Here is a 52,737-nt window from a genome sequence, read left to right as displayed (position 1 = left end):
GAGCAGAACCCCCAGCAACCCACCGGCTGCGATCACCAGCCTGCCGCACTGGCCCTGACCGCATAACCCCCGAAGGATTTACGGAGCGGACCACTTAGCTGTGGGGATGACGTCCCCTGTCTCCCTCGGTACGTGGCCGACCCCGCTGGAGGCCGCACCTCGCCTCGCCGCCCGTCTGGGGCTGGCCGACCTGTGGTTCAAGCGCGACGACCTCGGTGGGCTCGGCGGAGGCGGCAACAAGATCCGTAAACTGCGGTACACCTGCGCCGAGGCCCTCGCCGCCGGCGCCAGCATGGTGATCACCTCGGGCGCACCGCAGAGCAACCACGCGCGGCTGACCGCTGCGGCGGCCGGGCGGCTCGGTCTCGCCTGCGTGCTGGTGCTCGCCGGTCCGCCCGTGCGGGACCGGCGCGGCAACCTGCTCCTCGACGAGCTGGCCGGCGCGGAGATCGTCTGGAGCGGGGACCGGCCGCTCGCCGAGGTGGTGGCGGTCGAGGCGGAGAGACGCTCGGCGTACGTCATTCCGTTCGGTGGCACCTCGCCGACGTCGCTGGCGGGCTACGTGGACTGTGGCCGGGAGCTGCGCGCCCAGGTGCCGGACATCGACGGGGTCGAGGTCGTGGTGGCGGTCGGCTCCGGCGGAATGATGGCCGGACTGGTCCGTGAGCTGGGTGCCGAGCGGGTGGTCGGCGTGGACACCGGCGCGTTGCCCGACGCTCGTGCCGCCGTCGCCGGGCTGCTCGTCGGCCAGGTCGAGCCGGCCGCGTTGCGCATCGACGGATCGCAGGTGGGTGCGGGCTACGGCACGCTCACCGACGCCGTGCGGGCGGCCCTGCGGACGACCGCCCGCGAGGAGGGCGTGTTCCTGGATCCGACGTACACCGGCCGGGCGATGGCGGCGCTGCTGGCCGGCAGCTTCCCGCACGGCGACAGGGTGGTCTTTCTGCACAGCGGTGGCCTGCCGGGGTTGTTCGGGCATCCCGAGCTGTCAGCCTGACGTCACCGCTGCTGTCGGGGGGAGCGCAGGGTGGCGCCGGGGGCGCAGCAGGCGTCGCCGCGCCAGGCGTCGCGTCCCTCCTTGACCGCGACCGTGGCGATGACGAGGGCGGCGGTCGGGTCGGCCCACCACCAGCCGAACAGCGAGTTGACCGCCAGCCCGCCCAGCGGGCACCGCGGAGAGATAGGTGCACAGGAGGGTCTGCCGGGAGTCGGCGACGGCCGGGGCCGATCCGAGTTCGCGTCCGGCGCGGCGCGTTCCCGGCGCTCGTGGTCCGGGCCGGAGAACTGCCAGGCGACAGCGGCGGCCGAGGCCACCTTGATGATGGGTCCGAAGCCCCTCCCACCCGGACCGGGCGACGCCCCGCGGCAGGTCGACCCGCGCGGAGGGCGCGAGACCGCGACGATCAGTTGCTGGTCGCCCGGTACCGATCCCAGGCCCGGACCAGTTGCAGTCGACTGTTGATACCGAGCTTGTGGTAGATCGACCGCAGTTGGGTGTCCACCGTGTGGAAGGAGACGAAGAGGCTCCCGGCCGCCTCCCTCTTGGTGGCGCCCGTGGCGAGGAGCTCGGCGACCCGCTCCTCGGCGGGGGTGAGTGCGCCGACCCGCCGCCGCTGGTCGTGTGGGGCGGCAGCGAGCGCGGCGCAACGGGCGTCGGCGATCAGCTGGTCACCGGGAGCGCCGATCCGGGCGTAGAGCGCGGCCGCCTCGTGGGCGGCCTCCCGGGCCTCCGCCGGGCGCAGCCCGGGGTTGTTCGCGAGGTCGAGTAACGCGTCGGCCAGCGCCGGCCACGCGGCGGTGGTGCGCAGGCCGCCGACCGCCGACCGCAGCGCGTCCGGATCGCCGTCGAGCAGGCCCCTGGTCTGATCGGCCAGAGCGCGCCACAGCGCGACGGGGGTACGCGCGGCCACCCGCCCGACCAGTTCGGTGACCCGGCGGGCGGCGTGCGGGTCGTCGGCGGCCACGGCCGCGCGTACCAGCCGGGGGCCGAACTGCGGCACGGGTAGCAGGGGTCGCACCGACCGGTGCAGATCGGCCACGACCTGACCGAGCGTCCGCGCCGGCTCGCCGAGGACGGGATCACGGACGGCGACACACCGGGCGGCCGTCCACATCGTACTGTCGGGCCAGTTTTGTGGCGCGGCGGAGGCGCGCAGGACGGCGCGCGCGGCGTCGGCCTCGCCACGCCGGTAGCGGACCTCGGCGACCACGGCGACCAGCAGCGCACGTACCTCGTGATCGATGTCCGGAGATCCGAGGGTGATGGCGGCCAGCGCGGCCGCCTCCGGCAGCTCTCCCACGGCGACCATGCGCAGGCAGTCCAGGGCGGTCAGCCTGCTGCTCGCCGCGGTGCCGGGCGGGGCCGTGTCGATGAACGCCTGGCGGATCGCCGTTCGCGCGTCCTCGTGCCGGCCGAGGCAGAGCGTGACGAGGATCCGCTCGGCCCGGATCGACGCGGCGTCGCGACGGACCGCCGGTGCGTCGAGGGCCAGGGCCGCCAGCACGGCATCGGCTCCCGGTAGGTCACCGTACGACAGTGAGCGGGCGGCCCGGCCGACGGCGAGGTGGCGCGCCGACGAGGCGTCACCCGCCGCCGCGTGCGCGGTACCGGCGTCGCGCAGCAGGGCGTCGGCATCCGGGTGTCCGGTACGCGCCGCGACGACGGCGACCATCGCGAGCAGGGTGCTCCGGCTGCGGGCGTCCTCCAGCGGTCGCGCCAGCGCGTCCCGCAGAGCGGTGAGGACGACCGACGGTCGCTCTCCGGCGGCGACCTCCGCGAGGCGACCGAGCAGGCGGCGACGGTCAGGATCCCCGCCACGGTTCGCGGCGATCCGCGCTGTCAGCACGGCCAGGGCCTGCGCCCCACGCCCGGCGAGGCGGAGCTGGTCCGCGGCCGCGTCCGGTACGGCGTCGAAGGGTGAATCGGACAATGGCCTTCTCCCCGGTGGTAACCCGGCCCGTTGAAATGCCGTCCTGCGACCGAGCCTAATCAGGGCGGCAGCGGCGGGCGGCCGGATCGACGAACCAGCGGGCGTGGCCGGCAACCGACAGCCACGGTGCGACGAATCGTCCACGTCGTCCGTGATATCGCGCGCCGCTATGGCGCGATCACGTGATGTGGGGTCGCCGGTGCACCCCAGATCATCGGGTGACAGGACCTGCGACAGGAGGCCGTCGTGACGCCGATCGACACCGTGCCGCGGATCCGCCCGGCGCGGACCGACCTTCCCGGCCGACACCGGCTGCGGGTCGTACTGCTCGCGTTCGTGCTGCTGGCGATTACCGGTGCGGGCGGACACGCGCCGCCGTGGACCCGGCTGGTGCTGGCCGCGACCGCGGTGGCCGTTCCGGCGGCGGTCGCCATCCAGTACGGCTGGTCCACGGTTGGCGCCCTGCTGGGGATGCCTCCCCGGCCACGCTCGCGCGGCGGCGCCGTCCCCGCACCGAATCCGATCCGCTCGGAGTAAGGAGTCAGCGACCATGGCGAACAACGATCCCCAACCGCGACGCGGCGACGAGGGGGCGGCTCCCTTCGCGGGCCGTAACGTCGAGGTGGAACGGCAGAATCCGGATCTCCTGGTGCCGCCGACGACCGACAGTCGCTTGGTGCCCAACCTGAAGTTCTCGTTCTCCCAGGCGCACACCCGGGTGGAGCGCGGCGGCTGGACCCGTGAGGTCACCGTCCGGGACCTGCCGATCGCCACCACGATGGCGGGGGTCCAGTTCGGACTGGAGCCCGGCGCGTACCGGGAGATCCACTGGCATCAGCAGTCCGAGTGGGCGTACATGCTCAGCGGCAGTTGCCGGATCAGCGCGGTCGACCACGAGGGACGCAACTTCATCGAGGACGTCAAGGCGGGCGACCTGTGGTTCTTTCCGCAGGGGGTGCCGCACAACATCCAGGCGCTGGACGACGGCGCGCAGTTCCTGCTGGTCTTCGACGACGGCGCCTTCTCGGAGAACAACACGTTCCTGCTCAGCGACTTTTTCGCGCACACGCCCCGGCACGTGCTGGCGAAGAACTTCGGTTGGACGGCGGATCAGATGGAGAACCTGCCCGAGCGGGAGAAGTACATCTTCCAGGGCGACGTCCCGCCGCCCCTGCAACAGGACCGGGTGATCAGCCCGACCGGCGACATCCCGCGAAGCTTCAAACACCGGATGCTCGCGCAGACCCCGCAGCGGTTCCGTGGTGGAACGGTCCGGATCACCGACTCGACGAACTTCGCCGCGTCCACCACGACCGCCGCCGCCCTCGTGGAGGTCGAGCCCGGGGGGATGCGGGAGCTGCACTGGCATCCGACCACCGACGAGTGGCAGTACTACATCTCGGGCACCGGACGGATGGGCGTGTTCGCGTCCCAGGCCGCCGCTCGGACGTTCGACTTCCAGGCCGGCGACGTCGGCTACGTCCCCTTCGCGTACGGCCACTACATCGAGAACACCGGTGACGAGCCGCTGGTGTTCCTGGAGATGTTCAAGTATCCCCGGTTCGAGGACATCTCGGTGATGCAGTGGTTGGCGAACACGCCCCACGAGATCGTCGCCGACACGATCAACGTGCAGAAGTCGATCGTCGACGGATTGCCGACGATGAAACAGGTGGTGATCTGAGTCCGGCCGCCCGCCGCCGGACGGGCGGCCGGACGGTGCGTCAGCCGCCGGTGGGTGCCGGGGAGCTGGGAGCCGTGGCGGGCCGGCGGCGTCGCGACACCGCGCCCACGACGACGTCGAGGACGAGGAAGGCAAGCAGGGTCAGCCCGAACACCGGCAGCGCCCAGCCGATCGCCACGGTCACCGGTACGCCGACCAGCGGCGTCCAGAGCGGCAGACGTCGTACGCCGCCACGGGCGGGCGGCCTGCCGGCGAGGGCGCGCCGGTCGACGCGGGTGGGTCGGCGCTGCCACCACATCCGGTAGCCCCAGACGACGACGCAGAGCAGCCCGAGGGCGAGCGCCGCGAGCAGGATCTGGTTGACCGGGCCAAAGAGGACGCCCATGTGGGCCTGGACGCCGAGGCCGCTGAGTTTCGCCAGCAGGGGCCAGTCGGCGAAGTCGCTGCGGGCGGTGACCGCACCGCCGGCCGGGTCGACGGCGACGCGGTCCTTGGCGACCGGCCAGGTGTTGTCGATCTGCGCGACGGTCCAGGCCGAGCCGGTTTCCTGTGCCGGAGTTATCTCGACCGGGCCGGCGAGGCCGGCCGCGCGGGCGGACGTGAGGACCCGGTCGAAGGCCGCCGACTCGACCACACCGCCCGCCCCGGCCGCGCTGTGCTCGTGGCCGCCGCCGGGATCGGCCGGGACGCCGGTGAGGCTGGTAGAGATCACCGGAGTACGCGCATCGAGCGCGTCGAGGCCGGCGCCGAAGTTCGCCCCGGCGTAGCGGGACCAGGTCAGCCCGGTGGCCGAGAGGAAGAGCAGGCCGACGGTGAGCAAGATGCCCGTGGTGGCGTGCCATCCCCGGGTACGGCGGACGCCCCTGCCGGCGGACAGATCCGGCACGAGCAGGTGCCGGGCGGTGCCCCGGGAGGCGCTGCGCCGACGCCACCAGAGGATGACACCGCCGAGCGCGAGCACCCAGAGCCAGCTCGCGGCCAGCTCGGAGTAGTGCCGGCCCGCCACCCCCAGGTGCAGGTTGCGGTGCAGGTCGTCCAGCCAGGTGGTGGCCGGTGTGGAGCCGAACCAGGTGGTCAGCTGTCCGTTGACCTGCGCGGTGTACGGGTCGACGTAGACGGTGTGCTGCTTCTCGCCCAGCTCGGGCAGGGAGAACACCACCTCGGTGGTCCGGTCGCCGGTCCCGGGCCGCACCGAGGCGATGCTGCCGTCGGTGTGCGCGTTCCGGGCGGTGCCGACCTGGTCGGCCAGCGGGAGTGGACGTTCACCCACCTGGGCGACGGTCAACTGGTCGTCGTAGAGCACGCCGTCGAGTTGCGGGGTGACCGTGTAGGCCAGGCCGGTCAACGCGGCGACCACCAGGAACGGGGCGACGAGGATTCCGGCGTAGAAGTGCAGCCGCAGCAGCAGCGCGCCGAACGGTGACGTACGCGGGGCCGGTCGTGGCGGTGCTTCGGCGGTCGTGGCGTGGTCCGGCGGTGGCGTGCCGGACACCTCGGTGAGAGACATGGTGATCCGATCGGGATAGTCGGGGCGAGAGCTTCGGTGGTTTCCCGCCGTCCTCAGCGGCGGGTCGCGCGCCGCAGTAGGAGCCCGGCCACCACCACGGCGAGGACGGCCAGCGCCGCGCCGGCGAGACGTACGCCGGCACTCGATCCGCCACCGGGCTGCACCGCGGCGGCGGGCGGAGCCGGCGTCGAAGCGTCCCGGACCGGCGCGGCGGTCGACGTGGGATCGGCCACCGTGAACGGATACGACCCCTGCGCCGGGTGCCCGTCGGCGGAGACGACCCGGTAGCCGACGGTGTACGTCCCGTTCGGCAGCGGGCCGGTCACCCGGACCGTGCTCGTCGCGCCGACGACCACCGGATCGCCGGTGGGAATCTTTTGCCGGGTGGCGTCGGTGAGCACGATGGTGGTGAAGGCGGGGTCGAGCCGTCTCATGAATTCGAGCGTGACCTCGACCGGCGCGCTCGGCAGGGTCGCGTCCCGGGCCGGCGTCGACGACCGCAGGCTGTTGTGCGCCCAGGCCGGCGCGGCCGGGACGAGCAACGCCACGAGGACGGTGAGTACGGCCGCGCCGAGCCGGTTGGCGTGCCTCATCCGAGCACCTGCTCGCCGATCCATCCGTCCGGTGGACATCCGGGCGGGATGGCGAAGACGGCGGACCCGATCGGGGTGGTCCACTCGTTGAGCAGGTCCCGGTCGGCGAGTCGGCGCTGGATGGGCAGGAACTGTCGGGCGATGTCGGCCTGGTACGAGGTGAAGATCAAGCCGCTGTCGGCCTGGCCCTCCGCCGTCGGGACCGCGTCGTAGTTGTAGGGCCGACGCAGGATCTTCAGCCGGTCATCGGTGACGTGCGCGCGGGTGAGGTGGGAGAAGTCGGGGATGACGGTCAGCCCGTCGGGGCCGGTCGCGGCGAAGTCGGGTGCGTCGTGTTCGGCGGTGCCGGTGAGGGGTGCACCGGTGTCCAGGCGTCGGCCGACGGCGAGTTCCCGGTCGGCGCGGCCGAGCAGGTCCCAGGTCTCCATGTTCATGCTGATGCGTCGTACGACGAGGGTGGTGCTGTCGCGCAGCCACGCGGGCCCGTCGGCGATCCAGACGGCGCGGTCCGCCGGTGTCCCGGGCCGGGGGTTGGCGGTGCCGTCCAGTTGACCGAACAGGTTGCGTTGGGTGTGGCCGCCCGGCTCGACGCCGGGGCCGCGTCGGAAGCCCTGCTGTACCCAGCGGACGGTGGCGAAGGGTCGGCTGTCCTTGAGCAGGACGCGTTGGGTGTGGGCGACGGTGAGCGCGTCGTCCGCGCAGATCTGGAGCAGCAGGTCACCACCGGACCAGGCCGGCTGGAGCCGGTCGATGCGGAACGAGGGCAGGTCGGCCACGGATGGCGGCCGACGGTCGTCGACGCCGGCTGCCCGGAACAGGCCGGGGCCGAAACCGAAGGTCACGGTCAGCCGCGCGGGCAGCAGGCCGAGTTCGGCCTCGGTGTCGGCCAGTGCGGGTTGACCCTGGGTGAGACGTGCGGCGTCGTCGGTGAGCAGACGCAGCAGCCGACCCAGCGCAGCCCGGTCGGTCTCGGGCCGCAGGGTGAGCGCGACGAACGACGCGTGGGCCGGTGGTTCGGTGGTCACCCCGGACTGGCGTGGCCCGTGGAACGGCTCGACCGAGGTGCCGACCGCGCTCGCCAGGGCGACCTCGGCCGGCCGCCCGTCGCGGTGACCGGAGCGTTCGGCGGCGGCTACCGCGGTCAGCGCGCCTCCGGCGGCAACGGCCCCGCCGGTGAGCAGGCCGCGCCTGCTCACCGGTCGGGAGGTCGGGTTGCGGGTCATGCGGCCGGGCTCATGCTCGTCTCCGGCATCGGGCTGGCCCCGTGACCGGGCGCGTAGCTCTCCTGCGCGCCGGTGAACGGCTTGGCCACCGCGGTGAACGTCTGGTTCCGGCCGTCGGCGAACGTGAGTGTGACGGCCAGTTCGTCGCCGGCCCGTACCGGCTGCCTCACGTTCATCAGCATCAGGTGGTCGCCTCCGGGTTCGAGGACGTGGGTGCTCCTCGCCTTGATCACGATGCCGCCCGGCTTGGCCCGCATGACCATCTTCCCGTCCTTCATGGTCATTTCGTGCAGCTCCATGGGCGACACCTCGGTGGCGGCGCCGGTGATCGTGACATCGGTGTCGGTCTCGTTGACCAGGGTGCCGAACGCCGCCGTCATGCCCGTGTCGGCGGCTTTCACCCAGGGGTCGCGCACGCCGACGACACCTACGGCGGCGCTCGTCGACGCCGCGACCGCCGGACCGGCAGCGGGGGACGACGAGGCGTCTCCACACGCCACGACGCCGGCCGACAGGAGTGCCCCGGCGGCGAGGACGGCGACCGCGCGACGACGCCGTGCGGTGGTGGTGGTGCTGGGCATGAATGTTCCCCTCACTGGCGGGCCTGGCGTCTGTCAGGTCGGCCACGTCGAGCGAAAAGTTCCCACCCGCCCCGAGCCCGGGCCCTGGACCCGCGCACGTTCACGCTCGACACGATCATGGACGCCCACCGGCTGGTCGCCGGCGGCACCGGCGCCGGAAAGGTCATCATCGACATCGACGGCTGATCCCTGAGCGGACCGAGGTGGCGATGACGGCGGAGGGACCAGCGGGGGTGCGGCCGCGGCTCGACCTGGCGCAGATCGTCACCCTGATCGGTGCGGACCGGAGGGTGGGGCGACCGACCCTGATCGGGGTGGAGGGGTTCGGCGGGGCCGGCAAGACGGTCGTCGCACGGCGGCTCGGTCAGGCCGGGCAGGCGGGTGCCGGTCGCCGACGTGCGCCACCTGATCGTGGAGGGTGTGTCCGCGTACCACGACGAGCTGTGGCCGTACTACGACCACCGGATCTGGGTCGACGCGTCGATGGACGTCGCCCGGGAGCGGGCCCGGCGTCGAGACCTGCGGCGGGGCATCTACGACCGGGACCTGTGGGATGCGTGGGAACGCTCGGAAATCAGCTACCGGGCCAAGCATCGGCCGCATCTGACGTGCGACATCGTGTACGACAATGGTCTCGACCGCGCCGACTTTCGCTGAGTGAGCCGCCACAGAACGGCCGGCACCTCGTCCGGTGCCGGCCGCCCCCGAGTGTCGATGTCGGACGGTCAGCTACCGCCGTGGTAGCGGCCCGGCACGTAGACGAGCGCGTCACCGACGGCCCGCTCCGCCCCACTCGGCTGGTTCACCAGTGCGCCCTGTGCGGCCATGGCGGTGGAGCCGCCGCCGTCGAGGTTGACGGCGTCGTCCATGCCGAGCGCCTGCGCGACGGCGGCCGTCTCGTCGAGGGTGGTGCCGACGCTGGTCACCTGGCGACCGTCGATGGTGGCGAGCACGATCTTTCCGTCCCGGGTCGTTCCGGCGATGGTGCGGGGGTTGCGGGCGAAGAAGCTGTCGGAGCCGCCGTCGGGCACGACGATCTGACCGTCGGCCGTCAGCGGGTACCGCCCGTTCACGCCGAACAGCCCGGGCCGCAGCGCCAGCTTGCGTCCCCGCTGGTCGGTCAGCGTCGACGACCGGTCCAGGCATCCCCGTCCGGCCACGGCGAGCAGGGTGGCGGCGTCGCGGCCGGTGGCCTGCAGCGACGTCTGGCCGGTGGCGAGCGCGGTGCCACGGCTGGTCGCGGTGCGCACCACGCAGCCGAGCTGGTTGAGGACGACCTCGACGCCGGCGCCGGACGGGGTGGCCGCGTCGAACTCGGGGGTGAACTGGACGACGTCACCGGGCTCGGCGCAGAGGGTCTGGTCGACCAGGGTGGCGCAGGCGGCGGGGATCACCGGGGGGTGGTTGACGAACTCCAGCGGCAGGACGGCGTTGGTCCGCCGGTTCCGTACGCTGCCCGACCACGTCAGCTTCCCGGTCAGCGCCCGGTTGGTGGTGGCGTCGACCACGAAGTTGACCTCACCCGGCTCGGCGGTGGGCTCACTGAGCAGCTTCCCGCCGTACAGGCCCAGGCCGACGGGGTCGCCGGGGTAGAGCTGGCTGGCGGTGAACGTGAAGAAGGAGGCGTTGACGCCGGCCAGGGCGCCGGAGTCGCGTACCAGGTCGGTGGTCTTCTCGACCTGCCCGAGGGTCGGGCCGTACGTCGCCCTCAGGTGCCCGCGTGCCCGGCGCGGGTCGATGGTGAGCACGTTCACCACCCACGGACCCCGGGTGGTGGTGTTGATCTGGTCGGCCGGTGCCGGGTCTGTCCCGCGCACGATGCGGGTGAGGGTCACGCCGTCGGCGAGGGTGCGGCTGGTGGTGACCTGCGTCAGGTCGCTGTCACCGATCGGCAGGGTGACGCCGGCGGCATCGGCGCGGGCACCCGGAGCGACGGCGAGCGCCACCGCGGCGAGCGTGGCCGCGGCGAACGCTCCCGCGCGGCGGAGGCCGGACAGGCCAGGAGGGGAAACAGTCATGGCCTGATCGTCGCGGCGGCACCGAAGCACGTACCGGACAGAAACTGACAACCAGTCGAACTGTGGTGAAAGGACTTATCCGCAGCGGACCCGGCTCACTGCCCGGTACGGCCGTCGACGCACTCGCGCAGCAGGTCGGCATGGCCGGCGTGCCGGGCGTACTCCTCGATCAGATGCACGAGGACATCGCGGACGCTGACCGAGCCGTCACCGAACGGCACCTCACGCCCCAGGTCGTCCTCGTCGAGCGCGTCGAGCCACCTGTCGGCCGCGGCGATCTCCCTCCGCCACGCGGCGAACGCCTCCTCGACGACGGCCGGGTCGCCGACCGCGCCGGTGAAGTCCGCGTCCGGGTCGACACCCGCCGATCGGGCGCGGGTTGCCGGCCACCCCGTGGTGCGGGTGGGGGATGCTGGGTCCGTGCAGATCACGATCCTCGGCCCGCTCGCCGTCAACGGTCGACCGGTCCGGGGCGAGCGGCTCGCGGCGGTGGTGCGCGCGCTGGTCGACGCGCGCGGGCGGGCGGTCTCCACCGCGCTGCTCGTCGAGGCCGTGTGGGACGGCACGCCGCCGGACGACGCGACCGGCGCGGTGCAGGCGCTGGTGTCCCGGGTACGCCGGCTCGGGCTGCCCGTCGGCGCGGTGCCGGGGGGCTACCGGCTGCCGGTCGACGAGGTCACCGTCGACGCGGTCGAGGCGCGGGTCCTCGTCGACCGGGCGACCGCCGCCCTCCGCTGCGGGGACGTCCATGCCGCGCGAGGGTCGGCCGACCAGGCGCGGGCGTTGTTCCCCGAGGTCCCGGAGCTCGACGCGGCCGAGGACGTCCGCCTCTTCGCGGACGTGGCCGCGCTGCGTGCGCGGGCGGCGCTCGACGGCGCGGGGCCGTTCGACGAGGCGGACCTGCGCCGGCTTGTCGCGCGCACCCCGCCGGACGAGCCGTCGGCCGCGCTGCTCGTCCGGGTGCTCGCCGCCCAGGGCCGCGACGCCGAGGCGTTGGAGGTGATCGAACGGCTGCGCGGCGAACTGGCCGACCGGTACGGCACCGACCCGTCGCCGGTGATCACAGACGTCCACCTGGCGCTGCTGCGCGGCGAACTCACCGCCCCGGCCGTCGCGACGCCACCCCGGCAACCGGCACGGATCACGCTGCCCACCGCGTGGCGCCGGTCCCTGACCACCCTCGTCGGCCGGGAGCGTGACGTCGAAGCCGTCGCCGGCGCGCTCACCGAGACGGCGCTGGTGACGATCGTGGCGACCGGCGGGGCCGGCAAGACCCGCCTCGCCGCCGAGGTGGCGAGGCGCGCGGCGGCGGCCGGGCAGGCGGTACGGGTGATCGAACTCGCCGGTGTGCGGTCCCCCGAGGAGGTGCTGCCCACGGTGCTCGCGGCGCTTGGCGGCGCGGACACCTCGGCGACCGGCGGCAACCTGGGCCTGGAACGGCGGGTCCTCAACCCGGAGGAGCGCCTGCGCGCCGTCGCCCCAGACCTCGACGGGCTGGTGGTGCTGGACAACTGCGAGCACGTTCTCGACGCGGTGGCCACCGTCGTCGCGGACCTGGTCGCGGTGACGTCCCCGGAGGTCGCGGTGCTCGCGACGAGCCGTGCCCCGCTGGGTCTGGCCGGCGAACTGGTGCACCGGCTGACCGCGCTGCCGGACGCCGACGCGCTCGCGCTGATCCAGTCCCGGGCACGAGCCGGCGGCGCGGTACCGACCTGGGACACCGGACGGGCGCTCGCCCTGTGCCACCGGCTCGACAACCTGCCGCTGGCGCTCGAACTGGCCGCCGCGCGACTGCGGAGCATGCCGATCGACGACGTGCTCGCCGGCCTGACCGACCGGTTCGCGCTGCTCGACGACGCGCTGCGCGGCCTGCCGGAGCGGCACGCGAGCCTGTGGGCGATGGTCGACTGGAGCCGCGAACTGCTCGCGCCCGACGACCGTGAGCTGCTTCAACGGGTGGCGGTCATCCCCGCCGCGTTCACCGCGGACCTCGCCGCCTCGGTCGCGCGGACCCCGCACGTACGACGTGGTCTGGCCACGCTCGTCGAGCAGTCCCTGCTGACCCTGGTCGAGGGGGACGGCCCGCCCCGCTACCGGATGCTGGAGACCGTCCGCGAGTACGGGGAGGCCCGCCTCGACGCGGCCGGCGACCGGGAGCTGGCCATGGCCGGCCTGGTCGGGTGGGCCCGGCCGGAGGCGACGGCGCTCGCCGACCGGTTCGTCGGCCCCGCCCAGGTCGAGGCGTTCGCCCGGTGCGCCGCCGAGCAGGACAACCTGGTCGCGGCCCTGCGCTGGTCGCTCGTGACCGACGACGAGCCGGCCTCGATCGACGTCGCCGCCGCGTTGTTCCACCTCTGGACGGTGCGCGGCCTGCACCTGGAGGTCCTCGGCTGGGTGCGGGGCCTGCTGCACGTCGATGACCCGCAGCGACGGCGACGGTCCGCGATCCTGCACGGCCGGTCCGCGGGGCGGCCGCTGCCCGACGCCGACCGGCTCGCCCGTACCTGTCTGCTGGTCGGGGTCAACGCCGGCATCAGCGGTGAGCTTCGGCTCGCCGTGCTTGCCCGCCGCGCGATGCGGACGGTCCTCGCCGAACGGCCCACCGAGGTGTCGGCCCGGCAGACCGCGCTCGCGTCGGCGTTGCCGAAGTTCGACACGTCCGACCCGGAGCAGAGCATGAAGAGCGCGGCCGAACTGATCGATCACCCGGACCCGTACGTGCAGGGGCTCGGACTGTTCGCCCGGGCCGCCATCCGGGAGAACGGTGGCATGCCCGAGGCGTCGGTGGTCGACGCCGAGCAGGCGTACCGCCGTTTCGAGGTGGCCGGTGACCACTGGGGGATGGCGATGGCGGCGGGAGCCGTCGGACAGTTCCTCATCCCGCGCGACGATGCGCGGTCGACCGACTGGCTGGCGCGCAGCATCCGACACATGGAACTGGTCGGCGCCGTGCAGGACGCCCGCTCGATCCGGGTCCGGCTGGACGTGCAACTCGCCCTGGCCGGCGACCGGGAGGCCGAGCGGCGACTGGTCGACACGGCGACGCCGGGCGAGGCCGAGGAGGTGGATGCCGCCCAGGCGCGGCTCGGCCTGTCGCACCTCGCCTGGCAGCGCGAGCGTTACGACGAGGCCCTCGCCCACGCCGAGGAGGTGACCCGGATCCTGAACCGGTGGACGGACGGGCCGCCGCAGCCGCGGGTCATCCTCCGGGTCGCGGTGGCCGTCCTGCATCTGCGCCTGGCGCAGGTGCGGCCGGGCACCGAAGCGGACGCCAGCGCCCTGCCCGCGGCGATGCTGACGCTGAGCCGGGACGAGGCGTTCGCCTCGAAGGACCTGCCGGTGATCGGGGCGTGGGCTCTCGGCGGCGCCGAACTCGCGGCGCACCGCGGGGACGTCGCTGCCGCACGCGAGCTGTTCGCGCTCGGAACGCGCATCGGCAGTCACGTGGGTGCGTTCTTCCCACCCGGCAACGGCGAACGGCTCACCGCCGTCCTCGGGAGCGAGGAGCAGCGTGAGCCGTTGCTGGCCGCGTGGCGCGAGCGGCCGGGTGCCGTGGTGGTCGCCCGCATCCGCGAACTGATGGGAGACCTGCTCGCGTAGGTCAGATCTTCTTGCGGTACGCGCGCAGCGCCAGCGGCATGAACACCGCCACGAAGCCCGCACACCAGGCGAGGGTCCACCACACGTGCCCGTCGAGCGGGGTGCCGAGGAACAGCCCGCGTACCGCCGCCACCAGGTGGGTCATCGGGTTGACGTTGACGAAGGCCTGCATCCAGCCCGGCAGGGTGTCGGCGCTGACGAACACGTTGGACGCGAAGCTCAACGGCATGATCAGCGCGAACATCAGGCCCTGCACGGCGCCCGGGGTGCGTACCTTCATCGACACGTAGACCGGCAGCCAGCTCAGGCAGAGCGCGAACAGCACGGCGAGCACGCAGCCGGCGATCGCCCGCAGCGGGTCGGTGTCGATCCGGAAACCCATCAGGTAGCCGATGGCGAGGGTCGACACCGTGACGATCACGTACCGGACGACGTCGCCCAGGACCGCGCCGACCAGCGGCGCGGAGCGGGGGATCGGCAGCGAGCGGAACCGGTCGAAGATGCCCTTGGCGATGTCGGTGTTGAGGTTGACGCCGATCGCGATGGCGCCGGTGGCGATGGTCTGCGCGAGGATTCCGGGCAGCAGGAACTGCAGGTAGTCGTGGGTCGATCCGGCGACCGCGCCGCCGAAGATGTACACGAAGATGACGAGGAACAGCACCGGTTGCAGCGTGACGTCGATCAGCGCCTCGGGCGTACGCCAGGTCTTGATGAGGCTGCGCTTGGCGAGCGCGAGGGAGTGCCGCACGAGCCGGAACGGTCGCGGGTTCGGGGCGGCCGTGGACAGGACGGGGCTCGCCGTGGGTGGTGTGCCGACCAGGGTGCTCATGCCGCGACCTCCGTGCGGTGGGTGGTGTCGTCCTCGGATGCCGTACGCCCGGTGAGGGTGAAGAACACCTCGTCGAGACTCGGCAGGTGCAGGGAGAGTTCGGTGACCGCGATGCCGGCGGCGGCGAACCGCGCGACGCTCGCGGTCAGGGCCCGGTCGTCGGTGACCGGCACCGCGAGCACGCCCTTGCGGATCTCGTCGGCCTGCCCGCCGGAGCCGACCTCGGACAGGATCGCCGCGATCCGGGGCAGGTCCGCGAGGTCGGACGGGCGGACCTCGAGGGTCTGCCCGCCGACCACCCGCTTGAGCCCTTCCGGGGTGTCGTGGGCGATGACCCGGCCGTGGTCGATCACCGTGATCGCGTCGGCGAGCGCGTCGGCCTCCTCCAGGTACTGCGTGGTGAGCAGCACCGTCGAGCCGTTGGTGACCAGCGACCGGACCACGTCCCACATGTCCTCGCGCTTGGCCGGGTCGAGGCCGGTCGTCGGCTCGTCCAGGAAGATCACATCCGGTGATCCGACCAGGCTGGCGGCCAGGTCGAGCCGGCGGCGCATGCCGCCGGAGTAGGTCTTGGCCTGCCGGTTGGCGGCGTCGGTCAGGTCGAACCAGCCGAGCAGTTCGGCGGCCCGTCGACGGGCGCCGGCGCGGCCCAGCTCCAGCAGCGTCCCGAACAGTTCCAGGTTCTGCCGGCCGGTCAGGTCCTCGTCGACCGAGGCGTACTGACCGGTGAGGCCGATGCTCTGCCGGACCCGCTCGGCGTCGCGGACGACGTCGAAGCCGCCGATCCGGGCGGTGCCGGAGTCCGGGGTGAGGAGCGTGGAGAGGATACGCACGGCGGTGGTCTTGCCGGCGCCGTTGGGGCCGAGCACCCCGAGCACCGTTCCGCGGGGTACGGCGAGGTCGACGCCCTGCAGCGCCCTCGTCTTCCCGAAGTTCTTGACGAGGCCCTCGGCCTCGATCACCAGATCAGCTGTCATGTCGCACAGCGTGCGCCAACCGCCTGACATGGCACTGACAGGGCACCGACACGCCCCCGAGAAGGCCGCCGGGGCCTTTCCCGCAGCGGGTCTGTGCCGAGGTCAGCCGCAGGTCGGCCCTGCTCGCCGCCTTGCTCGGTGACACCACTTGGTGATCAAGGCCAGGATCATCGACCTGGCCCGGCTGGCGCACCGCCGTTCAGAGCGTGTGCGCCGATGCGGGCTTGGTCGGCGGGTGGGCTGCTCGGCCGGCTGTGAGAACTCGGCCGTCGGTGAGGGGCGGTATCCGAGTGTGTGCTCGTGCTCAGCCGGGCTGCCGCGACGATGGCGCTGTTGGGCGACTGCGGTGCTGGTCGTGACGGGCTGTGCAGGGGCAGGATCGGCTCGCGGGTGTCTGCCAGCCGCCCGGGTTGTTGGCCGTCGAGATACCAGGCGGTGGCCCCGATAACGACGGCGCTGAAACCGCCGGCCGGGTGGCTTTTACCCATGGCGTTGTACCATCCGTAGACCGCGGACGCACCGGTATGAACGAGACCGGCCGCCAGCCGTCGCAAATTACCTTGACCGCCCTTCTGCCAGAACGCGTACGCCTCCTCGCCAAACGCTTTCACACCGAGAAGACCGGTCAGTGCGATCCCGGTACCGTAGATCGGACCCGCGATCTTGCTATTCTCGTCGTTCCATTTCAAGAAGATTCCCGCACCCTGTGGAAGGTAGGGGCAGAGGGTGATCGCCCGTTCCGTCATGCTGGACGGACAGGGATACCAGTTGTCGCGTGGTTCTTCTCTCACCTGAAGGGCGCTGTCGTCGACACGAAATTCTCCGCCCGGTGCGACCCACACCCTCGCCTGCCGCTCCAGATCATCCGCGACTCGGCTGGCCGAACGCATTAGATCGGGAGCGATTTCGGCGGGCGCGCCAGTCGCCGCCGCCGCCGTAACAGTGTCTAGCCTGACGCTGGGAATGCTGGAATCCATTGTTCCACGGTTGTCACTGCTATCGTCCACCCGCGAGTTTGGCACCAATGCTCCTTCCGAATGACTTCACCGATCATCGTAAAGGGCGCTCCGGGCGAGAGCTTTGCGCAGGAGATTATTTCACGCGTTCATGACGGAAGGCCGCCCTTTCTTTACGCCTTTTACATGAGGTGGAACGGGGGGTCTGCCCGCTCCGTGCTCGCGGGTCGGCGACCGGCGCCGCCGCCAGCAGCCGCGCGGTGTACGGGTGCCGCGGCGCCCGCAGCACCGTGGTCGCGGGCCCCTCCTCCACGACCCGACCTCGGTGCAGCACGGCCACCCGATCGGCCAGTTGCTCGACCACCGCCAGGTCGTGGCTGATGAACAGGCACGAGAAGCCGAACCGTCGCTGCACCGATCGGAGCAGCTCCAGGATCCGCGCCTGCACGGAGACGTCCAACGCGCTGGTGGGCTCGTCCGCGATCAACAACGCCGGGTTCAGGGCGATGGCCCGCGCGATGGCCACCCGCTGTCGTTGCCCGCCGGACATCTCGTACGGGTGCCGGTCGCGCAGGCGCGTCGGCAACTCGACCGCTTCCAGCAATTCGTCGACACGGCGACGTTGGGCGTCCGGCCGCAGATCGGTGTGCAGCGAGAGCGGTTCGGCGATGCTGGCGCCGACCGTCCGGCGGGGGTTCAGCGACGACGCGGGATCCTGGAAGACGATGCCGAGTCGGGAACGGAACGTGCGCAGTTCACGGCGGGTGGCCCGTCCCACCTCGACTCCGGTGACGGTTACCGTCCCCGCGGCCACCGGTACGAGGCCGGCCAGCGCCCGGCCGAGCGTCGACTTCCCGCTGCCGGACTCGCCGACCAGAGCCACCAGTTTGCCCTGGTCGATGTGCAACGAGACGTCGTTCACCGCCCGCACCGGCTGGCCGCGCCGCCGCCCCGGGTACTCGACGACGACGTTGCGCAGGAGCACGGCGGGTGCGACGCCGGCCGACGTCTCGGCCGGTGGCGTCTCTGGCGTCTCCGGCGGCTTCGGCTGGGCGAGCCGCAGCTCCGGCAGTGTGGGGACGACTCGCAGCAACGCCCGGGTGTACTCGTGTCGTGGCGCGGCGAAGAGCTGGGCCGCGGCAGCCTGTTCGACGATCTGACCGTCGCGCAGCACGACCACCTCATCGGCGACGTCGGCCACCACACCCATGTCGTGGGTGATGAGGAGGACGGCCATGTCGAGCCGGGTCCGCAGGTCGCGCAGCAGGTCGAGGATGCCGGCCTGCACGGTCACGTCCAGTGCGGTGGTCGGCTCGTCCGCGATCAGCAGGACCGGGTCGCAGCTGATGGCCATCGCGATCATCGCTCGCTGGAGCTGACCGCCGGAGAGTTCGTGCGGGTACGAGCGTGCCACTCGCGCGGGGTCGTCCAGGCCGACGGTGGAGAGCAGCTCCAGCACCCGGGCGGCGACCGCGGAGCGACTCGACGGGCGGTGCGCGCGGATCGCCTCGCCGACCTGGTCGCCGATGGTGAAGACCGGGTTGAGCGCGGTCATCGGCTCCTGGAAGATCGTGCCGATCCGGCCGCCGCGTATGTCCCGCAGCAGACCCTGCTCGGCGCCGATCAACTCGGTGCCCGCGAGGGTGATGCTGCCGCTGACCCGGGCGGTGGCCGGGAGCAGGCCCAGGGCGGCCATCGCGGTGACGCTCTTGCCCGAACCGGATTCGCCGACCAGGGCGAGGACCTGCCCGGCGTGCACCTCGAAGGACGCGTCGTGCACGGCCGTGTGCGTGTCGCCATCCACCTCGAACGAGACGGCCAGCCCGGCCACCGCGAGCAGCGGTGACCGGGTGGCCTTCGCGAGGTGTGGCTCCGTGGAGGAAACCGTCATCCCTGCTTCAGCGATACCTTCAGGTAGTTCGGGTAGGCCGGGAAGGATGGCACGTAGAAGTTCTGCACCTTCGGGCCGTGCAGGAACGAGTTCTTCGTGTAGGTGAGCGGCACGATCGGCGCGTCCTGCAGGATGCGCTTGTCGGCCTGCGCCCACAGGGCCTGTGCCTTCGCCGGGTCGGTCTCGGCCGTGGCCTGCGCGATCAGCGTGTCGACCTCGGGCTGCGAGTAGCGCGCGATGTTGTAGCCACCGCGGCCGATCTCGCTGGACGCGAACAGCGGCTGGATGTTGCCGTTGGCGCTGGGGAAGTCCGGCTGCCAGCTGGAGACGGTCAGGTCGTAGTCACCCTTCTCGCCGGTGACCTCGGCGGTCCAGGCATCCTCGTCCACCGGCTTGATGGTCACCGTGATGCCCACCCGCTGCAGGCCCTGCTGGATGGCCTGGGCCTTGGCGAGGTTCGGCTGATCGTTCTCGGACAGCAGCGTGAGGTTCAGGCTCGTCTGCCCCGCCTCGCCGAGCAGCTGCCTCGCCTTGTCGACGTCCCCCGACGGGTCGGCCGGGTAGAGGTTGTAGTCGACCCGCCCGGCGATGCCCGGGGTGATCAGGGTGCTGGCCAGCTCGCCGCCGATGGCACCACCGGAGGCGACCTGGTAGGCCCGCTTGTCCACGGCGTACTGGATGGCCTGGCGGACCTTGACGTCCTTCAGCGGCCCACGCTGGGTGTTGAGCGCCAGGTAGGACAGCGCGCCGGCGTCCGAGGTGACGAGCCGCTGCTTCGCGCTCGCGTTCTGCTCGATCTGCGCGAGTTGGGCGGGTGCCACGAAGCCGGCGCCGAAGGCGGAGCGGTCGTCACCCGAGTCGGCGATGAGCCGCTGCGACTGGACCGTGGTGTCCTGGCCGAGCTGGAAGGTGATCTGGTCGGGCCCGGCGGTGCGTACCGGATCGGTGGCCGCGTCCCAGTTCGGGTTGCGGGTCAGCTTGACCGCGACACCCTGCTGGTACGACTGGACCTGGTAGGGGCCGGACGCGACCGGGTTCTGGTTGTACTTCTTCGGGTCGTCCTTCGCCTTCGGCACGGGCGCGAACGCCGGCATGGAGACGATCCAGGGCCAGTCGCCGTACGCCGTCTTGAGGTGGAAGACGATGGTCCGCGCGTCCGGCGTCTCGACCGACGCCAGGTCCGCCCCGGAGTACGGTCCCTTGTACTCGGTCCCGCCCACCAGCAGGCTCTTGTGGTAGCCGAGGCCGCCGGAGAGTTCGGGCGCGAAGGAGCGCTCGATGCCGTACTTGACGTCGCCGGCGGTGATGGCCGCGCCGTCGGCGTACGTCAGCCCGTCCTTCAGCGTGAAGGTCCAGGTCTTGCCGCCGTCGGTGGTCTTGCCGGTGTCCGTGGCCAGGTCCGGCACCACCTGTGCCGGCTTGCCCGGCTGGACGTCCCAGGTGGTGAGCCGGCGCAGCACCAGACCGAGGGTGGTGATCGCCAGGTTCTGGCTCTTGGCGGGGTCGAAGTTGATGTCGCTGGCGGCGTTGAGGATGGTCAGCGATCCACCCTTCTCGGTGCCTGCGTTCGACCCGCCGGCGGCCGGTTTCTGGTCCGGATTCGCGTTGCATCCGGCCAGGGCGAGGACGACCGCGAGCGCGACCGCGCTACGTCTTTTCATCGGTGCCTTTCCTTTCGTTGTCTGGCGCGTCAGCGCGCCACCCTCGGGTCCAGGACGCCGTAGACCAGGTCCACGAGGAAGTTGGCGAGGATGATGAGGAATGCGGAGAAGAGGGTGATCCCGATGATCAACGGGAGGTCGATGTTGCCGACGGCGTCGAGCAACAGGGCGCCCAGGCCGGGCATGCTGAACACCCGTTCGGTGATGACCGCGCCCCCGAGCAGCGACCCGAGGTCGAGCCCGAACACGGTGACCACCGGGATGAGGACGTTGCGCAGGGCATGGCGGCCGACGACCCGGCGTTCCCGCAGCCCTTTGGCCCGGGCCGTGCGGATGTAGTCCTCGCCCAGCACCTCCAGCATCTGGCCCCGCGTCAGCCGGGCGTAGACCGCCGCGGAGATCAGGGCGAGCACACACCAGGGCAGGACCAGGTGCCACAACCAGCCCACCGGATCCTCGGTCAGTGGCACGTACCCGTTGACCGGCACCATGTTGAGGGTGAAGCCGAACAGCAGGATGCCGAGCAGCCCCACCAGGTAGCTGGGCGCCGAGACACCGATCGTCGAGAACGTCATCGCCGCCCGGTCGATCGCGGTTCCGCGTCGGACGGCCGAGACGACCCCGGCCGCCACGCCGATGAGCAGCCAGAGCAGTGCGGCGCCGATGGCGATGGAGAAGGTGACCGGGATGCGCTCCAGGATGAGGTGGGTGACCGAGTCGTTGAGCCGGAACGAGTAGCCGAAGCAGGGCGCCGCGCAGTGCACGGCGGCGGCTCCGGAGCCGAACGTGCGGCCGGCGACGATCCCGCCGAGGAAGGCGAGGTACTGCTGCGCCCAGGGCTGGTCGTAGCCCATGAAGGCGCGGGCGTCGGCGAGCCGCTCGGGTGTGCAGGGGCGACCGCAGGACAGCTGTGCCGGATCGCTGGGCAGCAGAACGAACACCGCGTACGTGATCAGGCTGATCACGAGCAGCGTGACGATCATGCCGAACAGGCGTGCGGAGATCAGTCGGAGGAGTCTCATCGCCGCACCCCTCGGGTCTTCGGGTCGAATGCGTCGCGCAGGCCGTCGCCGAGCAGGTTGAAGGCCAGCGTGGCGAAAAAGAGCGCCCCGCCGGGGAAGACCAGGAACATCGGGTCGGTCTGGACCCAGCCGATCGCGTCGCCGATGGACCGACCCCATGCCGGCGTCGGCGGTGGCACTCCGACGCCCAGGAAGGAGAGGGCGGCCTCGGCGCCGATCATCGACGGGATCGTGATCGTGGCGTAGACGATGATCGTGGCGGTGAGGTTGGGCAGGAGTTGCCGCACGAGCAGGTTCCAGCCGCCGGCGCCGAGCGCGACCGAGGCGACCACGAAGGTGCGCTGCTTCAACGCGAGGGTCTGACTGCGGACCACCCGGGCGATCGAGGGCCAGCCGAAGATCGCGAGGACGCCGACGAGGAGCAGCGGCTTCGGGAGGCTGGTGGGGGCGATCGCGCCGAGCGCGATCACGAAAATCAGGTACGGGAAGCCGAGCAGGACGTCGATGATCCGGGTGACGACCCGGTCGTACCAGCCGCCGTAGAAGCCGGCGGTGAGGCCGACGGCGACTCCCAACAGCAGCGACGCGGCGGTCGCTCCGGCGCCGACCAGGATGGAGGTGCGGGCGCCGTGGACCACGATCGCGAAGAGGTCCCGTCCGGTCATCGGCTCCACCCCGAACCAGTGCTCGCCGCTGATGCCGCCACCGAAGCCCTTTGGCGCGCCGGAGTCCGACAGGGCGTCAAGGTCGTACGTGTAGGGGTCCTGGCCCGCGAGGGCGCAGAGCGCCGGCGCGGCCGCCGCCACGATGAGGAAGAGGGCGACGCCCCCGGCGCCGGCCGCCGCCCAGCGGTCGGCTGCCAGTTGGTGCCACAGGTGGCGGGCACCTCTGCGGCGGGTCTGGCCGCCCGGCCGGGTCGGTGCCGGCGGCGCGAGATGGGTGTCGGTGGACACGTGGATTCCTTACCGGGCTGGGGTGGGGTGGACCGGAGAACTCAGCGCTCCCGGCGACGCTGCCCGCCCACGCTGACCCCGGACATGCTCCGACAGTCGTGCCGCGGAAATCCAGGAGGAGAGACCTACAACACATACCGGTTAAGTAGGTTATCGATGGGCCGGGTGTGGGCGGCCCGATCCATACCGTCGGGGTACGACCCAGAGAGGATGATCCATTCAATCCATCTGGATCAATAGGATGACCGCTATCTCGATCAGGTGCGCTCACGAGGCGTGCCGTAGCGATGCGGAGGTATGCATGGTTCGCTGGCGCACCCTCACCGGCCTTCTGGCCACCGCGCTGGCCGCGGTGACCGCGGCCAGCCTCACTCTCACGGCTCCGGCGGCCGCCGCCGACAGCCCGGTCACGCCAAACGTCGTCGGCGGCACCCGAGCCGCCCAGGGCGAGTTCCCGTTCATGGTGCGTCTCTCGATGGGCTGCGGCGGTGCCCTGTACAGCCCCCAACTGGTGCTCACCGCGGCGCACTGCGTGGGCGCCACCGGCACCAACACCAGCATCACCGCGACACTCGGTGTCGTCGACCTCCAGTCGTCGAGCCGGATCACCGTCCGGTCGAACTACGTCTACCGGGCCCCCGGCTACAACGGCGCCGGCCGGGACTGGGCGCTGATCCGGCTGGCCACCCCGGTCACCGGCTTGAGCACCCTGAAGATCGCCAACACGACCGCCTACGACAGCGGCACCTTCACCGTCGCCGGCTGGGGCGCGGCCCGCGAGGGCGGCTCCCAGCAGCGCTACCTGCTCAAGGCGACCGTCCCATTCGTCAGCGACTCGACCTGCAACTCCTACTACGGCGGCGAGATCATCGCCGCCCAGGAGATCTGCGCCGGATACGCCAGCGGCGGCGTCGACACCTGCCAGGGTGACTCGGGTGGCCCGATGTTCCGCCGCGACGCCAACAACGCCTGGATCCAGGTCGGCATCGTCAGCTGGGGCAACGGCTGCGCCCGGCCCAACTACCCGGGCGTCTACACCCAGGTGAGCTACTTCGCCTCGACGATCGCCTCGGCCGCCGCGAGCCTCGGCGGCTGACCGTACGACCCGGCGGGCGGCACGGACGGATCGTCGTCCGGGCCGCCCGAACCGGTCGTCATCCGGAAAAGCGCAGCGCGTCGTCGCGGAGCACCGCGTGGGCGCCGACGGTCTGATTGACGATCTGCGTCACCCGTACGTCGACCGCGACGCTGGCCAGCGCGGCAGCGTCCGCCCGGCTGAGCTGGTGCGACCGTTGCAGCAGGGTCAGCATCGAGTCCAGGGCCATGAACGTGGCGTCGTCCAGGGACGCGCCGACGCCGAGCGTCAGCCAGGCGTCCGGGGTACGCGCCACCGGGCCGGTGACCGGGAAGTCGTCCCGGACGTCGAAGGTCAACGTCACCTCCTCCATCGGGCACTCGATCGCCGTGCCGCCGACCTCCCCGTCGCCCTGTGCGGCGTGCCCGTCACCGACAGAGAACAGCGCCCCGTCGACCGGGATCGGCAGCAGCAGGGTGCTGCCGGCGGTCAGATCCTTGCAGTCCAGGTTGCCGCCGTGCGGTCGAGGCGGAGTCGTCGAGTGCCGCCCCGGCTCGGCCGGCGGCATCCCGAGCACCCCCATGAAGGGACGCAGCGCGACCGTGTGGCCGTGCTGGTTGCGGCCGGTCATCGCCACCGGGTCCAGCTCCCAGGCGTGCACCACCCCTTCGTGCTCGACGCCGTAGCGCTGGTTGAAGCCGCTCGGCCAGCCACCGGCCACCGTGGTGCCCCAGGTGCCCGGGGTGATCGCGTCCACGCGTACCGCAAGGGTCTGACCGGCGCGCGCACCGCGCACCGCGACCGGACCGATCAACGCGTGGCCATGGTCCGGTCGGTGCTGCGGCACCCGGGGACGGTCCCGGTTGTGCCCACCGGGGTACGGGCCGGCCGACCACCAGCAGTCCAGGGTGCGGTACGTGACGGTGTCGCCGGGGTCGATGGTCAGCACCGGCGCGAAGTCGGCCGAGAAGTGACCGTGCAGGGTGTCGTCGTCCGGCGTGAGGGTGTGTCGCATCCGCGCATGCTAAGCCCCGCGGGTCAGCCGTCCAGCACATCCCGCAGCCGTGCGGCGAACTCCGCGGGCTTGCCCGCGTAACCGAACTCGCCGCCGAGGAACCCGCCGTGATGGCTCGGGAACACCGTCGCCTCCTGGCCGAGCAACGCCGCGAGGCCCAGGGCGGTACGCGCCGTGTACGTCCCCGCCGACTCCTCGCCGACCGCGACCACGACCCGGGTGGGCGCGGCGGTGAGCAGGCTCGCGTCGGGACGGTAGTCGGTGACGGCCCACGAGTTCTTCGACAGCAGCGGGTCGTCGCGGCTGCCGTCGTCGTCGGCCGACATGCCGAACATCGCCGGATCGGGGGCGGGCTGGGCGAAGTAGGCGTCGGTGAACTCGCCCTGCCAGGACGTCATCGCGATGAACGAGGCCATCCCGGCACCGCGGCCCTTCGCCTGGTACGCCTCGTAGAAGGCGGCCCGGGCGCGCTCGGCGGCCTCGGCGTCGGGAAGCACGGCGTTGATCGGCGGTTCGTGCGCCACCAACGTCGCGACGTCGTCGGGGTGGGTGGCGACCAGTTCCAGCGCGGTCACCGCGCCGCCGCTGCTGGCCAGCACGTCGACCGGACCGGCGCCGAGCGCCTCGACCAGCGAGTGCAGGTCGGCGGCCTGCTGCTGCGGCGTGTTGTCGGACCGGCCGTCCGTGCGGACGCTGCGGCCCAGGCCGCGCGGGTCGTAGGTGACGACGGTGCGGTCGGTGAAGTGCGGGGCGAGCGCTCCGAAGCCGTCCGCCGTCATCGGCTGGCCGATCATGAGCAACGCACGATGGCCGCCGACGGGGGGTAGCGGGCCGCGAACGTCGTAGACCAGGTCGACACCGGGAAGCGGGAGGGTGTGCGTCTGGATGTCCGTCATGACGGTGAGACTACGGCCGCCGGGACCGGATCGGGGTCCGGTGCGGGCCGTCGGCGTTTCGACCGTCCGAGACGTCGATCGCGGCGTCGACGACCTCCGGCAACCGCCGGGCCACCCCCGCGAGGAGGTCCGCGACCTGGACGCGCGGGTCGTCACGGGAGTCGACCATCACCAACCCGGCCAGGGGTGACACACCGTCGGGCAGCTGCGGGCCGGTCGCGAGCGCACCATCCCGCTCGGCGTCGACCGCCGACGCGCCGCCGCCGGCCAACGTCCGCTGGAGGCGGGTCAACCGGTCCGCCGTCAGGGCGCTCTGCTCGTCGTGGGTCACCAGCACCTGCCGCCGGCCGGCGCTCCAGGTCAGGACCGTCTCGGCCAGCGCCGGCAGCAGCGGCTCCAGCGGTGGGGGAACGGACCGGTCGTCGGTGTCGAGCCGGGCCACCACGGCACCCACCCGGCTCGGGTCGAGCCCGTCGAGGACCGTGCCGGCCGCCGCGCCGAGCGGGTGTCGCCGCAGCGCATCGCGGGCCTGGAAGAACCGCTGCGGCGTCCGCTGCACCGGAAGCCGACGCTTCATCCGGACGAGATCGACGAACGCTGCCAGGAAGGCGTCCCAGTCGCTTCCGGCCGAGCGTCCGGCCTCGTACAGGGCGAGCGCCGCCGGACGGTGGTCGCGGGTCAGGCGGGTGCCGGCCGCGTACGACGGCTCGGCCAGCAGGAAATCGACGATCCGGGTGACGAGAAAGAACTCCTTGTCGATCAGGTGGACGTGCGCACGGCCCGCCAGCGACGCCAGGAACCACTGCACCGCCTCATCCGCGCCCGGCCGCCGCAGGAACTGCCCGGACTTCATCTCCTGCGGCGAGAACCGGAACCCGGAGCGCAGCGCGGTGATGAGGGCGACGGCCTCGTCGACGACCAGGTCGACACTCGCGTGCGTGATCACCGGGGCGGTCGAGTGCAACAGGTTGGTGCCCGAGAACCCCGATTCGTCGCAGGCGATCCGCACGACGGCGCCAACCACCGCACCCCCCCGGCGGTAGCCCGCCCTGAAGCGGCGACCTCACGCCCCAGCTCCCACCATGCCGACCATGGTCGCCCGCGCACCCGCACGGGACAACCCGATTGCGGATGGCGGGCAGCGGGATCAACGGAGCCGGCGGATGTCCCCGTACGCCCGGTAGAAGCCACCCCGACCGGACTCGCGGACCTCGGTCACCAGGTAGCGTGCGCCCGGCTCGCGGATGCCCTTGGGGAACTGCACGGACCAGTCGCGCCGGTAGCCATCGGACACCACCTGCACCCGCAGCCGCCCCCGGTCGTCCAGGCACTGCACCACCACGCCCGCGCCCGCGTCACCGGTCACCTCGACGATCGTCGGCTGCACGGTGCGCGGCGCCTCGCGGGGAGCCTTGATGTCGCGGACCTGCGGCACGTCGCCGACCTGGGCCGCCCGGATCGCCGGCTCGCTGGCGTCGATGCAGGCCAGGTGACCACCGGTGGTCACCACGTAGAGCCGGCCGTCGTGATACTGCATCGAGTACGCCGAGCCGCAGCCGGTGCCGAGCTTCCACAGTCGGGTGCCGGCCGCGTCGAAGCAGTAGATCGAGGACTGGCTGTCGCCGGCGAAGACGTACTCGCCGCCCTGGGCGGTCGCGCAGGAGAAGACCGGGGCGTCGCACCGGTAGCCGCGTTCGACCCGACCGTCCTTGGCCAGCCGCACCACCTCCCGGGTGCCCGTCCCGGCGAACACGCTGGCGCGCTCCTGCCAACCGAACAGCACCGAACCGGTCCTCGTGTGCCACAGCTCGCGGCCGGTACGCCAGTCGTAGCCGGTCACCCCCTGGGAGTGGCCGTGGTAGAGCGCGTCGGCGTCGCAGCGCACCATCCAGGCCGAACGCCCCCGGCCGGGCCGGCGCCAGAGGAACTCGTCCTCGTGATCGATGGCGGCGATCCCGCCGTCCGCGTCCGAGACGCCGAGGACGCCGTCGTGGATGTCCAGCCAGTAGATGTCGATCTCCGGTGCGATCGCGTACGCGACCCGGGGCACCTTGCCGGAGAGGTCGTAGACGTTGCCGTCGTCGCAGCCCGCGTAGATCCAGGCGTCGTCGGCGACGATGCACTTCACCCCGTCGGGGAGGCGGACCTGGCCGCGCACCTGGGCATCGTGCCCGAGGGTGGTGATCACCCCGTGCTCGTTGCCGACCATGCAGTGCTCGTCGTCGACGAAGATGCCGAACGCGGGAGCGCCGGAGTCGTAGCGCCAGAGCACCGGCGCGGTGTGCGCCGTGGAGCGGGTTGTCTCGTCCGCTTCATGATTGCGGATGGCAAGGTGGCTGACCAGGCGTTCGTAGGGTAGGTCCGAACGGTTGGGGGTCCGGTTGTCCGGACCTACTTTGCGAGATCGGTGGCTGGGTCAGGCGCTTGGGACTGGAGCATCGGAAGGAGAAGTCACGGTAGGCGGACCGCTTTGCCCCATGCCGACCACGCGCCCCCGACCAGTGTGGGCCAGGGAGGCTGCGGCCCCGGGAAGGTTTACCTGACTGAGCAGCCTGACCGGCTCAAGAGTCGACTTCGAGGTGCCTCGATCCTTTATCATCAAGGGATCGAGGCACGGCGACGCGCCAGCTGACAGGTCGCCTGGAAACTACGGCCACCCGCGCAAAAGGGCATGAGGTTGCCGGTTTCAGCCGTAGTTGAAAACTGCAGGTCAAGCACGATGGATGGTCCGGTGCGCGTCGCGAGACGGCCCGTGAGGACTGAATGCGAGGATCAGCTGTTCAAGCAGCACGACCGTCGGCTGGAGGGGTGTTACTGATGTCGATCTGATCGGTGTCGCCGACCCGTCTGGGCTGTACTTCGGGGGTGCCGTGAACCGCGCGTGTAGCCCCTGATGGTTAGCTGCGCCGTCCCGGCGACGCCCGTAACCGGTGATCAGGTGACACGGTTTAGTTAGGTACAGCAGGAACGATCACGGGAATATCGGGAGTCAGGCAGTGAGCAGCGGACAAGCCGGTTGGCGCCCGTACCCGGGCGCCTACCGTGCTCCCGAAAATCTTCCCCCGGTCGAGCCCGGTCGTATCGTTGGCCTAGTTGCCAGCTGCGATCTCCGAGGGGCGTACCCCGAGGATGCAAGTACCCGGAGCTTCACGGTCAGTGAGTTCGCGGTGCTGGAGGACGGTCGGCGCGTGCTCCTGCACGCTGAACGTGGGTTCACTGTCACTGCTAGATCAACCGGCGTCCCGGGTGGCGTCGTTCCGCTCGTCGAGACTCGGGACAGCATCACCCAGTACGTGTTGAACGCCGTGCTTCCCGACGACGCCGAAGAGTCCGCAGAGGAACATCCTTGGTCGTGGTTGGCCGAGCTGGCTCGGGCCCGCGGCCTGGATGCAAGCGCAGGAGACCTACGAGGTCTTCCCTATCAGGTGGTCTTCACCGACACAGTGACCCGATGGCTCGCGCCTACCTGAGCTCCAGCGCCTAGACCTGATCACCCCGTAGTTCCCCGGTGCCGCGCTTGCGGGTTGTCGGTGTCCTCGGTGGCCAAGTCGTGAATGCCCGTCGCCGGCGGCGAGGGCCGGTTACCGCGGGATCGGCATTCCGACGCTGGTGCGTTCTTTGCCCAGTGCGAGTCGACCGGCGCTGATTTTGGGGCCGGTGCGAATTGGCCAGGGGGTCGGTGTGACTGCGGTGTCGAGGTAGTCCGACGGGGCCGCCCGGGGCCGCAGATACTCGGCCTTTGCGAGTTCGGTGAGGGTCGCGACGGAGGTGTTCCGGACTGCTTCGTCGCGGAATTTGCGGGTGGTCGCGCTGGCGGTGACGGTGGCCGAGAAGGTGGTCATGGGGACAGACCAGTCGCGGGCCAGCACTGCGGTGAGGTGGCGGTGATAGAGCATGGCCCGGCCGCCGCGGCGGGTGCGTGCGAACCAGGTGGCGCTGCGGGCGTTGCTGTCGCGGGCGCGATCGGTGACCTTCGGGCCGGTGCGCCCGCCGAAGGATCGGGCGGCGCGGTAGGTGCTGCGGGGCAGGCTGGGTGGCTGCCAGCAGTCTTGGTCGATCCAGCGGGCGATCGGGTCGTTCGTGATTTGGGGCCGGTAGCCCGGGTCGCCGAGCCGCCGCCGGATCTCTGCGGCGAACCGTAGTTGGCCGTCGGGTCCGCCGGCGGCGAGGCGCCGCCAGTGCAGCGACCCGACGAGCGCGGCGACCTTGACGGCTTCGGGGTAGGTCACGGCGAACAGCCGGGTGGTGCTGAAGGTGGTCTTCTCGGTGCCGTGCGGGATGAGGACATCGACGCGGTCGCGCCAGTCGAGGCGCGCGTCGAGGTCGTTGTCGTCGGCGGGGTTCTGGCTCCAGCGGTGGGCGCAGATGAGAAAGCCGGTGAGGACGGCGTCGAACGTGGCGGCCGGCCCGAAGCGGTGCAGCAGCCGCAGGTGAGCGCGTTGCGCGGCGACGATCTCGGGCAGGTCGTGCAGTGGCAGGCAGGGCTGGTCGACCAGGTCGGGCGGACCGATCCAGATCCGGTGGCGGGTGCAAACGTAGCGGTGGTGCGGGAGTAGCTGGAGGACGGTTCCGCCGGGGTGCCGTGCGGTGCAGCGTGGGCAGCCGCGTTGCGCTTCGTGGCGGTGGGCCAGCCAGTCCGGTTCGGGCTGGCGCAGCTCGATCACGGCGCGGACGAGCAGCGCGTGCGGCAGGCTGGTGACAGCGGCGAGCAGGTCCGCGGCGATGTATCGGGATTGGCTGTTGGTGACGCGGGGTCGGCTGACCTGGTGCCAGAGTTCGTCGAACGACATCCCGTGCAGGTTGGCGAGGCGGGTGATGTAGGAGGCGGCGGTCTCGTCGAGCGCGACCAGCGTGCCGCCGCGGTGCTCGCGCAGGCGCAGCATGCCCTCCAGGGTCGAGACCAGTGACCGCCAGGCGGCGCGCTGCTCGGCAGTGCCGTAGGCGAACGGGGTGGAGGCGATCAGGGTGAACCGGCCGGCGATCTGCCGGCCGCGGACCCCGGCGAACAGCCCCTGGGCTTCGACCTCGATCCCGGCGTAGACGAACGTGGCAGGGAGACGTTCGGCGAAGTATTTGAGCTGGTCAGGCACCTCGGCCCCGGAGCGGGTGGCGAGGTTGAGGTTGTGGATCTCGTCGACCAGGACCAGCTCGACGCCGGTGTGCGCGGCGGTGGCGCAGACGGCGTTGACGATGTCGGGCAGGTTGGTGCGCGGCGCGAACTCCAGGCCGAAGAACCGGGCGAACTCGACGGCAAGCATCCGGGCGGTGGCCGCGGGTGGGACGGTGGAGTAGAGGACCGGCAGGTGGTGTTTGCGCCCTGGGTGGCGCTTGCGGACGGCGCGTTCGTGGGTGCGGCCCAACTGGGTGAGCGCGGTGGTCTTGCCGGTGCCGGAGGCGCCGGACAGGACCAGCCCGCGCCGGGCGGAGATCTGATGCCGGTTGAGCTGGACCAGTAGCCGCCCGGTGGTGAGGACCTGCCGGATTGTCGGGGTGTTCACCAGCGGCAGCATGGCGTGGTAGTCGCGGCAGGCGTCGTCCTGCGCGGCCCGCTGCCGGGGCGTCAGCGACAGCCGCTGCGCGGTGCCGGCCGGGGCGAGCGGCTCGGGCTGGTAGTCCACGAACCGGTGCCAGCCCTCTTTGGTGGTGAGCGGGTCATCCGGGGTCAGGGCATCGGGGGCGGCGCTCATATCCACCTTTCGGCTTCGGCGTCGGCGTCGAAGACACCGAACGGGATGACCTCGGCGTCCGGCCGCTCGTCAACGACCGGCATGGGGCGCTGATCGGGTGCTGGCCGGCCGGGTGCGCTGCCGACCGCGCGGGTGCGGGCGACGGCCTTGGCGCTGGCCCGGTCCGGTCCGTGCTCGGCGCGGGTGAGCAGCTCGTCGAGCACCCGGGCGACCTCGGACTCGTTGCCGGCGTCGCGGCCCCGCTCGGCGGTGAGGCGGCGGGCGTGCCGCCAGGTGAAGTCAGCGAACGGCGCGGAGACCATCGGCAGGTGCGTCCAGGGAACCGTGATCCAGCCGTCCGGGGTGCGGACGAACACCTGGGAGACGTCGTAGGGGTCGTAGGGGACTTCCCAGAGGCCCCGGCGGGCGATCACGCCGGAGTGTTGCCGCCGCCAGGGGCCGAGCGCCGCGCAGTCGTAGGTGCGGTTGTCGACCCGGATGCCGTAGTCGTTGAGCTGACGCCACTCGACGGGCAGCAGTTCGAGGTAGTCGTCGCTGGCCAGGGTCAGCGGCAGGTAACCGGCCGCGGCGACGAGCGCGGCGTACTTCTCGTTCGGGGTGAGCATCCGGCGGGGCTGGTGCGGGTCGCGCAGCGCGTCGTGCGGGCGGTGCTGCCAGCCCACGATCAGCCACTCGTCGAGCAGGTCTTGCAGCTCACCGAGGGTCCAGGCGGCGGCGACGTCACGGCCGCGCAGGGTCGGGTTGCCGCCGGTGTAGCCGGCGACGTGCTGCGCGAACAGCGTCTTGATCGACTTGTGGGTGGCCTCGACGATGCCCTTGTCGGTCGGGGTGTCCTTGCGGGCGGGCTGGACGGAGATGCCGAGCCGGTTGCAGGCGCGGTCGAACGTCTCGGAGACGAAGACGCGGCCGTGGTCGATGACGACGGTGTCGGGAACGATGACCGGCCGGGCGGCGGCCTCGCGCATCCGGGCGTCGACGTCGAGCAGCCGAGCGTGCGGCAGCCGCGACGCGGACAGGCGCAGCGCATTGGCCCAACCCGGCCGCATCGGCTCGGGGACCAGCATCTTGGCCAGCAGCAGCGCGGCGTCGACGGCCTTGGTGCCGACCGGGCGCAGCACCGCGGCGCAGACGGTGCGGGTGGCGACGTCGACGGCGATGGTCATGTCCGCGCGGACCGGCAGCCCGTCGTCGAGCAGCACCATCACGTCGATCGGGGTCGAGTCGATCTGGACCTGCTCACCCGGGCGGGCGGCGAACGTCGGAGTGAACGCGCCCGTCGGCCGGTTCGCCGTCTGCCGGCGGGTGACCGCCGAGCCGAAGGTGTGCCTGCCAGCCGTGAGCCGCTCCACCAGGGCGTAGAACGCGGTGCGTCCAGGCAGGGGCACCACCCCGACTCCGTGAAGCTCCTCGACGCGTTTGGCGGCGCGGTGGATCAGCCGCGACCGGGTGCCGGTCGAGGCGTCCGTCTGCTCGGTAATGACTTCCCGCAGCACCTCGACCAGCCGGGCGTCGGCCCGGCCTGTGCCTTGATATGCCCGTGCCGCGCGCAGGTCGACCAGACCCCAGAGGCCCTGTGCGGCGTAGCGGGCGCGCCTGCCCTGAACCGTCCGGATGCTGACGCCCAGCTCGGCGGCCTTCACCGCGTCCCGTTCGTTCACCGTGGTGCGGGCCGGGTCATAGCCGGTTCTCGCCGCCGCCGCGCCGGGCCGCAGCCCGGTCTCCACCTCAACGACGTGCTGCTCCCACTGCTTGGCGTCGCCCAGCGCGTCGGTGGGCAGCGCGTCGAGCAGCCCGAATGGCTCGACCGTCGGTGCTGGACCGGCGTTGACCACGGAGAAGTCGGGCGCGGCCATGAGGTGCCCGGCGAGGACCACCTGCTCGGCGCCGGCTGTTGAGCGCAGCCGGACCGTGGCACCGGCCAACCCGACGACCTGGTGCTCGCCGCCGTCGAAGTGCACCCAGTCGCCCGGGCGCAGCACCGGCCTGGCCGGTGCCATCAGGACACCACCGCGCGGACCACGGTGCCCGGGTGCAGCGGCGTCGACAGGTCCGCGTCGAGGTCATGGCGCCAGAGCAGGTGAAACAGCACCGGCAGCACCGCGAGCGGGTGGCCGACGGCTTCCGCCCCGGCCATGAGCGGCGCCGGCGCGGCGAATGCCCGGCGCAGCGCCGCCGCGACCGGCTCGACCTGGTGGCGTGGATGCCGATAGCCGGCCAGCCAGCGGACGTTCGCGCTGCGGATCGCGTCGGTGGCATCGACCAGCCGGTAGTCCCAGCCGACCAGGACGCAAGCGGTCCGGGTGGCGTCGAACGCCGCCGCGTCCTTCGGTTTGATCCGATCGGTGGGGCGGCAGTCGACCACCACGGCGCTGCCGTCACCACGGCGGGCGAAGTAGTCCGGGGCATGCGAGCGTGTCTTGCCCTGCGGCGTGGTCCAGAACAACCAGAACGGCTGCGACGAGACCGCGACGACGCTCGGGTCGAAGTCGAGCAGCATCAGGTGGTCGCGTTCCAACCACGACTCGAACCCGACATGCCCGCCGGTCGTGGCCGACCACCACCGGCCCGAGTGGTGCTTCTGGCCCTTGTAGGACGCGAACCGGCGCACCGGCCGGCACCGCTCGAACGGCACCGCCCAGGCGCCGGTGAGCAGCAGCCGCCGCTCGACGCCGTCCTCGGTGATGAAGCCAACCTCGAACCCGTCACCGGCCAGGCCGGTAACGCCTCCCGGTAGCGCCCGCAGCGCCGTCACGCCGTGCCCTGCGCGCTGGTAGCGCCGAGCTGGAACAGTCCGAGACGCCGCTCCAGGTCCCGAGCCAGCCGCTGACAGCGGCGGTAGTCGTTGCGGGGCCAGACGGTGGCCCCGTCCTGCCGCACCAGCGTGGCCACGATGTGAACGTGATCGGCGCCGTGGCGCACCGCCACCCACCGGGCGGCAGCGTCATCGGCCGGCTGTGCCAACCCGACCTCGGCGGTGAACTCGGCGGCGATCGCGCCCCACTGCTGGTCAGACAGGATCGGATCCGCCGGGTGGGTGTGCACCGAGCAGTGCCAGACCGGCCTGCGAGGCGGGTTGATCGCGGCAGCCACAGGCTGGTCGAGCAGGCGGGCCAGCCGGATCACCGAGAAACCCTGCGCCGACCTGGCCAGTTCGTGGACCCCGCCGACCACGGCCCTCGCCCAAGCGCCAACGAGCCGTGGGTTGTCGTGCTCGCCCCGCTCACCCGGTCCGAACAGGTAGCGCAGCAGGTCCAGCGGGCGTGCGCTGCGGTGACGGATTCGGCAGATCACGACGACCTGAGCAGCGCGTGCACGCGGTCGACCGCCTCGTCCAGGCGCTGCACCGCGGCGGCGCACAGGCCCGCGTCGAGCACCGTCGTAGCGCCGACCAGGGCGCTGCGGACGGCAAACAGCTCACGCTGCACCGTCGCCAGCTCGAAGCGCGATCCAGGTCCGCAAGCACCGGTCGCCGCGCGAGCCGCCGCGATCGTGACCTCCCCGGCGTACCCGGTCGGCGTCAACCGAGCCTCCCCAGCAGCCGCCTTCACCTGGGCGAACTCCTCCTCCGACAGCCGCACGTAGACCCTGTGTGGCCGTCCGGGAGAGACATGCTGGCGATGACGGGCGGGCATACTCTGTCGCCGTGCGGGAAGATCGACAGTCACACCAAGATTGTGCACGCCCCTCGATGCCTGCCTCTGCCCGGCCACCCCGAACCGCAACGAGCACTCGCAAGGTCATGCGAACACCTCGCAAGACCGCTCGCAAAGTCACCCGGACACTCGCAAGGTTCGCGCGGACCGGACACGGGTGCTGACGATCTGCCGCCGGGAGACGCTGCGCTTCTGGCGGACGCCGGGGACCGCCGGAGCGTACCCCTTGCGGACCTTCTCGCCGATCTTCTTCGCCGCCGCCGCGCGGTCCCGGGCATTGTCCGGGAAGGCGCTCGCCTTGACCTGCCCCTGGTCGCCGATCCGGCCGTAGCGCACGGTCAGCGTGGTGTCGTCGACGACGACCTCGTAGAACTTGTGCGCACCGTCCACTTCGGACAGTTGGAGGTAGGTCGTCTCCTGGGACATGGTGGCCTCCGAGGGGGTCAGCTACCGGCCCGACATGGCCGGCGCGGCGACAGTGACCACACGGTAACCGCCACCACCGACAAGATCCGTCGCCGTGGACGGTGCCGCGCGCGGCCGGCTCCCCAGGTCGGCCGCGCGCACCGGTCGATCAGTCGACGACCGGCGGTGCCGTCCTCGCGGCCTCGGCGAGCGCCGCCGCAGCCCCCGCGTACGGGTTGTAGCTGTAGGTACGGGCCAGGCCGGCCGGCGTGGTGAAGTACTCGGCGGACAGCTTCGCCGGGTCACTGGCCAGCTCGCCACGTGCCGGCACGTCGTTGCCGTCGTCCCAGCCCCACGGCGCGTTGGCCGAGTTCGTCGAGCAACTCCAGGTGCCGACGCCGCAGTCGCCGGAGGTGTCACCGGCGAACGTGCCGAGCCCGGCGAACAGGCTCGAGTTGGCGCGCTGCGCCCACAGGCCGTCGGCGGCGAAGATGTCGATCAGCTGGTACCGGACGTCCCGGTCGTTGCCGTCGCTCGGGGTCTCGGCGACCGTCGACGGGTAGTACACGAGGCCGTCGCCGTTGATGGCGTACTGCGGATAGGCCTTGAGGCCGTGGCCCTGTGCCTCCTGCGCGGTCACCGGGTGCCCGAACGTGTCGTGCGGCGACGACTGGAACTGCAGCGTGCCGTCGACGCTCTCGCGGCCGCTGGTCCACGTGCTGCCGGCCGGCGTGTACGAGAAGAAGTCGCTGTGCGCGACGGTGACCGCCGCGCGCAGGACTCCGTCCGCGGAGCCGTCACGCTCGATTGCGAACAGGACGCCCTCGCCGTCGTTCTCGTGCTCGGTCTCGAAGAACGGGTGGTCGGTCCAGTCCCGAGGGTGGAAGAACAGGTACGTGATGTACCAGTGGGTGCTGGTCTCGACGACGGAGTAGTAGGCGTGCGCGGCGAGCGACGTCCCGCTCTGCCCGGTCCGCTCCCAGTTGTTGCGACCGTTCAGGTCGCCGTCGAAGTCGACCTTGGTGATGTAGTCGGACTGGCCGCCGAGCGCGTGTGAGCCGGTGGCGTCGACGTCCTGGTAGTGGATGGGTGCCCAGCGCAGGGCGAGTTCCGCCCGGCTGACGGCCGCGGCGGCGGGCGTCGGCACCGCGAGTTGGGTGGCCGCCAGCACGGCCGCGGCACCCGCCGCGGTCAGTGCCCTCGCCACCCGGGATCGCCGGATCGTGCTGCTTCTGTCGAGCATGGTGTGCTCCCGCGTCCGAGTTGATGAATCTCGATGGATCATTCTCGGCCCGGGTACCCGCCGCGTGTCCGTCCGGCGACGGGAAAACGGACGATGTTCGACAGGATCGCGACAGCCTTGTATCGACGCTCGTCGAATGCCATGCTGTGGTTCGGTCGTGCTCGGGAGCCAGCGCGCACCACATCTTCTCCGGTCCACGGGGCACACGAGGTGGCCATGCCGCCCGTGTCGGGCAATCCTCGTCGGCGACCGGACACCCGGGCGCGGCACCGCCCACACCCTCGGTCACCGGTGCCCGGCAACCACCGGAGGTACCGATGCTTCGCATGATCCTCGCTGTCACGACCATGGCGGTGGCCGCCTGGACTCCGGCGGGCAGCGCCGCCCAGGCGACACCGACGCCGTCGGTCACGCAGACGCAGACCCCGACCCCGACACCGCCGCAGACCCCGACCCCGACCCCGACCCCGACCCTGACCTGCCCACCGGCGTTGCCGATCACCGGCAGCGTCACCGGAGCCACCAGGACCAGCCTGACCATCTCGTACTCGATCTTCTTCCGGCCGCCCTGCGGCTACGACCCGCCGATCGTCGTCACCCTCTTCGCGGGCCGCGAGGACGCCACGAAGTGGCTGAATCCGGTGGCCCAGGCGGTCTCCGGCCCGGAGCGGAACGGGGCCGTCACCATCGGTGGGCTGACGCCCGACACGGAGTACTGGTACCGGTTCAGCGACACCGAGGGCCACCGGGATCCGTACGTCGTCGGTGGCCCGGCCCGTACGCTCGCCCCGTCGGCCTGCCGCGCGACGGCCACCATCGACGCCCGCTGGGGCACCGGCTTCGTCGCCACGGCCACCGTCCACAACACCGGGACGGAGCCGATCGACTCGTGGCGGGTCTCCTGGCGGTGGTCCGGGGACGAGCGCGTCCAGACGGTCTGGGGCGGCGTGGTCGAGACGACCGGACCCGATGTCACCGTGCGTAACGCCTCATACAACGGGACGGTGGCGCCCGGCGCCACGACGACGTTCGGCCTGCTCGTGTCGACCAGCGTGGTGCCCGACGGGATGACGCTCACCTGCGGCCGGTGAACGACGACGCCCCGCTCCCGCCAGCACGGCGTGCGCGGGGCGTCATCGGCGTCGGTCAGGGCTTGCGGGCCACCGCGCCGTACGCGTCGATGCCCTTCGCGTCGGCGTCCTCCGGGCGCCACAGCGGGATCGGCACCAGGCCGGGCTCGACCATCGTCAACCCCGAGAAGCAACTGGCGAGATCCTCCGGGCTACGCAGGATGTACGGGACACCGCCGTTCTCGGCCAGCCGGTCGGCGCCGGAGACGACCTCCGGACTGGTGTTGGTGCCGTCCCACAGCACCAGGTGACTGCCGGAGGCGGTCGCGTCCATCGTCCGGGAGACGATCGACCGCACCACGTCCAGGTCCGGTTCGTAGCCCATCACGCCCATGTACATCACGGCGATCGGCTGGTCGAAGTCGAGAGTCTGCGCCGCCTCGGCGAGGATCTTCTCCGGGTCGTGGTAGTCGGCGGGCACGTAGGTGGTGACACCCTCCGACGTCGCACTGGACAGCAGCGCCCGGGCGTGCACGAGGACCATCGGGTCGTTGTCGACGTAGACGATCCGCGCGTCGGGCGTGATCGCCTGCGCGACCGCGTGCGTGTTCTGCATGGTCGGCAGGCCGGTGCCGATGTCCAGGAACTGCCGGATGCCCGCCTCGGCGGCCAGGTAGCGGACGGCCCGCACCAGGAACACCCGGGACTGCTGCGCCATGACGACGATCTCCGGGTAGACCTCGGCCACGGCGTCGCCGGCCGCCCGGTCGGACTGGAAGTTGTCCTTGCCGCCCATCCAGTAGTTCCAGATCCGCGCCGCGTGCGGCACGTCGGGCTGAAGCTTCGCGGCGAGTTCGGCATCCGGGCCGGCCATGCCAGGCTCCTATCGAGGGGTTCGACGGACTACGTACACCAGAGCGGGATCGTACCCCCGTGCCGTCCACTGTCGATTCTCGGCGTCGGGCGGCGTCGCCTTCGGTGCCCGTGCCGGCAGTTGGCGGCTATTCGCGCGTCAGACCCGGCGGGAGGGCGTCCTCGTCGGGGTCGACCGGCCGGGCGTTGACCAGCGGGTTGCGGTGCAGGGCGGCGATGAGGTCGGCGGGGCCGCCGAGGTCGGTCCAGGTGTCGTCCCAGAGGGCCGAGACGAGCCAGCGGCGATCCGCGGGAAAGAGCAGGTCGGGGTGCCGGGCGAGTTCGTCGACCAGCGCCCGCTCGTGTGCCTCGTACCCGACGCCGTCGGGTGGGTGGCAGGTCGCGTACGCGTCGAACACCGGCGGGACGGCGGTGGTGATCGAGACGCCGTGTGTCGTCCGGTCGGCGAGCCAGGCGACGTCGACGGCCGTGCCGATCCGCCAGCTCCACCCATCCCTGGTGACCTCCATGGCCACCCATCGTAGGTTCGGACGCTGACGACGGACGTCAAACTGGCTACGGTCGGGGTGCCACGGTTTCCGACCCCCTTCAGGAGTGACCGTATGCCGCTCTCGCCGTCCCGGACCTTCTCCCAGCTCACGACGGCCGAGCGGCCGGCACGGACCAGCGTGGTGATGCGGCGCGCGGTGGTGCTCGGCGGCAGCATCGCCGGCCTGATGGCCGCCCGGGTGTTGAGCGACCATGCCGAGGAGGTGCTGATCGTCGAGCGGGATCCGTCCGACGTCGACGGCGGGCCTCGGCCGGGCGTGCCCCAGGGCAGTCAGGTGCACGCCCTGCTGCCCGCCGGTCAGGTGCAGTTGGAGCGCTGGTTTCCCGGCTTCGCCGACGAGGCGCTCGCGCTCGGCGCGCCGTTGCCACCCAGTGACGGGGCGACCCGGGCGAAGATCTACGTGAACGGCGAGCTGGGCCTGCCGCCGGCGCCGTCCGGCGCCGGACCGGCGCTGATCACCACGCGTCCGTTCCTGGAGGCGCTGGTGCGGCGGCGGACCCTCGCCGTCGACAACATCACCATGGTGTACGGGCGTGCCGACGGCCTGGTCCTCGATGGCGGTCGCGTCACCGGCGCCCGGTACGTGCCCGAGGGCGGCACCGAGCCGGTCGTCGAGTCGGCCGACCTGGTGGTCGACGCGATGGGCCGGTCCAGTCGGCTGAGCGACTGGTTGGCCGACGGCGGCTGGCCCCGGCCGCCGATGCAGCGGATGCCGATCAAACTGAACTACGCGACGGCGCTGTTCTCCCACGACGAGACGGTCAGCGACGCCTGGGTGGCGGTCTACCACACCATGGCCGGCAAGGGCCGGACCGCACGCATCGGCGGGATCAACTCGGTCGAGGGAGACCGTTGGATCATGCTGGTCGCCGGCTACGACGCGGACCGGCCCAGCCGTGACGTGGCCGATTTCGTGACCCGCTGCCGGCAGCACTATCCGGAGATGTTCGGCGACATCGCCGAGCGGGGGGAGATGCTCGGCGGCGTGGTCACGTACCACCAGGCGGACAGCCGACGCCGTGACTTCCACAAACTCGACCGGATGCCCGCCGGGCTGGTCGCGGCCGGCGACGCGGTCGCGTCCTTCAACCCGGTGTACGGCCAGGGCATGACCTCCGCGACGCTGCACGCCTCCTGCCTGTCGGCGTACCTGCGCTCGGGGCCGAACCTGGACGAGCCGGCACGGGCGTACTTCGAGCAGGTCCGGGTGATCGTCGACGCCGCCTGGCGGATCTCCACCTCGGCCGACATCGAACTCCCGCACGTCGACGGGCCGTACCCGCCGGGCTACCGGGTCACCAAGTGGTTCGGTGATCTGCTCTTCCGGACGTCGCTGACCGATCCGGTGCTCAACGACCGGCTGGGCCGGGTCACCACCATGCTGGAGCATCCGGCGACCCTGAGCCGCCCCGGCACCCTGCTGCGCGCGCTCCGCCTCGGCCTGCTCCGCTCCCGGAAAGCGTAATTCGATCTCGTCTGTGTCGGTCGCCTCTGACCTGCGGAGATAACGCTCTCACGGATAGTGGGAGAACGCTTGACGCGCCCGTGATCCAGACGTAACGATGCATTCACATGTCTCGTCACCACCGCCTGGCGTGATCGGCGCACGCCGTCCCCCCGCACCGCGAAAGGACCTACCGTGCGCAGATCCCTGAGATCGTGGCTCGGTGCTGTGCTGAGCGCGATCCTCGTGATGGGTGGCGTCGTCGCCGCGCCACCCACGGCCAGCGCCGCACCGTTCACCGTGCTGGTGTTCAGCAAGACCGCCGGATTCCGGCACGGATCGATCACCCCCGGCATCACCGCCATCCAGCAGCTCGGCGCCGACAACGGCTTCACCGTCGAGACCACCGAGGACGCGGCCCAGTTCACCGACGCCAACCTGGACCGGTTCGCCGCGGTGATCTGGCTGTCCACCACCGGTGACGTGCTCAACGCCGCCCAACAGGCCGCGTTCGAGCGCTACATCACCGGCGGCGGCGGGTACGTGGGCGTGCACGCCGCCTCCGACACCGAGTACGACTGGCCCTGGTACGGCGGTCTCGTCGGGGCGTACTTCGCCTCGCACCCGGCCGAGCAGACCGCCACCGTCAAGGTCGCCGACCAGGTGCACCCGTCCACCAGGGCGCTGCCGCAGCGGTGGAGCCGCTTCGACGAGCTGTACAACTATCGGACCAACCCCCGGGGCAACGTGCACGTGCTGGCCACCCTGGACGAGGGCACCTACACCGGCGGCAGCATGGGAGCAGACCACCCCATCTCCTGGTGCCAGAACTACTCCGGCGGCCGGGCCTGGTACACGGGCCTCGGCCACACCGACGCGTCGTACACCGAAGCGGCCTTCCGGCAGCACCTGCTCGGCGGCATCATGACCGCGGCCGGCGCGGTCGACGCGGACTGCGGCCCCACCGTCACGAGCAACTTCCAGCAGGTGGAGCTGGCCAAGGGCGCGGCCGAGACCGGCGAGCCGATGAGCCTCACCGTCCTGCCCGACCGGGGCGTGCTGCACACCTCGCGCAACGGCGTGATCCGACACACCGACGCCGCCGGCAACACCAAGGTCGCCGCCACCCTGGCCGTCTACACCGGCGACGAGGAGGGCTTGCAGGGCATCAAGGCCGACCCGAACTTCGCCACCAACCGCTGGGTGTACGCCTACTACGCGCCACCACTGAGCACCCCCGGCGGTGGTGCGCCCGCCGAGGGCACCCCGGCCCAGTTCGCCGTGTGGGACGGCGTCAACCGGCTGTCCCGGTTCACCGTGAACGCGGACAACACCATCAACCTGGCCAGCGAGACGCTGATCCTGAACGTGCCGACGAGCCGGGGCATGTGCTGCCACGTCGGCGGTGACATGGACTTCGACGCGGCCGGAAACCTGTACCTGTCTACCGGTGACGACACCAACCCGTTCGACTCGGCCGGGTTCACCCCGATCGACGAGCGGGCCGGGCGCAACCCGGCGTTCGACGCCCAGCGCACCGCAGCGAACAGCAACGACCTGCGCGGCAAGGTGCTCCGGATCAAGCCGAGCGCGGCGGGCGGTTACACGATCCCGGCCGGCAACATGTTCGCGCCGGGCACCGCGCGGACCCGCCCGGAGATCTACGCGATGGGGTTCCGCAACCCGTTCCGGATGAGCGTGGACAAGGCCACCGGCGTCGTCTACCTCGGTGACTACGGCCCCGACGCGGGCACCGCCGACCCGAACCGGGGTCCGGCGGGCAACGTGGAGTTCGCCCGGATCGACCGGCCCGGCTTCTACGGCTGGCCGTACTGCACGGCCCGCAACGACGCCTACAACGACTACACGTTCCCGTCCGGGCCGTCCGGGGCGAAGTTCAACTGCGCCGGTGGGCCGGTGAACAACTCGCCCAACAACACCGGCATCACCCAGCTGCCGCCGGCCATCCCGGCGTGGCTTCCGTACGGCGGGTCCGGCTCGCCGCCGGAGTTCACCGGCGGCGGCCTGTCCCCGATGGGCGGGCCGGTCTACCGGTACGACCCGAACAACACGTCCGCCGTGGCGTTCCCGGAGTACTACGACGGCACCTACTTCGCCGGCGAGTTCGGTCGCCGCTGGATCAAGAACATTAAGCTCGACGCGTCCGGCCAACCACTGAAGATCAACCCGTTCCCGTGGACCGGCACCCAGGTCATGGACATGGAGTTCGGCCCGGACGGCGCCCTCTACGTGCTCGACTACGGCACCGGCTGGTTCAACGGCGACGCCAACTCGGCCCTGTACCGCATCGAGTACGCCCGGGAGGGCAGAGCACCCGTCGCGAAGGTGTCGGCCACCCCGACCAGTGGCACCGCACCGCTGACCGTGGCGTTCTCCTCGGCCGGCACCCTCGACCCGGACGGTGACCCGTTCACCTACGCCTGGGACTTCGACAACAACGGCACCACCGACTCGACCGCGCCGAACCCGAGCTTCACGTACACCACCAACGGGACCCGCAGCCCGACGTTGACCGTCCGGGACACCACCGGAAAGACGGCCACCGCGAGTGTGGTCGTCACGGTCGGCAACAGCGCCCCGGTGGTCACCGTGAACACCCCGTTGAACGGGCAGACCTTCGCCTTCGGGGACGCGGTGCCGTTCAGCGTCACGGTCACCGACGCCCAGGACGGTGCGATCAACTGCGCCCGGGTGAAGGTCAACTACGTCCTCGGGCACGACTCGCACGGCCACCAGCTCGGCAGCGTGCAGGGCTGTACGGGGGTCATCCAGACCTCGGCCGACGGAGAGCACGACACCGCGGCGAACATCTTCGGCATCATCGACGCCGAGTACACCGACCTGGGCGGGGGCGGTCAGCCGGCGCTGACCACGCACACCCAGGCGGTGCTGCAACCGCGGGTACGCCAGGCCGAGCACTTCGGTGACTCGTCCGGCGTCCAGATCGTCGCCGGGGCGGCCGGGCACGGTGGGGCGGCGGTCGGCTACATCGACAACAACGACTGGATCTCGTTCCGCCCGTACAACCTGACCGGCGTCCAGTCGTTCAGCGCTCGCGTCGGCGCACCGGCCGGCGGCGGCGGCACGCTCGAACTGCGGGTCGACTCGCCCACCGGGCCGCTGGTCGGCTCGGCCACCGTGGTGCCCACCGGCGGGTACGCCACCTTCGCCACGGTCACCGGCGGGGTCACCGCCCCGACCGGCACCCGGACGCTGTTCCTCGTCTTCAAGGGCGCCGGCCCGTGGTTCGACATCGACGAGTTCACCCTCTCCGGCAGCCCCGGCGGCCCGGGGCCGGATCCCAACCCGCCGGGCGCGAACCTGGCCCAGGGCAAGCCCGCCCGGTCGTCCAGCTTCGAGGGTGCCTTCGTCGCGGCCAACGCGTTCGACGGGGCGTTGGGCACCCGTTGGGGCAGCTCCTTCGGCGACCCGCAGTGGATCGACGTGGACCTGGGCGCCACGTACGCCATCAATCGGGTGAAGTTGACCTGGGAGGCGGCGTACGGCAGCGGGTACCAGATCCAGACCTCCACGGACGGGGTCACCTTCACCACGGTGCGGACGGTGACCGGCGGCGACGGCGGCGTGGACGACCTGACCGGCCTGACCGGCTCCGGCCGGTACGTCCGGCTGCTCGGCACCACCCGGGGCACCGCGTGGGGCTACTCGCTGTTCGAGTTCGAGGTGTACGGCGGCACCGGCAGCCCGACCGGCGGCAATTTGCTGCTCAACAAACCCACCTCGACGTCGAGCAACGAGGGGGCCGACGTGAGTGGGGCGCAGGCGGTCGACGGCAGCCTCACCACCCGCTGGTCGAGCACCTTCTCCGACCCGCAGTGGATTCGCGTCGACCTCGGCAGCCCGACCGCGATCGGCCGGGTCAAGCTGAGCTGGGAGGCGGCGTACAGCAGCGCGTACCAGATCCAGACCTCGAATGACGGCACCACCTGGACCACCGTGAAGACGGTGACCGGCGCCGACGGCGGCGTGGACGAGCACACCGGGCTCGGCGCCAACGGCCGGTACCTGCGGATCTACGGCACCGCCCGGGGCACCGGCTACGGTCACTCGCTCTGGGAGGTCGAGGCGTACGCCAGCTGAACCATCACCGCTGACGTGGCCGGCACGGCTCCCGTGCCGGCCACATCCGTCGCTCCACCCTCGTCGTCCTTGCATATACCGTCTACCGGTATATGCTCACTGGCATGGCTGAGGCTCCACTGCGGGAACCGACGTTCCTGGTGCTCACCGCGCTCGCGGACGCGCCCATGCACGGGTACGCCGTCATCGAGGACGTGCTGCGCATCTCCGACGGCCGGGTGCGCCTGCGCGCCGGCACCCTCTACGCCGTCCTCGATCGGCTCCGCGCCGACGGTCTCATCGAGGTCGAGCGCGAAGAGGTGGTGCAGTCTCGACTGCGCCGCTACTACCGCCTCACCGCGCTGGGCGCGCGGCGTCTGGCCGACGAGGCATCCCGCCTGCGACACAACGCGGACGCCGCTCGCGGGCGGCTGCGTCGCAACGGCCTGATCACCGACGGAGGTGCGGCGTGAGCAGCGACGATCTGGAGCGCCGCTACCGGCGGCTGCTGTCCGTCTACCCGTGGGAACACCGTCGGGTGTACGAGGACGAGATGCTGGCGGTGCTCATCGCCGGCGCGCGGCCGGGCCAGCGGCGACCCGCCGCCGCCGACGTGCGGAACCTGGTCGGCGCCGGCTTGCGGGCGCGGCTACGGGTGGGCGCACGGGGGTTCACCGAGCCGAGCTGGGCGGACGCGGCGACGGTGACCGGCCTACTGGTCGGAGTCGTCCTGCTGGCCCTCGCCGGGAAAGCGCTGCTCGACCAGCTCATCCGCAGCCCGAGCCTGCCAACGGGGTATGGGCCGGGCGGCCCGGATCTGGTCGACTGGCTGCGGGTCGTCGGCTGGGCCGGTGTCTGCGTTGCCGCATTGGCCGGATGGCGCTGGGCGGCCACCGGTCTGGCCTGGGTCGGCGTGCTCGGCTGGGCTGCCCTGATCGCTCCGCGGACGAGTGACAACCCGACGTACGTGGTGGACACGCTGCCGCAGTTCGCCCTCGCCGTGGTGGCGGCCGCCGCGCTCACCGTGCCGGCGCCGCGCCGCCGGGCGATCGCACTGCTGGGCGTACGCCGCCTGCTGGCGCTGGTGCTCGCGCCGACCGCGATGGTCGCGCTCCTGGTGACGAACCGGGTGACCAGTCCCACGTTCGACTTCGTCGGTGAAGTGTCCTACAAGGTCTTCTACGGCATCGAGGCCAGCAGCGGGCTGGTGGTCTGGCTCTACATCGCCGGCCTGGCGGCCGCCGCGCTGGCCATGCTGGTCGCGGTGGCCACGCTCACTCCGGACGTACGCCGGCGGATCGTCGTCATGCTCCTGCCGGTGGTCGCGCTCGCCATGGTGATCGACAGCGCCCTCGCCGGTTGGGTCACCTCGACCATGAACATGGGACACGCCATCCCGCTGGTGCCGGCGCAGTGGGCGATGCTGGTGCTCGTCGCGCCGGTGACCTTCCTGGCCGGGGTGCTGATCGTGCGACGTCGCGAGGAGACCCTGCGCATGGTCGCCCTGGGCCGCGACGCCGACCGCGAGCAGCCGGCGGGCAAGTAGGCGACGGCGACGTCAGTCGTCGGCGACGGCCACCGGTTCCGCACCGATGCAGCGCACCTTCAGCTCGTGCTCGCCGGCCGTCCCCTCGAAGGTGACCTCGACGTCGTCGTCCGGGCCACGGTCCACGTCGCGGACCCGGTAGCCCTGCGCGGGCGCCCAGGAGACGAGGCGTACCCCGGCGGCGGCGCACTCGGCCACGGCCGTGCCGCCGCCGGTGGCGAACACCCGGCGGACCCCGGCGCTGGCGCTCGGCGCGGCGGTCGTCGTGGACGGCCCGGCCGAGGCGGTGCCCGTGGTGCCGGTCGGCACCGGCTCCGGCGAGGCGAGTGCCCGCTCGATCTCGGCCGCACCGCGCACCCCGCCCGGGGTGCCGGTGATGCTCTCGCCCACCAGCCGGATCGCGCCCAGCCCGATCAGGGTGGCCACGGCGGCGGTGGCCACCCAGCCGGTGGCGATGAGGATCGAACGACGGCCCATCACCTGACTATCCCCGATCCACGGTTGTCGCCGGCACATCCGGACCCTAAGGCTGGGTTAACGGCGGGCCCCGTCGCCGGCGGTCGCAGACCCGGTCGGGTCGTGGACGCCCGCCACGGTGGCGAGGCGGATCTTGGATTCGTCGTCGGTGCCCGGGGCCGCGGTGAGGATCACGATCTTCAGTTCGGCGTCGCCGTCGGTCAGGACGTCGCAGTCGACCCGGACCGCTCCGACCACCGGATGTTCGATGATCTTGCAGTCCTCCCGATGGGCGGTGACGGCTCCGGCCGCCCACAGCTCGGCGAACTGCTCGTTGCCCTCGGTGAGGTCACGGATGAGCTTCGCCAGGCGGCGGTCACGGGGAAACCGGCCGGTGGCCCGCCGGAGGTCGGAGACGACGGCGGCGCTGGTGGCGTCGGCGTCCAGGGAAATCACGGGCCAGCGCGACATCCCCGGCCCGTCGGAGTTCACCGGGAAGGTGTCGCGGGCGAAGTTGCGACGAACCGGCGGGGACGCCGACGGGTCGCCCAGCGGCGCCGCCCAACCCGGGTTCCACCAGATCACCTGCCAGTCCGCGGCGAACACGGCGACGGCGGCGTCACCGAGGCGGCTGACCACCCGCTGCACGCCCGGCGGGATGTGATCGGAGATCTGGTCGTCCGTCGGTGTGGCCAGGTTGGCCAGCCGGAACAGATGGTCACGCTCGGCGGACGTCAACTGGAGGGCACGAGCGAGCGCGGAGGTCACCTGCGCCGACGGTGTGGTCGCCCGCCCCTGTTCCAGGCGCACGATGTAGTCGACCGATACGCCGGCCAGCTCGGCCAGCTCCTCCCGCCTCAGCCCGGCGGCTCGGCGCCCATGGCCCGCGGGCAGCCCGGTGGCAGCCGGCGACAGGCGGTCGCGCCAGGCACGGATCGTCGCTCCCAGTCCCGCAGCCTGCGTCATCACGCCCCCGATTGTTTCGCACCCCACCGGGACGAGGGTGGTATTGCTTGTCCTACCGTCGCGACGTCCCTGGCAGGTGCCTTGGCGGCGACGAACGATGGGGGCATGACGATCACCTTCATCACCGGAGCCAACAAGGGGCTCGGTCGCGAGACCGCCCGCCGCCTCATCGAGCTGGGCCACACCGTCATTGTCGGTGCTCGTGACCCTGAGCTGGGCGCCGAGGCGGCGAACACGCTCGGAGCCCGGTTCGTGCAGATCGACGTCACCGACGACGACTCCGTCGCCGCTGCTGCCGCCGACGTCGAGAAGCACGAGGGCCGCGTCGACCTCTTGATCAACAACGCGGGCACCCACGGTCCGTTCGGTGACCCGAGCGAGCTGACCGGCGACGACCTGCTCGCCGTCCTGGACGTCAACCTCGTCGGCGTGGTGCGCACGACAACCGCGTTCCTGCCGCTGCTGCGCCGTTTCCCCGACCCCACGATCATCAACGTGAGCAGCGCGATGGGCTCGCTGGCGGCCACCCACGACCCGTCGCGCGCCGAGTCGCGTGTCATCGCCCCCGTCTACACGTCCTCCAAGGCGGCGCTCACGATGCTGACCACCCAGTACGCCAAGGCGCTGACGGACGTCCGCATCAACGCCGCCGACCCCGGCTACACCGCCACGGACCTCAACGGACACAGCGGGCCGCAGACCGTCACCGAGGGCACCGACGCCATCGTCGCCCTCGCCACCGAAGGCCCCGGACACGGCTCCGGCCGCTTCGTCGACCGCCACGGCGAGATCGCGTGGTCCCAGGCGGTGACCGGCTAGCCTGCCACCTGTGGCCCGCCTGCTGCTCATCGAGGACGACCTGACGATCCGTACGCCGCTGATCCGGGCGTTGCGGGAACGCGGGCACGCGGTGGCCGCCGCCTCGACCGCGATGACGGGGCTCCGCGACGCGCTGGAGGACCGGCCCGACCTCGTCGTACTCGACCTGGGTCTGCCCGACCTGGACGGACGCGAGCTGCTGCGGATGCTGCGCGCGGTCAGCGCGGTGCCGGTCATCGTGGCCACCGCCCGCGACGACGAGGCCGAAATCGTCCGGGTGCTCGACGCGGGTGCCGACGACTACGTGGTCAAGCCGTTCACCGCGGCACAGCTCGACGCCCGCGTACGGGCGGTGCTGCGGCGCGGCCCCTCCGGCGCGGACTCGTCCGACCCGGCGCTCGTCGTCGGCGGGCTGCGGATCGACCCCCGGGCGCGACAGGTCACCCTGGACGGGGTGGCGGTCGAGCTGACGCCCCGGGAGTTCGACCTGCTGCACCACCTCGCCGGCCGCCCCGGCCAGGTGGTCACCAAACGTGAGCTGCTCACCGAGGTGTGGCAGATCCCGTACGGAGGTGCCGACAAGACCGTCGACGTGCACCTGTCCTGGTTGCGTCGCAAGTTGGGCGAGAGCGCCCAGCAACCCCGCTACCTGCACACCGTGCGCGGTGTGGGGGTACGCCTCGACGCGCCGGCGGCGCAGCCGTGAGGGCGCGACTCGCGCTGCTGGTCGCCGCGGTCAGCGTGCTCACCCTCATCGCGTTCCTGGTGCCGTTGGCGTTGCTCGTCCGTACCGTCGCCGAGGACCGGGCGACCGTCCGGGCCACCGCCGACGCGCAGAGCCTCGTGCCGGTGGTCGGGACCGCCGACGCGGCGACGATCCGACTCACCGTGGAGCAGCTCGCCGCAGAGTCCGGTCGACCGGTCAGCGTCTTCCTGCCCGACGGCACGGTGCTCGGCGCCCCGGCACCGCGTACGCCGGCGGTGGCCCTGGCGGCGCGCGGGCAGAGCCTCACCGGCGAGTCGGCGGCCGGACGGGAGGTGGTCATCGCCGTGCAGGGGCGGGCGGACGGCACCGGCGTGATCCGCACGGTGGTGCCGCGGCACGAGCTGACCGCCGGGGTGACCCGGGCCTGGCTGGTGCTGGCCCTGCTCGGCGTGCTCCTGGTGCTGATCGGGCTGGCCGTGGCCGACCGGCTGGCCCGCACCCTGGTGCGTCCGATCAGCGAACTCTCCGCCGTGTCGCACCGGCTGGCGAACGCCGAACTGGACGCCCGCGTCACCCCGGCCGGCCCGGCCGAGCTGCGGGAGGTGGCCGGCGCGTTGAATCACCTGGCCGGTCGCATCCAGGTGCTCCTCGTGCAGGAGCGTGAGCAGGTCGCCGACCTGTCGCACCGCTTGCGGACACCGTTGACGGCGCTGCGGCTGGAGGCGGAGTCGCTGCGCGACCCGGACGACGCGGCCCGCATCACCGCTGCCGCCGACGGGCTCGAACGCGCCGTCACCGGACTGATCCGCCAGGCCCGGTGGCGTCACTCGCCGACGGTGGCACCGGCCGCCTCGGACGCGGCGGCGATCGTCGCCGACCGGGTCGCGTTCTGCTCGGTGCTGGCCGAGGACACCGGCCGGGCCGTCACGCTCGACCTCGCTGCCGGTCCGCTTCCCGTCGGTGTGCCCGCCGACGACCTGACCGCGGCCGTGGACGCTCTGCTCGGCAACGTCTTCGCGCACACGCCCGACGGGACGCCGTTCGCCGTCCGGCTGGCCCGGGACGCGGGCGAGGTGCTGCTCACGGTCGCCGACGAGGGGCCGGGGATGCCGGACGGGGCGGTCCGGCGAGGTGCCAGCGCGGCCGGGTCGACCGGTCTCGGCCTGGACATCGCCCGGCGTGCCGCCCAGGCGGGCGGCGGTCGGCTGGAGCTGCGTACCGGGCCGGAGGGCGGTGCGCAGGTGCTGCTCCGGCTCGGGCCCGTGCGTCCGAGCGGACCGGCGGTGGCACCACGGGTACCGGGAGCGGCTTAACTCGCCCTTAGGGTCCGGACAGCGCGCCGCTATCCCGTTCCGACCGATCCTCGACATCACAACCGAGGAAAGGTGGACACCACGATGAAGCGCAGCTCTCTGCTCTTGGCGTCGGTCGGCGGGGCGACGGTGCTGGCGGTGGCCGGCGTCGCCGTCGGCGTGAACGCCGCCGACGGTTCACGGGCCGGCGACACGGCGCTCGCCGCCGCCACCGTGGCCCCGACGGCCACGGACGCGCCGGACGACGGCGCCACCACGCCCACCCCGCCCGGCACCGCGTCGTCGAGCGCCACTCCGTCCGGTGCCACTCCGTCGGGCGCCACCCCGTCGACGAGCAGCGCGCCGGCGAGCGGGGCGGTCGACCAGCAGCGCGCCGGCGAGATCGCGCTCGCCAGGGCCGGTGGCGGGCAGATCGTCGAGGTCGAGGCCGAGCAGGAACACGGCCGACCGGTCTGGAGCGTCGAGATCGTCGCCGGGAACACCGAGCACGAGGTGGACGTGGACCGGGACAACGGCACGGTCGTCAAGGCCGAGCAGGAGTCGGTCGACGACGACGGTGACGGCTCCAACGACGACGGCTCCGACGACGATGACGACAAGTCCGGTGACGACGACTGACCCCGTCCCTGCCGCCGGTCGCCTCGGTCTCACCCTGGCGGCCGGCGGCGTCGTCTCGCCGCACGGCGATTCGAGCGCCCGGCAGGCATATGTGCAGTTGCCCCGGGTAGCTGCCATCCATGGCGCGGTACACGAAACCCGAACTCCGGGAACAGCTCAAGGAAGAGATCAAGGCATCCGACAAGGGTGGCCGGGTGGGGCAGTGGTCGGCGCGCAAGTCGCAGTTGCTCACTCAGGAGTACAAGAAGCGCGGTGGCGGATTCCTGGGCGAAAAGGACGAGCGGCAGAAGTCCCTCCAGCGGTGGGGCAACGAGAAGTGGCAGACGAAAGAGGGCGACACGCGTGCCCGCGAGGGTGGTACGACGAGCCGCTACCTGCCCAAGCGGGCCTGGGACGAGCTGTCGGACAACCAGAAACGCGCGACCGACACCAAGAAGCGCGAGGCGTCCCGGTCCGGCAAGCAGTACGTCGCCAACACCGGCCCGGCCAAGCGGGCGCGCCGGGACGCCACGACGGCTGGACGGATGTCGGAGATGTCGGTCGCCGAGGCGGCGAAGCTTGTCCGTGGCCTGGACACCCGTGAGCTGCGGACCGCTCTGCGCCAGGAACGCGCCGGCAAGGACCGCAAGACGCTGGTCCAGCGGCTCCAGGCGGAACTCGACCGGCGCTGACCCTCAGAGACCGGCGTGCAGGCTCAGGCTCTGCCGCAGGTGGATCTTCGGCCGGGAGCCGACCACGGAGCCGACGACCTCGCCCTGACGGAACACCAGCAGGGTCGGCAGGGACATGACCTGGTAGCGGCGGGTGGCCTGCGGGTTGTCGTCGGAGTTGAGCTTGGCGATGACCATCCGGTCGCCGAACTCCCGTGCCAGCTCGACGAGGCTCTTCTCGATCAATTTGCAGGGCGGGCACCACTCGGCCCAGAAGTCGACCACGACCGGTCGTTCGCTGGCCAGCACCAGCTCGCTGAACGTGTCGTCGGTGACGGTGATCAGCGAGCCGACGGTCGTTTCCTGGGGCATGTTTCCTCCCGGTGTGCGATGGCCTGGGTGAGCTGGGTGTGGAGCTGCTGACGTACCGCGCCGAGCCGTTCGAGGTAGGCGTCGACCTCGGCGAGCTTGCGGCGTAGCACCAGCACCGAGTCCGGGCAGACGCCGCCGGACGTGTTGCCGGCCCGCAGGCAGGCCACGAACGGGCGGACGTCGTCGAGGCCGAACCCGACGTCGAGCAGAGCCCGGATCTCGCGGACGACCCGCAGCTCCGCCTCCTCGTAGACGCGGTAACCGTTCGCGGAGCGCTGCGCCCGCACCAGACCGTGCGCCTCGTAGTAGCGCAGGGTTCGCGTGCTCGTGCCGGCCCGTTCAGCCAACTCGCCGATCCGCATCCGACCTCCTCGACCAGCCCGTCACGACCACGCTAAACGTTGCCGCCAGCGTCAAGGCAAGCTGCGCGACGGGCTCCCGGCGTGGTGCTGTCGAACGCGGCCAGGAGAGGAACCGCGCAGCTGGCACGCCGTGCGGCAGGCGCATGGATCCGACGGCGGTGCTCACGTGCGTCGGTGGTAGTGGTTGCGGCGGGGGATGTGCTTCGGGTCGAGCCAGGTGGGTGGGACGAATTCGGGGTGGCCGTCGCCGGCGATGTGGACGGTCCAGTCGCTGTGGTGGATGTGTCGGTGGTGGTGGCCGCAGAGGAGGACGGCGTTGTTGAGGGTGGTGTGGCCGCCGTCGGTCCAGTGGTGGATGTGGTGGGCGTGGCACCAGCGGGGTGGTCGGTCGCAGCCGGGGAAGGCACAGCCGCCGTCGCGTAGCACCAGGGCGCGTCGGAGTGGGCCGGTGATGAGACGCCGTTGTCGGCCCACGTCGAGGACCTGGCCGGC

Annotated in this window: 48 protein-coding genes and 1 pseudogene; 16 read left to right on the top strand and 33 right to left on the bottom strand. The window is 71.7% G+C overall.

From position 1 onward, the window contains the following. Positions 1 to 106 precede the first annotated feature (106 nt). Entirely contained in the window at positions 107 to 997 is an 891-nt protein-coding gene (locus tag AB0H52_RS23800) for a pyridoxal-phosphate dependent enzyme (RefSeq protein ID WP_151492822.1), read from the top strand. Between the two features lie 2 nt (positions 998 to 999). Here AB0H52_RS23800 and AB0H52_RS23795 read toward each other — a convergent pair. Both AB0H52_RS23795 and AB0H52_RS23790 read right to left on the bottom strand, forming a co-directional pair. Further along, positions 1,000 to 1,323: pseudogene (locus AB0H52_RS23795) on the bottom strand (cobalt transporter); the annotation flags it as partial. A gap of 80 nt (positions 1,324 to 1,403) precedes the next feature. Next, positions 1,404 to 2,930 carry a helix-turn-helix transcriptional regulator gene (locus tag AB0H52_RS23790; RefSeq protein WP_151492821.1) on the bottom strand — a complete coding sequence of 509 codons (1,527 nt, stop codon included), beginning with the start codon at positions 2,928 to 2,930 and terminating at the stop codon, positions 1,404 to 1,406. A gap of 246 nt (positions 2,931 to 3,176) precedes the next feature. Between AB0H52_RS23790 and AB0H52_RS23785 the strand changes: the two genes are divergently transcribed. Both AB0H52_RS23785 and AB0H52_RS23780 read left to right on the top strand, forming a co-directional pair. Continuing rightward, positions 3,177 to 3,467, top strand: coding sequence for a hypothetical protein (locus AB0H52_RS23785; protein WP_151492820.1), 291 nt, complete (start codon positions 3,177 to 3,179; stop codon positions 3,465 to 3,467). A gap of 13 nt (positions 3,468 to 3,480) precedes the next feature. Beyond that, the gene (locus AB0H52_RS23780; protein ID WP_151492819.1) at positions 3,481 to 4,614 is read left to right on the top strand and encodes a cupin domain-containing protein; all 1,134 of its coding nucleotides are present in this window, start codon (positions 3,481 to 3,483) and stop codon (positions 4,612 to 4,614) included. 40 nt (positions 4,615 to 4,654) lie between these two features. Here the strand turns inward: AB0H52_RS23780 and AB0H52_RS23775 are convergent, their stop codons facing one another. Genes AB0H52_RS23775 through AB0H52_RS23760 form a run of 4 tightly spaced genes read right to left on the bottom strand, consistent with a single transcriptional unit; the run spans position 4,655 to position 8,518 of the window. Next, positions 4,655 to 6,121, bottom strand: a complete 1,467-nt coding sequence (locus tag AB0H52_RS23775; protein WP_151492818.1) for a PepSY domain-containing protein — start codon at positions 6,119 to 6,121, stop codon at positions 4,655 to 4,657. Between the two features lie 53 nt (positions 6,122 to 6,174). Continuing rightward, a complete protein-coding gene (locus AB0H52_RS23770; RefSeq protein WP_357950062.1) occupies positions 6,175 to 6,714 on the bottom strand; it encodes a copper resistance CopC family protein in 540 nt (179 codons plus the stop codon). Continuing rightward, positions 6,711 to 7,937, bottom strand: coding sequence for a Dyp-type peroxidase (locus AB0H52_RS23765; RefSeq protein WP_151492816.1), 1,227 nt, complete (start codon positions 7,935 to 7,937; stop codon positions 6,711 to 6,713). The genes AB0H52_RS23770 and AB0H52_RS23765 overlap by 4 nt, the downstream gene beginning before the upstream one ends. Then, on the bottom strand, positions 7,934 to 8,518 hold the full coding sequence (locus AB0H52_RS23760; protein ID WP_151492815.1) for a copper chaperone PCu(A)C: 585 nt from the start codon (positions 8,516 to 8,518) through the stop codon (positions 7,934 to 7,936). The genes AB0H52_RS23765 and AB0H52_RS23760 overlap by 4 nt, the downstream gene beginning before the upstream one ends. 381 nt (positions 8,519 to 8,899) lie before the next feature. Here AB0H52_RS23760 and AB0H52_RS23755 point away from each other — a divergent pair, with 381 nt between their 5' ends. Next, positions 8,900 to 9,175 carry a hypothetical protein gene (locus AB0H52_RS23755; RefSeq protein ID WP_151490351.1) on the top strand — a complete coding sequence of 92 codons (276 nt, stop codon included), beginning with the start codon at positions 8,900 to 8,902 and terminating at the stop codon, positions 9,173 to 9,175. 68 nt (positions 9,176 to 9,243) lie between these two features. Here AB0H52_RS23755 and AB0H52_RS23750 read toward each other — a convergent pair whose 3' ends face one another. Next, entirely contained in the window at positions 9,244 to 10,536 is a 1,293-nt protein-coding gene (locus tag AB0H52_RS23750; RefSeq protein ID WP_151490350.1) for a phosphodiester glycosidase family protein, read from the bottom strand. Between the two features lie 95 nt (positions 10,537 to 10,631). Then, positions 10,632 to 10,967, bottom strand: a complete 336-nt coding sequence (locus AB0H52_RS23745; protein ID WP_357950057.1) for a DUF664 domain-containing protein — start codon at positions 10,965 to 10,967, stop codon at positions 10,632 to 10,634. Here AB0H52_RS23745 and AB0H52_RS23740 point away from each other — a divergent pair. Next, complete coding sequence (locus tag AB0H52_RS23740) at positions 10,957 to 14,136, top strand: BTAD domain-containing putative transcriptional regulator (protein WP_357950054.1); 3,180 nt, start codon at positions 10,957 to 10,959, stop codon at positions 14,134 to 14,136. The two genes, AB0H52_RS23745 and AB0H52_RS23740, sit on opposite strands and share 11 nt — an antisense overlap. Before the next feature lies 1 nt (position 14,137). On the opposite strand, the gene AB0H52_RS23735 is transcribed toward AB0H52_RS23740, so the two are convergent. The 7 genes from AB0H52_RS23735 to AB0H52_RS23705 form a co-directional block, all read right to left on the bottom strand. Beyond that, complete coding sequence (locus tag AB0H52_RS23735) at positions 14,138 to 14,965, bottom strand: ABC transporter permease (protein WP_278122168.1); 828 nt, start codon at positions 14,963 to 14,965, stop codon at positions 14,138 to 14,140. After that, on the bottom strand, positions 14,962 to 15,942 hold the full coding sequence (locus tag AB0H52_RS23730) for an ATP-binding cassette domain-containing protein (RefSeq protein ID WP_357950050.1): 981 nt from the start codon (positions 15,940 to 15,942) through the stop codon (positions 14,962 to 14,964). Before AB0H52_RS23730 ends, AB0H52_RS23735 begins: the two co-directional genes overlap by 4 nt. 167 nt (positions 15,943 to 16,109) lie before the next feature. After that, positions 16,110 to 16,919, bottom strand: coding sequence for a hypothetical protein (locus AB0H52_RS23725; protein WP_357950048.1), 810 nt, complete (start codon positions 16,917 to 16,919; stop codon positions 16,110 to 16,112). Positions 16,920 to 17,034: 115 nt separating this feature from the next. Beyond that, positions 17,035 to 18,789, bottom strand: a complete 1,755-nt coding sequence (locus tag AB0H52_RS23720) for an ABC transporter ATP-binding protein (RefSeq protein ID WP_357950045.1) — start codon at positions 18,787 to 18,789, stop codon at positions 17,035 to 17,037. Then, complete coding sequence (locus AB0H52_RS23715; RefSeq protein WP_357950042.1) at positions 18,786 to 20,450, bottom strand: ABC transporter substrate-binding protein; 1,665 nt, start codon at positions 20,448 to 20,450, stop codon at positions 18,786 to 18,788. Before AB0H52_RS23715 ends, AB0H52_RS23720 begins: the two co-directional genes overlap by 4 nt. Positions 20,451 to 20,479: 29 nt before the next feature. Then, a complete protein-coding gene (locus AB0H52_RS23710; RefSeq protein ID WP_151490343.1) occupies positions 20,480 to 21,472 on the bottom strand; it encodes an ABC transporter permease in 993 nt (330 codons plus the stop codon). Next, entirely contained in the window at positions 21,469 to 22,425 is a 957-nt protein-coding gene (locus AB0H52_RS23705; RefSeq protein WP_151490342.1) for an ABC transporter permease, read from the bottom strand. The genes AB0H52_RS23710 and AB0H52_RS23705 overlap by 4 nt, the downstream gene beginning before the upstream one ends. A gap of 301 nt (positions 22,426 to 22,726) precedes the next feature. On the opposite strand from AB0H52_RS23705, the gene AB0H52_RS23700 reads away from it, so the two are divergent. Further along, positions 22,727 to 23,521: a serine protease gene (locus AB0H52_RS23700; RefSeq protein WP_151490341.1), complete on the top strand. Its 795-nt coding sequence runs from the start codon at positions 22,727 to 22,729 to the stop codon at positions 23,519 to 23,521. A gap of 58 nt (positions 23,522 to 23,579) precedes the next feature. On the opposite strand, the gene AB0H52_RS23695 is transcribed toward AB0H52_RS23700, so the two are convergent. The 11 genes from AB0H52_RS23695 to AB0H52_RS23645 all read right to left on the bottom strand — a co-directional run bounded on the left by AB0H52_RS23695 (position 23,580) and on the right by AB0H52_RS23645 (position 36,399). After that, positions 23,580 to 24,515, bottom strand: coding sequence for an acetamidase/formamidase family protein (locus tag AB0H52_RS23695; protein WP_151490340.1), 936 nt, complete (start codon positions 24,513 to 24,515; stop codon positions 23,580 to 23,582). A 23-nt stretch (positions 24,516 to 24,538) separates the two neighbouring features. Next, on the bottom strand, positions 24,539 to 25,411 hold the full coding sequence (locus tag AB0H52_RS23690; RefSeq protein WP_225854549.1) for an alpha/beta hydrolase: 873 nt from the start codon (positions 25,409 to 25,411) through the stop codon (positions 24,539 to 24,541). A 10-nt stretch (positions 25,412 to 25,421) separates the two neighbouring features. Next, positions 25,422 to 26,435: a hypothetical protein gene (locus AB0H52_RS23685; protein ID WP_225854548.1), complete on the bottom strand. Its 1,014-nt coding sequence runs from the start codon at positions 26,433 to 26,435 to the stop codon at positions 25,422 to 25,424. 123 nt (positions 26,436 to 26,558) lie between these two features. Further along, the gene (locus AB0H52_RS23680; protein ID WP_225854547.1) at positions 26,559 to 27,683 is read right to left on the bottom strand and encodes a PQQ-binding-like beta-propeller repeat protein; all 1,125 of its coding nucleotides are present in this window, start codon (positions 27,681 to 27,683) and stop codon (positions 26,559 to 26,561) included. Positions 27,684 to 28,992: 1,309 nt separating this feature from the next. Further along, complete coding sequence (locus AB0H52_RS23675) at positions 28,993 to 31,098, bottom strand: TniB family NTP-binding protein (protein WP_151490339.1); 2,106 nt, start codon at positions 31,096 to 31,098, stop codon at positions 28,993 to 28,995. Further along, positions 31,095 to 33,095 carry a Mu transposase C-terminal domain-containing protein gene (locus tag AB0H52_RS23670; protein WP_151490338.1) on the bottom strand — a complete coding sequence of 667 codons (2,001 nt, stop codon included), beginning with the start codon at positions 33,093 to 33,095 and terminating at the stop codon, positions 31,095 to 31,097. Before AB0H52_RS23670 ends, AB0H52_RS23675 begins: the two co-directional genes overlap by 4 nt. After that, complete coding sequence (locus tag AB0H52_RS23665; RefSeq protein WP_357950033.1) at positions 33,095 to 33,850, bottom strand: TnsA-like heteromeric transposase endonuclease subunit; 756 nt, start codon at positions 33,848 to 33,850, stop codon at positions 33,095 to 33,097. The genes AB0H52_RS23670 and AB0H52_RS23665 overlap by 1 nt, the downstream gene beginning before the upstream one ends. Then, positions 33,847 to 34,389: a hypothetical protein gene (locus AB0H52_RS23660; protein ID WP_151490336.1), complete on the bottom strand. Its 543-nt coding sequence runs from the start codon at positions 34,387 to 34,389 to the stop codon at positions 33,847 to 33,849. The genes AB0H52_RS23665 and AB0H52_RS23660 overlap by 4 nt, the downstream gene beginning before the upstream one ends. After that, positions 34,386 to 34,676 carry a hypothetical protein gene (locus tag AB0H52_RS23655; RefSeq protein WP_225854546.1) on the bottom strand — a complete coding sequence of 97 codons (291 nt, stop codon included), beginning with the start codon at positions 34,674 to 34,676 and terminating at the stop codon, positions 34,386 to 34,388. The genes AB0H52_RS23660 and AB0H52_RS23655 overlap by 4 nt, the downstream gene beginning before the upstream one ends. Before the next feature lie 192 nt (positions 34,677 to 34,868). Continuing rightward, positions 34,869 to 35,177 (bottom strand): WGR domain-containing protein, encoded by a 309-nt coding sequence (locus AB0H52_RS23650; protein WP_225854545.1) that lies wholly within the window; start codon positions 35,175 to 35,177, stop codon positions 34,869 to 34,871. Between the two features lie 148 nt (positions 35,178 to 35,325). Continuing rightward, on the bottom strand, positions 35,326 to 36,399 hold the full coding sequence (locus AB0H52_RS23645; RefSeq protein WP_357950029.1) for a hypothetical protein: 1,074 nt from the start codon (positions 36,397 to 36,399) through the stop codon (positions 35,326 to 35,328). A gap of 326 nt (positions 36,400 to 36,725) precedes the next feature. Here AB0H52_RS23645 and AB0H52_RS23640 point away from each other — a divergent pair, with 326 nt between their 5' ends. Further along, positions 36,726 to 37,490: a cellulose binding domain-containing protein gene (locus AB0H52_RS23640; protein WP_357950026.1), complete on the top strand. Its 765-nt coding sequence runs from the start codon at positions 36,726 to 36,728 to the stop codon at positions 37,488 to 37,490. Between the two features lie 55 nt (positions 37,491 to 37,545). Here the strand turns inward: AB0H52_RS23640 and AB0H52_RS23635 are convergent, their stop codons facing one another. Continuing rightward, entirely contained in the window at positions 37,546 to 38,343 is a 798-nt protein-coding gene (locus AB0H52_RS23635; protein WP_151491990.1) for an SAM-dependent methyltransferase, read from the bottom strand. A gap of 127 nt (positions 38,344 to 38,470) precedes the next feature. After that, a complete protein-coding gene (locus AB0H52_RS23630; RefSeq protein WP_151491991.1) occupies positions 38,471 to 38,851 on the bottom strand; it encodes a hypothetical protein in 381 nt (126 codons plus the stop codon). 93 nt (positions 38,852 to 38,944) lie between these two features. Here AB0H52_RS23630 and AB0H52_RS23625 point away from each other — a divergent pair, with 93 nt between their 5' ends. The 4 genes from AB0H52_RS23625 to AB0H52_RS23610 all read left to right on the top strand — a co-directional run bounded on the left by AB0H52_RS23625 (position 38,945) and on the right by AB0H52_RS23610 (position 45,983). Beyond that, complete coding sequence (locus tag AB0H52_RS23625; RefSeq protein WP_151491992.1) at positions 38,945 to 40,357, top strand: FAD-dependent oxidoreductase; 1,413 nt, start codon at positions 38,945 to 38,947, stop codon at positions 40,355 to 40,357. Positions 40,358 to 40,531: 174 nt separating this feature from the next. Beyond that, on the top strand, positions 40,532 to 44,458 hold the full coding sequence (locus AB0H52_RS23620; protein WP_151491993.1) for a ThuA domain-containing protein: 3,927 nt from the start codon (positions 40,532 to 40,534) through the stop codon (positions 44,456 to 44,458). 104 nt (positions 44,459 to 44,562) lie between these two features. After that, entirely contained in the window at positions 44,563 to 44,910 is a 348-nt protein-coding gene (locus AB0H52_RS23615) for a PadR family transcriptional regulator (RefSeq protein WP_151491994.1), read from the top strand. Beyond that, positions 44,907 to 45,983, top strand: a complete 1,077-nt coding sequence (locus tag AB0H52_RS23610; protein WP_357950020.1) for a hypothetical protein — start codon at positions 44,907 to 44,909, stop codon at positions 45,981 to 45,983. Before AB0H52_RS23615 ends, AB0H52_RS23610 begins: the two co-directional genes overlap by 4 nt. A 12-nt stretch (positions 45,984 to 45,995) precedes the next feature. Here the strand turns inward: AB0H52_RS23610 and AB0H52_RS23605 are convergent, their stop codons facing one another. Together AB0H52_RS23605 and AB0H52_RS23600 are read right to left on the bottom strand one after the other, a co-directional pair. Beyond that, positions 45,996 to 46,460, bottom strand: a complete 465-nt coding sequence (locus AB0H52_RS23605; protein ID WP_151491996.1) for a septum formation initiator — start codon at positions 46,458 to 46,460, stop codon at positions 45,996 to 45,998. A gap of 57 nt (positions 46,461 to 46,517) precedes the next feature. Continuing rightward, positions 46,518 to 47,405: a helix-turn-helix transcriptional regulator gene (locus AB0H52_RS23600; RefSeq protein WP_357950017.1), complete on the bottom strand. Its 888-nt coding sequence runs from the start codon at positions 47,403 to 47,405 to the stop codon at positions 46,518 to 46,520. Between the two features lie 105 nt (positions 47,406 to 47,510). On the opposite strand from AB0H52_RS23600, the gene AB0H52_RS23595 reads away from it, so the two are divergent. The 5 genes from AB0H52_RS23595 (at position 47,511) to AB0H52_RS23575 (ending at position 51,532) form a co-directional block, all read left to right on the top strand. Continuing rightward, positions 47,511 to 48,224 (top strand): SDR family NAD(P)-dependent oxidoreductase, encoded by a 714-nt coding sequence (locus tag AB0H52_RS23595; protein WP_151491997.1) that lies wholly within the window; start codon positions 47,511 to 47,513, stop codon positions 48,222 to 48,224. A gap of 10 nt (positions 48,225 to 48,234) precedes the next feature. After that, entirely contained in the window at positions 48,235 to 48,930 is a 696-nt protein-coding gene (locus AB0H52_RS23590; RefSeq protein ID WP_357950014.1) for a response regulator transcription factor, read from the top strand. Then, positions 48,927 to 50,243: a HAMP domain-containing sensor histidine kinase gene (locus tag AB0H52_RS23585; RefSeq protein ID WP_357950011.1), complete on the top strand. Its 1,317-nt coding sequence runs from the start codon at positions 48,927 to 48,929 to the stop codon at positions 50,241 to 50,243. Before AB0H52_RS23590 ends, AB0H52_RS23585 begins: the two co-directional genes overlap by 4 nt. A gap of 84 nt (positions 50,244 to 50,327) precedes the next feature. Continuing rightward, positions 50,328 to 50,861, top strand: a complete 534-nt coding sequence (locus AB0H52_RS23580; RefSeq protein ID WP_151492000.1) for a PepSY domain-containing protein — start codon at positions 50,328 to 50,330, stop codon at positions 50,859 to 50,861. 119 nt (positions 50,862 to 50,980) lie between these two features. Next, a complete protein-coding gene (locus tag AB0H52_RS23575) occupies positions 50,981 to 51,532 on the top strand; it encodes a DUF5872 domain-containing protein (RefSeq protein WP_151492001.1) in 552 nt (183 codons plus the stop codon). 3 nt (positions 51,533 to 51,535) lie between these two features. Here AB0H52_RS23575 and trxA read toward each other — a convergent pair whose 3' ends face one another. From trxA to AB0H52_RS23560, 3 genes are all read right to left on the bottom strand, one after another. Further along, positions 51,536 to 51,883, bottom strand: coding sequence for a thioredoxin (gene trxA / locus AB0H52_RS23570; protein ID WP_357950006.1), 348 nt, complete (start codon positions 51,881 to 51,883; stop codon positions 51,536 to 51,538). Further along, a complete protein-coding gene (locus AB0H52_RS23565) occupies positions 51,853 to 52,245 on the bottom strand; it encodes a MerR family transcriptional regulator (protein WP_357950003.1) in 393 nt (130 codons plus the stop codon). The genes trxA and AB0H52_RS23565 overlap by 31 nt, the downstream gene beginning before the upstream one ends. A 162-nt stretch (positions 52,246 to 52,407) precedes the next feature. Further along, positions 52,408 to 52,737: HNH endonuclease signature motif containing protein (locus AB0H52_RS23560; protein ID WP_357950000.1), on the bottom strand; the 330-nt coding region annotated here is incomplete at its 5' end.

This window comes from Micromonospora sp. NPDC050695 (assembly GCF_040654415.1).
Lineage (GTDB): Bacteria > Actinomycetota > Actinomycetes > Mycobacteriales > Micromonosporaceae > Micromonospora.
This window is presented reverse-complemented; position numbering and strand designations above follow the sequence as displayed.

What these genes read in the sequence shown, in the direction of transcription:
- AB0H52_RS23800 (WP_151492822.1), top strand. Translation starts at nt 107, where the DNA reads ATGACGTCCCCTGTCTCCCTCGGTACGTGGCCGACCCCGCTGGAGGCC.
- AB0H52_RS23780 (WP_151492819.1), top strand. Translation starts at nt 3,481, where the DNA reads ATGGCGAACAACGATCCCCAACCGCGACGCGGCGACGAGGGGGCGGCT.
- AB0H52_RS23775 (WP_151492818.1), bottom strand. Translation starts at nt 6,121, where the DNA reads ATGTCTCTCACCGAGGTGTCCGGCACGCCACCGCCGGACCACGCCACG.
- AB0H52_RS23770 (WP_357950062.1), bottom strand. Translation starts at nt 6,714, where the DNA reads ATGAGGCACGCCAACCGGCTCGGCGCGGCCGTACTCACCGTCCTCGTG.
- AB0H52_RS23765 (WP_151492816.1), bottom strand. Translation starts at nt 7,937, where the DNA reads ATGACCCGCAACCCGACCTCCCGACCGGTGAGCAGGCGCGGCCTGCTC.
- AB0H52_RS23760 (WP_151492815.1), bottom strand. Translation starts at nt 8,518, where the DNA reads ATGCCCAGCACCACCACCACCGCACGGCGTCGTCGCGCGGTCGCCGTC.
- AB0H52_RS23750 (WP_151490350.1), bottom strand. Translation starts at nt 10,536, where the DNA reads ATGACTGTTTCCCCTCCTGGCCTGTCCGGCCTCCGCCGCGCGGGAGCG.
- AB0H52_RS23735 (WP_278122168.1), bottom strand. Translation starts at nt 14,965, where the DNA reads ATGAGCACCCTGGTCGGCACACCACCCACGGCGAGCCCCGTCCTGTCC.
- AB0H52_RS23730 (WP_357950050.1), bottom strand. Translation starts at nt 15,942, where the DNA reads ATGACAGCTGATCTGGTGATCGAGGCCGAGGGCCTCGTCAAGAACTTC.
- AB0H52_RS23725 (WP_357950048.1), bottom strand. Translation starts at nt 16,919, where the DNA reads ATGGATTCCAGCATTCCCAGCGTCAGGCTAGACACTGTTACGGCGGCG.
- AB0H52_RS23720 (WP_357950045.1), bottom strand. Translation starts at nt 18,789, where the DNA reads ATGACGGTTTCCTCCACGGAGCCACACCTCGCGAAGGCCACCCGGTCA.
- AB0H52_RS23715 (WP_357950042.1), bottom strand. Translation starts at nt 20,450, where the DNA reads ATGAAAAGACGTAGCGCGGTCGCGCTCGCGGTCGTCCTCGCCCTGGCC.
- AB0H52_RS23710 (WP_151490343.1), bottom strand. Translation starts at nt 21,472, where the DNA reads ATGAGACTCCTCCGACTGATCTCCGCACGCCTGTTCGGCATGATCGTC.
- AB0H52_RS23700 (WP_151490341.1), top strand. Translation starts at nt 22,727, where the DNA reads ATGGTTCGCTGGCGCACCCTCACCGGCCTTCTGGCCACCGCGCTGGCC.
- AB0H52_RS23695 (WP_151490340.1), bottom strand. Translation starts at nt 24,515, where the DNA reads ATGCGACACACCCTCACGCCGGACGACGACACCCTGCACGGTCACTTC.
- AB0H52_RS23690 (WP_225854549.1), bottom strand. Translation starts at nt 25,411, where the DNA reads ATGACGGACATCCAGACGCACACCCTCCCGCTTCCCGGTGTCGACCTG.
- AB0H52_RS23675 (WP_151490339.1), bottom strand. Translation starts at nt 31,098, where the DNA reads ATGAGCGCCGCCCCCGATGCCCTGACCCCGGATGACCCGCTCACCACC.
- AB0H52_RS23670 (WP_151490338.1), bottom strand. Translation starts at nt 33,095, where the DNA reads ATGGCACCGGCCAGGCCGGTGCTGCGCCCGGGCGACTGGGTGCACTTC.
- AB0H52_RS23650 (WP_225854545.1), bottom strand. Translation starts at nt 35,177, where the DNA reads ATGTCCCAGGAGACGACCTACCTCCAACTGTCCGAAGTGGACGGTGCG.
- AB0H52_RS23645 (WP_357950029.1), bottom strand. Translation starts at nt 36,399, where the DNA reads ATGCTCGACAGAAGCAGCACGATCCGGCGATCCCGGGTGGCGAGGGCA.
- AB0H52_RS23640 (WP_357950026.1), top strand. Translation starts at nt 36,726, where the DNA reads ATGATCCTCGCTGTCACGACCATGGCGGTGGCCGCCTGGACTCCGGCG.
- AB0H52_RS23635 (WP_151491990.1), bottom strand. Translation starts at nt 38,343, where the DNA reads ATGGCCGGCCCGGATGCCGAACTCGCCGCGAAGCTTCAGCCCGACGTG.
- AB0H52_RS23630 (WP_151491991.1), bottom strand. Translation starts at nt 38,851, where the DNA reads ATGGAGGTCACCAGGGATGGGTGGAGCTGGCGGATCGGCACGGCCGTC.
- AB0H52_RS23625 (WP_151491992.1), top strand. Translation starts at nt 38,945, where the DNA reads ATGCCGCTCTCGCCGTCCCGGACCTTCTCCCAGCTCACGACGGCCGAG.
- AB0H52_RS23615 (WP_151491994.1), top strand. Translation starts at nt 44,563, where the DNA reads ATGGCTGAGGCTCCACTGCGGGAACCGACGTTCCTGGTGCTCACCGCG.
- AB0H52_RS23605 (WP_151491996.1), bottom strand. Translation starts at nt 46,460, where the DNA reads ATGGGCCGTCGTTCGATCCTCATCGCCACCGGCTGGGTGGCCACCGCC.
- AB0H52_RS23600 (WP_357950017.1), bottom strand. Translation starts at nt 47,405, where the DNA reads ATGACGCAGGCTGCGGGACTGGGAGCGACGATCCGTGCCTGGCGCGAC.
- AB0H52_RS23595 (WP_151491997.1), top strand. Translation starts at nt 47,511, where the DNA reads ATGACGATCACCTTCATCACCGGAGCCAACAAGGGGCTCGGTCGCGAG.
- AB0H52_RS23580 (WP_151492000.1), top strand. Translation starts at nt 50,328, where the DNA reads ATGAAGCGCAGCTCTCTGCTCTTGGCGTCGGTCGGCGGGGCGACGGTG.
- AB0H52_RS23575 (WP_151492001.1), top strand. Translation starts at nt 50,981, where the DNA reads ATGGCGCGGTACACGAAACCCGAACTCCGGGAACAGCTCAAGGAAGAG.
- trxA (WP_357950006.1), bottom strand. Translation starts at nt 51,883, where the DNA reads ATGCCCCAGGAAACGACCGTCGGCTCGCTGATCACCGTCACCGACGAC.
- AB0H52_RS23565 (WP_357950003.1), bottom strand. Translation starts at nt 52,245, where the DNA reads ATGCGGATCGGCGAGTTGGCTGAACGGGCCGGCACGAGCACGCGAACC.